Source organism: Calothrix anomala FACHB-343, from assembly GCF_014696435.1.
GTDB classification, from domain to species: Bacteria; Cyanobacteriota; Cyanobacteriia; order Cyanobacteriales; family Nostocaceae; genus Aulosira; species Aulosira anomala_A.
In genome coordinates this window covers 1-53,567 of the sequence record NZ_JACJQG010000071.1, presented here as the reverse complement: position 1 = coordinate 53,567, position 53,567 = coordinate 1, and the positions used below count along the sequence as shown (strand labels likewise).

50 protein-coding genes and 1 pseudogene are annotated in these 53,567 nt (G+C 38.8%); 28 read left to right on the top strand and 23 right to left on the bottom strand.

The features are described 5' to 3' along the window. Positions 1–213: 213 nt before the first annotated feature. Positions 214–468 (bottom strand): hypothetical protein, encoded by a 255-nt coding sequence (locus H6G08_RS29950; RefSeq protein WP_190549754.1) that lies wholly within the window; start codon positions 466–468, stop codon positions 214–216. Positions 469–804: 336 nt separating this feature from the next. Between H6G08_RS29950 and H6G08_RS29945 the strand changes: the two genes are divergently transcribed. After that, positions 805–1,329, top strand: coding sequence for a plasmid pRiA4b ORF-3 family protein (locus H6G08_RS29945; RefSeq protein ID WP_190549752.1), 525 nt, complete (start codon positions 805–807; stop codon positions 1,327–1,329). Positions 1,330–1,433: 104 nt separating this feature from the next. On the opposite strand, the gene H6G08_RS29940 is transcribed toward H6G08_RS29945, so the two are convergent. The 3 genes from H6G08_RS29940 to H6G08_RS29930 all read right to left on the bottom strand — a co-directional run bounded on the left by H6G08_RS29940 (position 1,434) and on the right by H6G08_RS29930 (position 3,717). Then, positions 1,434–1,706: a hypothetical protein gene (locus H6G08_RS29940; protein WP_190549750.1), complete on the bottom strand. Its 273-nt coding sequence runs from the start codon at positions 1,704–1,706 to the stop codon at positions 1,434–1,436. Between the two features lie 477 nt (positions 1,707–2,183). Next, positions 2,184–2,342 carry a cold-shock protein gene (locus tag H6G08_RS29935; RefSeq protein WP_190549764.1) on the bottom strand — a complete coding sequence of 53 codons (159 nt, stop codon included), beginning with the start codon at positions 2,340–2,342 and terminating at the stop codon, positions 2,184–2,186. Positions 2,343–2,361: 19 nt separating this feature from the next. Next, complete coding sequence (locus H6G08_RS29930) at positions 2,362–3,717, bottom strand: FAD-dependent oxidoreductase (protein WP_190549748.1); 1,356 nt, start codon at positions 3,715–3,717, stop codon at positions 2,362–2,364. A 603-nt stretch (positions 3,718–4,320) separates the two neighbouring features. On the opposite strand from H6G08_RS29930, the gene dinB reads away from it, so the two are divergent. Continuing rightward, positions 4,321–5,406, top strand: coding sequence for a DNA polymerase IV (gene dinB / locus H6G08_RS29925; protein WP_190549746.1), 1,086 nt, complete (start codon positions 4,321–4,323; stop codon positions 5,404–5,406). Between the two features lie 56 nt (positions 5,407–5,462). Next, positions 5,463–6,236: an MGMT family protein gene (locus tag H6G08_RS29920; protein WP_190549736.1), complete on the top strand. Its 774-nt coding sequence runs from the start codon at positions 5,463–5,465 to the stop codon at positions 6,234–6,236. Between the two features lie 384 nt (positions 6,237–6,620). Here the strand turns inward: H6G08_RS29920 and H6G08_RS29915 are convergent, their stop codons facing one another. Beyond that, complete coding sequence (locus H6G08_RS29915; RefSeq protein ID WP_199322792.1) at positions 6,621–6,932, bottom strand: hypothetical protein; 312 nt, start codon at positions 6,930–6,932, stop codon at positions 6,621–6,623. 499 nt (positions 6,933–7,431) lie between these two features. On the opposite strand from H6G08_RS29915, the gene H6G08_RS29910 reads away from it, so the two are divergent. Both H6G08_RS29910 and H6G08_RS29905 read left to right on the top strand, forming a co-directional pair. Beyond that, on the top strand, positions 7,432–7,926 hold the full coding sequence (locus H6G08_RS29910) for a GNAT family N-acetyltransferase (RefSeq protein WP_190549735.1): 495 nt from the start codon (positions 7,432–7,434) through the stop codon (positions 7,924–7,926). Between the two features lie 214 nt (positions 7,927–8,140). Continuing rightward, positions 8,141–8,548 (top strand): hypothetical protein, encoded by a 408-nt coding sequence (locus tag H6G08_RS29905; RefSeq protein ID WP_190549733.1) that lies wholly within the window; start codon positions 8,141–8,143, stop codon positions 8,546–8,548. Positions 8,549–8,759: 211 nt separating this feature from the next. On the opposite strand, the gene H6G08_RS29900 is transcribed toward H6G08_RS29905, so the two are convergent. The 5 genes from H6G08_RS29900 to H6G08_RS29880 form a co-directional block, all read right to left on the bottom strand. Next, entirely contained in the window at positions 8,760–9,161 is a 402-nt protein-coding gene (locus H6G08_RS29900; RefSeq protein ID WP_190549731.1) for a BON domain-containing protein, read from the bottom strand. A gap of 345 nt (positions 9,162–9,506) precedes the next feature. Further along, positions 9,507–10,007, bottom strand: coding sequence for a hypothetical protein (locus H6G08_RS29895; protein ID WP_190549729.1), 501 nt, complete (start codon positions 10,005–10,007; stop codon positions 9,507–9,509). A gap of 35 nt (positions 10,008–10,042) precedes the next feature. Continuing rightward, positions 10,043–11,149, bottom strand: a complete 1,107-nt coding sequence (locus H6G08_RS29890; RefSeq protein ID WP_190549727.1) for a hypothetical protein — start codon at positions 11,147–11,149, stop codon at positions 10,043–10,045. Positions 11,150–11,193: 44 nt separating this feature from the next. Next, positions 11,194–11,670, bottom strand: a complete 477-nt coding sequence (locus H6G08_RS29885; protein WP_190549725.1) for a hypothetical protein — start codon at positions 11,668–11,670, stop codon at positions 11,194–11,196. Positions 11,671–11,675: 5 nt separating this feature from the next. After that, entirely contained in the window at positions 11,676–12,425 is a 750-nt protein-coding gene (locus tag H6G08_RS29880) for a hypothetical protein (RefSeq protein WP_190549724.1), read from the bottom strand. Between the two features lie 190 nt (positions 12,426–12,615). Between H6G08_RS29880 and H6G08_RS29875 the strand changes: the two genes are divergently transcribed. Beyond that, a complete protein-coding gene (locus H6G08_RS29875; RefSeq protein WP_190549722.1) occupies positions 12,616–13,248 on the top strand; it encodes a hypothetical protein in 633 nt (210 codons plus the stop codon). Positions 13,249–13,312: 64 nt separating this feature from the next. Beyond that, the gene (locus H6G08_RS29870; protein ID WP_242046331.1) at positions 13,313–14,521 is read left to right on the top strand and encodes a lysozyme inhibitor LprI family protein; all 1,209 of its coding nucleotides are present in this window, start codon (positions 13,313–13,315) and stop codon (positions 14,519–14,521) included. A gap of 78 nt (positions 14,522–14,599) precedes the next feature. Here H6G08_RS29870 and H6G08_RS29865 read toward each other — a convergent pair whose 3' ends face one another. Beyond that, positions 14,600–14,923, bottom strand: coding sequence for a hypothetical protein (locus H6G08_RS29865; RefSeq protein WP_242046330.1), 324 nt, complete (start codon positions 14,921–14,923; stop codon positions 14,600–14,602). A 391-nt stretch (positions 14,924–15,314) separates the two neighbouring features. Here H6G08_RS29865 and H6G08_RS38380 point away from each other — a divergent pair, with 391 nt between their 5' ends. Continuing rightward, the gene (locus H6G08_RS38380) at positions 15,315–15,443 is read left to right on the top strand and encodes a hypothetical protein (protein ID WP_277877867.1); all 129 of its coding nucleotides are present in this window, start codon (positions 15,315–15,317) and stop codon (positions 15,441–15,443) included. 120 nt (positions 15,444–15,563) lie between these two features. On the opposite strand, the gene H6G08_RS29860 is transcribed toward H6G08_RS38380, so the two are convergent. Further along, positions 15,564–15,959, bottom strand: a complete 396-nt coding sequence (locus H6G08_RS29860) for a ribosomal maturation YjgA family protein (RefSeq protein WP_313943179.1) — start codon at positions 15,957–15,959, stop codon at positions 15,564–15,566. A 113-nt stretch (positions 15,960–16,072) separates the two neighbouring features. After that, positions 16,073–16,498, bottom strand: coding sequence for a hypothetical protein (locus H6G08_RS29855; RefSeq protein ID WP_096648329.1), 426 nt, complete (start codon positions 16,496–16,498; stop codon positions 16,073–16,075). A gap of 185 nt (positions 16,499–16,683) precedes the next feature. Here H6G08_RS29855 and H6G08_RS29850 point away from each other — a divergent pair, with 185 nt between their 5' ends. The 4 genes from H6G08_RS29850 to H6G08_RS29835 are packed head-to-tail and all read left to right on the top strand — an operon-like array spanning position 16,684 to position 20,670. Beyond that, positions 16,684–17,169 (top strand): hypothetical protein, encoded by a 486-nt coding sequence (locus H6G08_RS29850; RefSeq protein WP_190549720.1) that lies wholly within the window; start codon positions 16,684–16,686, stop codon positions 17,167–17,169. Positions 17,170–17,186: 17 nt separating this feature from the next. Further along, positions 17,187–17,891 (top strand): hypothetical protein, encoded by a 705-nt coding sequence (locus tag H6G08_RS29845; RefSeq protein ID WP_242046329.1) that lies wholly within the window; start codon positions 17,187–17,189, stop codon positions 17,889–17,891. Beyond that, positions 17,881–19,347 (top strand): hypothetical protein, encoded by a 1,467-nt coding sequence (locus H6G08_RS29840; RefSeq protein ID WP_190549717.1) that lies wholly within the window; start codon positions 17,881–17,883, stop codon positions 19,345–19,347. The genes H6G08_RS29845 and H6G08_RS29840 overlap by 11 nt, the downstream gene beginning before the upstream one ends. Before the next feature lie 30 nt (positions 19,348–19,377). Then, positions 19,378–20,670, top strand: coding sequence for an SMI1/KNR4 family protein (locus H6G08_RS29835; RefSeq protein ID WP_190549715.1), 1,293 nt, complete (start codon positions 19,378–19,380; stop codon positions 20,668–20,670). Positions 20,671–20,772: 102 nt separating this feature from the next. Here the strand turns inward: H6G08_RS29835 and H6G08_RS29830 are convergent, their stop codons facing one another. From H6G08_RS29830 to H6G08_RS29800, 7 genes are all read right to left on the bottom strand, one after another. Continuing rightward, positions 20,773–21,090, bottom strand: coding sequence for a hypothetical protein (locus H6G08_RS29830; RefSeq protein ID WP_190549713.1), 318 nt, complete (start codon positions 21,088–21,090; stop codon positions 20,773–20,775). Between the two features lie 49 nt (positions 21,091–21,139). Continuing rightward, a complete protein-coding gene (locus H6G08_RS29825; protein ID WP_190549711.1) occupies positions 21,140–22,282 on the bottom strand; it encodes a WG repeat-containing protein in 1,143 nt (380 codons plus the stop codon). A gap of 64 nt (positions 22,283–22,346) precedes the next feature. After that, positions 22,347–22,973 (bottom strand): hypothetical protein, encoded by a 627-nt coding sequence (locus H6G08_RS29820; protein ID WP_190549709.1) that lies wholly within the window; start codon positions 22,971–22,973, stop codon positions 22,347–22,349. Between the two features lie 69 nt (positions 22,974–23,042). Continuing rightward, a complete protein-coding gene (locus H6G08_RS29815; protein WP_190549707.1) occupies positions 23,043–23,507 on the bottom strand; it encodes a hypothetical protein in 465 nt (154 codons plus the stop codon). A gap of 234 nt (positions 23,508–23,741) precedes the next feature. After that, positions 23,742–24,311, bottom strand: a complete 570-nt coding sequence (locus H6G08_RS29810) for a hypothetical protein (protein ID WP_190549705.1) — start codon at positions 24,309–24,311, stop codon at positions 23,742–23,744. 76 nt (positions 24,312–24,387) lie between these two features. Continuing rightward, positions 24,388–24,708, bottom strand: coding sequence for a hypothetical protein (locus H6G08_RS29805; RefSeq protein ID WP_242046328.1), 321 nt, complete (start codon positions 24,706–24,708; stop codon positions 24,388–24,390). Between the two features lie 254 nt (positions 24,709–24,962). Next, a complete protein-coding gene (locus tag H6G08_RS29800) occupies positions 24,963–25,337 on the bottom strand; it encodes a hypothetical protein (protein ID WP_190549701.1) in 375 nt (124 codons plus the stop codon). Positions 25,338–25,428: 91 nt separating this feature from the next. Between H6G08_RS29800 and H6G08_RS37795 the strand changes: the two genes are divergently transcribed. The 4 genes from H6G08_RS37795 (at position 25,429) to H6G08_RS29785 (ending at position 27,715) form a co-directional block, all read left to right on the top strand. Next, positions 25,429–25,581, top strand: coding sequence for a metallophosphoesterase (locus tag H6G08_RS37795; RefSeq protein WP_242046327.1), 153 nt, complete (start codon positions 25,429–25,431; stop codon positions 25,579–25,581). Positions 25,582–25,591: 10 nt separating this feature from the next. Then, positions 25,592–26,458: a metallophosphoesterase family protein gene (locus tag H6G08_RS29795; protein ID WP_242046326.1), complete on the top strand. Its 867-nt coding sequence runs from the start codon at positions 25,592–25,594 to the stop codon at positions 26,456–26,458. A gap of 259 nt (positions 26,459–26,717) precedes the next feature. Beyond that, positions 26,718–27,131 carry a hypothetical protein gene (locus H6G08_RS29790; protein WP_190549699.1) on the top strand — a complete coding sequence of 138 codons (414 nt, stop codon included), beginning with the start codon at positions 26,718–26,720 and terminating at the stop codon, positions 27,129–27,131. A gap of 140 nt (positions 27,132–27,271) precedes the next feature. Continuing rightward, entirely contained in the window at positions 27,272–27,715 is a 444-nt protein-coding gene (locus H6G08_RS29785) for a hypothetical protein (protein WP_096648539.1), read from the top strand. Between the two features lie 31 nt (positions 27,716–27,746). On the opposite strand, the pseudogene H6G08_RS29780 reads toward H6G08_RS29785, so the two are convergent. Then, positions 27,747–27,935: pseudogene (locus H6G08_RS29780) on the bottom strand (IS630 family transposase); the annotation flags it as partial. 118 nt (positions 27,936–28,053) lie between these two features. On the opposite strand from H6G08_RS29780, the gene H6G08_RS29775 reads away from it, so the two are divergent. After that, positions 28,054–29,049: a WG repeat-containing protein gene (locus tag H6G08_RS29775; RefSeq protein ID WP_242046325.1), complete on the top strand. Its 996-nt coding sequence runs from the start codon at positions 28,054–28,056 to the stop codon at positions 29,047–29,049. 54 nt (positions 29,050–29,103) lie between these two features. Here the strand turns inward: H6G08_RS29775 and H6G08_RS29770 are convergent, their stop codons facing one another. Then, positions 29,104–30,231: an HNH endonuclease gene (locus H6G08_RS29770; protein ID WP_313943171.1), complete on the bottom strand. Its 1,128-nt coding sequence runs from the start codon at positions 30,229–30,231 to the stop codon at positions 29,104–29,106. Positions 30,232–30,966: 735 nt separating this feature from the next. Between H6G08_RS29770 and H6G08_RS29765 the strand changes: the two genes are divergently transcribed. The 11 genes from H6G08_RS29765 (at position 30,967) to H6G08_RS29715 (ending at position 52,656) form a co-directional block, all read left to right on the top strand. Further along, positions 30,967–32,385, top strand: coding sequence for a hypothetical protein (locus H6G08_RS29765; protein WP_190549695.1), 1,419 nt, complete (start codon positions 30,967–30,969; stop codon positions 32,383–32,385). 9 nt (positions 32,386–32,394) lie between these two features. Further along, positions 32,395–33,789, top strand: a complete 1,395-nt coding sequence (locus tag H6G08_RS29760) for a DUF1822 family protein (RefSeq protein WP_190549693.1) — start codon at positions 32,395–32,397, stop codon at positions 33,787–33,789. A gap of 280 nt (positions 33,790–34,069) precedes the next feature. Further along, a complete protein-coding gene (locus H6G08_RS29755) occupies positions 34,070–39,547 on the top strand; it encodes a tetratricopeptide repeat protein (RefSeq protein ID WP_190549691.1) in 5,478 nt (1,825 codons plus the stop codon). Positions 39,548–39,619: 72 nt separating this feature from the next. Next, on the top strand, positions 39,620–42,154 hold the full coding sequence (locus H6G08_RS29750; RefSeq protein WP_190549690.1) for a CHASE2 domain-containing protein: 2,535 nt from the start codon (positions 39,620–39,622) through the stop codon (positions 42,152–42,154). Beyond that, positions 42,147–42,821 (top strand): hypothetical protein, encoded by a 675-nt coding sequence (locus H6G08_RS29745; RefSeq protein WP_190549688.1) that lies wholly within the window; start codon positions 42,147–42,149, stop codon positions 42,819–42,821. The genes H6G08_RS29750 and H6G08_RS29745 overlap by 8 nt, the downstream gene beginning before the upstream one ends. A 30-nt stretch (positions 42,822–42,851) precedes the next feature. Continuing rightward, a complete protein-coding gene (locus H6G08_RS29740) occupies positions 42,852–43,310 on the top strand; it encodes a type II toxin-antitoxin system HicB family antitoxin (RefSeq protein ID WP_242046324.1) in 459 nt (152 codons plus the stop codon). 209 nt (positions 43,311–43,519) lie between these two features. Further along, positions 43,520–46,234 carry a CHAT domain-containing tetratricopeptide repeat protein gene (locus H6G08_RS29735; RefSeq protein ID WP_190549686.1) on the top strand — a complete coding sequence of 905 codons (2,715 nt, stop codon included), beginning with the start codon at positions 43,520–43,522 and terminating at the stop codon, positions 46,232–46,234. Between the two features lie 196 nt (positions 46,235–46,430). Further along, on the top strand, positions 46,431–47,090 hold the full coding sequence (locus tag H6G08_RS29730; protein WP_190549684.1) for a tetratricopeptide repeat protein: 660 nt from the start codon (positions 46,431–46,433) through the stop codon (positions 47,088–47,090). Next, complete coding sequence (locus H6G08_RS29725; protein WP_242046323.1) at positions 47,090–47,287, top strand: CHAT domain-containing protein; 198 nt, start codon at positions 47,090–47,092, stop codon at positions 47,285–47,287. Before H6G08_RS29730 ends, H6G08_RS29725 begins: the two co-directional genes overlap by 1 nt. 13 nt (positions 47,288–47,300) lie before the next feature. Then, on the top strand, positions 47,301–50,261 hold the full coding sequence (locus H6G08_RS29720; RefSeq protein ID WP_190549682.1) for a CHAT domain-containing protein: 2,961 nt from the start codon (positions 47,301–47,303) through the stop codon (positions 50,259–50,261). A gap of 127 nt (positions 50,262–50,388) precedes the next feature. After that, positions 50,389–52,656: a caspase family protein gene (locus H6G08_RS29715; protein WP_190549680.1), complete on the top strand. Its 2,268-nt coding sequence runs from the start codon at positions 50,389–50,391 to the stop codon at positions 52,654–52,656. A gap of 99 nt (positions 52,657–52,755) precedes the next feature. Here H6G08_RS29715 and H6G08_RS29710 read toward each other — a convergent pair whose 3' ends face one another. Beyond that, positions 52,756–53,487: a hypothetical protein gene (locus tag H6G08_RS29710; RefSeq protein WP_190549678.1), complete on the bottom strand. Its 732-nt coding sequence runs from the start codon at positions 53,485–53,487 to the stop codon at positions 52,756–52,758. Between the last annotated feature and the right edge of the window lie 80 nt (positions 53,488–53,567).

Genomic DNA, 53,567 nt, shown 5'->3' with positions numbered 1-53,567 from the left:
GCAATTTAAACCCCTTAATCAATGTTTGAATTTTGGCTGTCGCCATCCAACGACTTCAGCCACATACTCTTGTTGGGTTTTAGCCAAAGTTTGATTTTCAAGTTAGATTGCAGTAGTCGAAATAGTTCTATAAACTAATATAATAGTAGAAGCTTGTGGAAAATTTTCCTGAAGCGTCAATGTGGCTGATTATCGTGTGCTTAATAGCAATCACTAGAAATTATCCAATCTAATATCTTTCCAAATTTCAGAAACCTGCCAGCCTGTATTGCCAACTGATTGGACTACAGGATTATCTCGCAAAGGGATATAATTAGGTTCTCGACTTTCTACATCCAGTATTTGGTTTTCCAGTGCTATCGATTCTGGCGCATCAATAATATCGTCTTGAATGTTTGTTTCTTCTATTTCCTCCATACCCTTTATCTTGTTGAGGAGGAGTTTTTCAGATTTTTTGATTAGTCTCATCTGGCTCTATTTAGATTTTCTAAATTTTAGGCAATGACAATTTTTACATAGATTAACAAAGCGACTAAAGTTGTGATTTAAAAATCTTCAGACAAATCCATAAGAATATTTTATGAGGTATAGCGGGAAAAATTTAACTCGGATTAACTAGGATACAGTAAAAGAGTGAAAAATCCCAGCAGTTTGCTCAATAATGATAGTATCCTCTCATTTCCCCTATTAGCAGCAACGCAAAGTCTACTTGTTTAAGTGTACTTGTTAAAAACTATTATTTAGAGAGGCTCTCTAGTAAGATTGCTTGACAAAAATGCTCCCATCAGCATCACTCAGGAGATTATGGCTAAAACTAAGAAATCAGAAAACGTTTCCAAAAAAGTGGTTAACTCTTCTGCGAACGGGCTATATGTGCTGGATGTATTTATAATTGACGGCCCAATGACCGAAGAATTTATTGCTGATAATCCAGAGGTGTCTCGAACCATTGAGATTAAAGGCAGCAATACTTTGGAGGAGCTTCATAAAATCATCTTCAAGGCATTCGACCGCGAAGAAGAGCATATGTATGAATTTCAAATTGGCGGAAATGGCCCGCAAGATCCAAATGCCAGAAGGTACGGTTTGAAACAAGCATTTTCCAGTTCCGGTTTGACACCAACGCCTACAGGCGATGTTTCTAGTACTTCAATTGCTGAAGTGGGCTTATCAATTGATGAGGCTTTTGGTTACTGGTTCGATTTTGGGGATGATTGGTGGCACCAGATTAACGTCACAAAAATCTTAGACAAGGCCCCTGCGGGCAAATATCCCAGAATTAGCAAGCGCATTGGAGTTAGCCCTCCTCAATACGCGGATTTTGATTAGTATGTCTGTTCAAATGTACGGAGTTGTTTTAGAAATCAAAACTAGTCCTATATTGCAACTATACAAAAGTACAATAGTTGTTGCAAGTAACCATAGAGAAGATATCAATCACAAAAATTATCAACACGTAAATCTCGCCAGATGTCAGAAACCTGCCAACCAGTATTGCCCACAGACTGGAGAACTGGATAGTTTTGCACTGGAGCGTAGATGTGAAGAGATTCTCTTGATTGGCTTTCTACCTCCAAATCTGGCTGCTGGTCAATGATAGGTTCATCAGCAGAGACTGTCTCGATAGGCGCAACTTCCTCAATTGCTGGCTGTGAAGTAACAGACTTTTTGACAATCAGTAGTTCCGGTTTTTTGATAGGTTTCATGTTGATCTCGGTGCCAAAAGCTTGATAGCAGAAAAACAGATGTAGCTAAAAATTGTGCGTCTCATCTATGGTGAGTGATTGGACATTCCTTCACAAGTAGTGAAAACAAGCTAATCTGTTCGGTCTGTTGAAGGGAGCAATTCATGATTAACAGATCAAAAGCAGAGTGCAATTACGCTCATAGAGTACTGTTAGTGATTGTAACTGTGCTCGCGCAAGTATTACGTCATCTGTAAAATCTGCGGTTGAACACTTACGTTGTCCACCTAGCGAAACTAAGCTGGAGATGAAGATTTACTGGGAGCGACTTATCTACAGGCATAGCTGGGTAATATGTACTACTACTATCTCGGTAATGGATTGTACCAGCGATCGCTGTCACATCCAAATAGTCACGAAGCAATTAAACTACCCGTCGCCAAACTTCAGCAATATCTCCCAGATTAATGTGCTAAATATTTTATATGCGTAAGTAGTTCATTTTACACGCTGGACATTGCGAGCAGTTATTCCAAACGGATTGGAAACAATTTCAAACTGTACGAGCGTACCTGCACCCAGGGTGCGATATCCCTCTCCAGGAATGGCAGTAAAGTTGAAGAACACATCATCTCCACCCTCATCTGTAGCAATCATGCCATTACCTGTTTTGAAGTCAATCGTCTTCAATCAGGAGTCGTGCCAGACTGGGTAATGCCTCACCGTAGGTTGGATGGATATGCACCGATTGTTCTAACACCTGCCAAGTTGCATCCGCTTCCATCAGTGATAAAAATACATGCACTAGTTCTGCTGTTTCATAGCCAACCAGGGTTGCGCCTAAGATTTTGTTGGTATCGCGATCGATTACCATCCGGTAAAACCCTAAGTCATGTCCCCATTCAATCCCACGAGCAATTTGATCTATTGGTAGGGTAACAGCACGGGCGTTAATGCCTTGCTTGGTTGCTTGCTCTAGCGTCATCCCAACTCGTCCGACTTGTGGTTCTGTGTACACGGCATAACCGAGAACGCGATCGCTGCGGGTGCGTTGTTCTCCACATAAAATGGCTTTTAAGCGACGGTAATCTTCCCAAGAAACATGGGTAAAGGCTGGTTGTCCTGCTGCATCGCCGATGGCGTAAATTCCTTGAGTTGTTGTCTGAAATTGGTCATTGATTTTGATAAAGCCTTTTTTATCCAGTTCTACCCCTGCGGCGGCAACATTCAATGCATCCGTGTTGGGTTTGCGCCCAATCACCACCATTAAAGCCTCACCCGCAAGGCTTTCGCCGTTACTCAGGGTGAGCGTAAATATATTATTGTTGTAGTCAACTTGTTCTACATTGACCTGAAAATGCACAGAAATGCCATCAAGCTGTAATGCTGCTGCCAAGGTTTGACTAACATCTGCTTCTTCTTGTGCCAACACGCGATCGCCGCGCACAATCAGATGAGTTTCACTTCCTAAACGAGCTAAACCTTGTCCTAATTCCAGCCCAATATAACCTGCACCTATCACTAATAATCGCTTCGGTAGTTCCTTTAAATCAAAGAAGTTGCGATTGGTGAGATAGGGAGTTCCGGCTAAACCAGGTATATCTGGGATCGCTGAAGATGTACCAGTATTGATGACAATCAGTGGTGCTTGAACGGTGACATCTTTGCTTGTGACGATGCGTTCTCCAGTGAACGAGGCTTCAGCGCAAACTACTTGCACTCTGGCATTCTCTAAACGCTGACGAACTCCTTGATTAAAGCGAGCGCGAATACCTCTAACTCGCTCCATCACTCTAGGAAAGTCAACCTGAACCTGAGTGTTAATCCCCAGTTTAGCAGCCTGACGGGCGCGTCCTGCGGCATGGGCAGCTGCTAAAAACGCTTTAGAAGGAGTACATCCATAGTTAACGCAACTGCCACCTAACGCATCTCGTTCAAAAAGTACAACTTTGTGTCCCGCTTTGGCAAAATCTGTGGCTAAAGGAATGCCACCTTGTCCGCTACCAATGACGATTAAATCTGCGGTTTCCATCTCTACACCCCCCTCATTCTTGAGCAACAGCGATGTCTACGACAAGCCGCCTTGCGGCTACGCACTCACCCCCAGTTTACGGTCAAATACTATCTACAGAACTAATAAAATCTTGAACAATAGTCACAGCGAGCATACAATCTCTGAGGGCACAGAGGCTCTTCCCCTACTGCCAGTTAATTTTAAAACTAAGTGAAAGTACATGTAATATACCTAGCACATGATTTTAGGCATCTCTTCTGGCTGATATAGTGCCTATGTACTATAAAGTTAGTACCATAGGATTGAACTTCTGCAAACAAGGTATGCAAAACACAAAGCGCTTGAGGAGCAAAATTTTGGTTGAAGAAGAATTCAGGAGTCAGAATACATCCGTCAGAATCAATAAGTCGGGGATTCAGACCCGCGACTGATTGAACACGAGTGCGTCTCCCCTTGGGAGAAGACCACCAAATCGTAGATTTGGTGGGGGTCTTAAACCCGGTTATTCATCAGCCACTCGCACAGAATACCTTTCCTGTATTCTGACTTCTGACTCCTGAATTCTGTTCAATAAAAAAGCATATTTCGCCGTAAATCTATGTTTTTTCGGTCAGTAAATGGATGAGGAAGATTATTCATGTTGACATGGATGCCTTTTACGCATCAGTAGAGCAACGGGATCATCCCAGCTACCGAGGAAAACCATTAGTAGTTGGTGGCAGTCCCAATCAACGCGGTGTGGTAGCCGCCGCTAGTTACGAAGCTAGAGCTTTTGGCATTCACTCAGCGATGCCTTCAGTGGTTGCGATCGCTCTTTGTCCTGGACTAATCTTTGTTAAACCAAGATTTGAAGTTTACCGAGAAATTTCACAGCAAATCCACGACATATTTAAACGTTACACCGATTTAGTAGAAGGTGTAGCCTTAGATGAAGCTTATTTAGACGTAACTAAGAATAAGCAAAACATCAGCTACGCTTCGACTATTGCTAGGTACATCAAAGCCGCAATACTAGAGCAAACTCACTTAACGGCAACAGCAGGTGTGTCAATTAACAAGTTCTTGGCAAAGATGGCATCGGGGCAAAACAAACCCAATGGACTCACGGTGATTTTACCTGAGGATGCGATCGCCTTTGTAGAAGGGTTAGCAATTGAGAAGTTACACGGCATAGGAGAGGTAACGGCAGCGAAAATGCACGCTCTGGGCATTCATACTGGTGCAGATTTAAAGGCGCGTTCGCTTTGGGAACTAACACAACATTTTGGTAAGGTGGGGCATCATTACTACAAAATTGCCAGAGCAGAGGATGACGGCTCCGTTGAGCCGAATCGAGTTCGCAAGTCGATTGGTGCAGAAACTTCTTTTACTTGGGATTTAAGCGAGCGGCATCAGATGCTACAGGAACTCGAACAAATTGCTCAAATTGTGGAGCAACGCTTGCAACAGCACTCAGATGGGGGACGCACCCTGACATTGAAAGTCAAGTTCTCTGATTACCATCAAATCACACGCAGTAAAACTCTTTTGTCAGCCATTAACAAAGGAGATATAATTTTTGAAACTGCACTCGTCTTATTTGATTCAATTGAATTGGAAAACCGTAGGATCAGGTTGTTAGGAATTTCATTGTCCAATCTGGATAATCACAAAACATTTGAAGTAATTCAATTACCTTTGTTTAACAATACAAATTTCATATATTAATAATACTTGATCGGAAATTGTTACCCAAGGTTGGGCGCTGCGCGTCCAAATTCTATATGTCTAGCAAAAGTTCAATTAAACATCTTTTTATTAAGCATCAGCATGGTTCAGTCATGCATGAAGTAGAAGAACTCAACTTAAAAGTAGGTTATGGTATAGAAGGAGATATTAATGCTAATCCTATCAGCCCTAGACAAATTTTAGTTGTGAGGTATGAAGATATTAGAGAATTAGCAATTTCCCCAGGAGAATTAAGAGAAAATCTAGTTATAGCAGGGGTTGATTCTGCAACTTTTACTCCTGGTGCTCTGATAAATTTTGAGAGTGGTGCAGGGATTCGTTTAACTTTCCATTGTGAACCTTGTAAGCGCATAGCCTATTTAGTTGATTCCTTAAAAACTATTCAAGCTAAAAGAGGTATTTTAGGTGTAGTTATCAATTCAGGTAGAATTCGTGTCGGCAATAATTTTCGGATTCAGGCTCATAAATTTCCAGCATTATCTGAACAACCTTATGAACGCTTTCTAGACTTTATAGTTAAAGTACCATTAGGCAAAGTAGTAACTTACAAACAGATAATTGCAGCAATTGGTGTAGATAACAGTTATCTGCGAGCGCTGCCGATATATCTTAAAAAAACATCTTCTGATGATTATCCAATCCACAGAATATTAAATTCTCAAGGTCAATTAATTAGATATATAAATAATCAAAAATCTAAATTAGAGTCCGAAAATATTGAAATTTTATATAATTCGGGTTTAGACAGCGAACCTTATACCTATTTTGTAGAGGTTGATAAATATCTATATAACAATATAACAATGTGAAAAATATCGATTTTGACGGTTAACTGTGAACATTGAAAATCATTTAAGCTGAACTTCCGCTTTCTCTAGTAATGATAGCAGCGGTAATCAAATGCTCTAACCGTAAAACCTCTGGTACTTTGCCACAGTCAGTTAAGCAGTGAAGTACAACAGCTACTATGGCAGACCTGAACGTTGTAGACTCCACCAATCGCATAATAATAGGCTCTAGCAGGCAGCTTTTGACCATCAATGGAATACCCTTTTTATTCAACTGCCATAGCAGGTGAGCTGAGTAATAACAAAGCAGATACAACCAACCTGAAGATTTTCATTGTTTTGTTAACAACAATTGTTGATCAAACTATTTTCTAGTCTAAAAGATACATTTCATTGACGGAGCAATTACAAAGTATCAGTGCGATAGATGGATTCAATCAATTCCTCAACTTCTTCTTCATCCAAACATTGTTTTACTTGGGTATTGAACCACTTTATTTCTTCGGGTTCTGTGTTTTGGAGTTGGTAAACCAGTAGTGTTCCTGCAACACGGGCAAAAGTCAGGGGTGATGGGGAAAGGTGGCTCAGTAGTTCGGATGCATTTTGATATATTTGCATGACTGATGTTTCGTCCAAAGGAGACCCCAATTGAGCAGAAAGCTGTTTTAGGTTCTCTTGAATAGATAAATAAAAGTCTGGCTCTTGTTCATGTGACATAGGGTGACTTATAAACGCTAACTAATTAGTGCAACAAGTTGACGGTCTAGCCTGACTATTTCGGCTCGAATGTTTACCATATTTTCACATTCATTGAGTATTTTCATCGGCTAAAAAGCATAACTGATGAAATTAGCCTTCAATTTTACAGTAACTTAGAAAAGATGTTAAAGAAGAATTCAGAATTCAGAATTAATGGGGGATTCAGACATGCCAGTAATTGTAGACAGCTAAATCTTCAAGAATTGCAGGGGTATTAGACCCCTGCAATTCATCCGCTACTCGCACAGAATTTATACTGAATTCTGGTTTCTGGCGAATGTATTCTATTTAGATAAAACTGACCCAAGTGATGCATTTGCTCGGATAAAGCATCACTAAAAAAGCGAGCAAGTTAAATTATTATTTTGAGTTCAAATTTTTAGTAATGTTGGCAAAGACGACGTTACAGTCAGTTAGTTGCCGAAACAACGCACAAATCTAGCCAGGAGAAACAACATTGCAATCTTCTAAGCTTGAGTTCAAACCGATCAACCTAGAGCGGGATCAAAATTTATGCGTTCAGTTCAGAGCAGACTCTTTCATTTGCAGCTTTGGTTCAGCCGCTCGGTTCTATAAAGAGGATGGAAGCGGATCTGAGAAATATTTGCAGTGGCTCAGACAGCGAATGACACAAATCCCGAACAGTTGTGTACATGTTTGGAAACAAGAGCAAATTATTGGGCAAATTGAGATGATGCGTTGTCAACACGATTCAAGCGTTGGCTACGTCAATTTGTTTTACCTGACTCCAGAGTTTCGAGGTCAGGGTTTTGGTCAGCAGTTAGATCAACACGCATCTGATTTTTTCAAGCGTCTGGGTTGTCACTCAGCTCGCTTGAACGTCAGTCCTACGAATCGAGTGGCAATGAGATTTTATCTCAAGCATGGATGGATTGATTTAGGGCAACGGGAAGATGATCTTGAAGTTCACTATCTTGAAAAGAAATTCTGACTTCTGAGGCCTTGGCGGAGCGTCTCCGGCTCCGCTCCTGGTGCTGAATTATTCATCGAAATGCACTTTTAGAAAGATATTTAATCAATCCTAAGTTAGAGATATATTATCTTTTATGGTAGAAGATTTTTAAATTTTAATTCACTAAAGTAATTAATCATCTCATTAAAGTTTTTTGAAAAACATATCTTTCGATTAGAAGATACTAAAATTTATGCCTTCAGAATCATCATCTAGTGACTTGGCACAAACGCCTAAAACAATTAATATAGATGGGCAGCGCCCAGTTGATCCCAGTAATATTGAAATTAAGGAAACTTTGAATATAGATGGGCAGCGTCCAATTGCCAAGGCTGAAAATTATTCAGAAAAAACAATTGATATAGATGGTCAACGCCCGATTGCTAAGAGTGATTTTTCAGAGCATGAGATGTTAACAGTAGATGGCAAACGTCCAATTGATCCTAATGATTTAGAGGTGGAAGAAATTCTCGATATAGACGGTCAACGTCCGATTGCTAAGAATAATTTTCAAGTTCAAGATACTCTAGAAATAGATGGTAGCCGTCCAATTTCAGAGAACGCTGTTGAAACGCAAATGCCCACTAGCTATATGGATTAAAATCATCAAATTCAACGAGTTTTTCTTAGCAATCGCTACATCACTCAGAATTAATCAGCCAAAACAATTGCTCAAGTTGCAACTAACTTAAATCCCTCATAGAGATTGAAACTAACTACTAGCAAGATTGTAAAAGTTGTTTCTTGACAGTCTTTTAGAGAAAACTCTTGTATTTCTTAATGACAAAAACTTGAACGATCATCGCAAAAGCTTAGGCGGCGATTGTCACCTCGGTAGTGTCTACTCCTTTAGTGCCATCTACTTTGGCGGCTACATCTTCGAGAGCATTTAGGATGTCCTGGCTTGACACAGAACCCTTGAGGACAATAGTATTACCATCTTGACAGATTTGTAGAGTTTCAATTTCATCGATATGTGGTGCTTGCTCGAAAGCCTCAGCCACACGCTTAGCTAAGCCTAGTTGATCGTATTCACCCTCAAGTCCCATATATTCAGGAGGTGGAGGAGGTTGATGCTCTCCAGCCTTCTCGCGTCGAGCTTGATCGTATTTACCAGTCAGCCCAGGACTCATACTCGTCTCCGATTGCCCAGCGTCCCTTGTTTTTAGTAGGCTGCTTGTTTCTTGTTCACAAACTCTTTTTAGCCAACTCATGAGTCTTACCTAGTTACCGTAGTTTATATCTTTCTACTCGCTTGGCTGTTGATTTTTTGGTTTCCAAACCGTAAATTCTTACAGAAATAGGGCAATGAATTAAGCTTCATTTGTGATTAGCGAGTATTTCTTTCAAGATAACTGTCATTACTGTTGATAACTTCTACTAAAAGAAAGGGTTTTATATTAACCTTTGATTCCCACGGATCTAAAACATATGCAGAACGCGATCAATACAGCAAAAAGCAGTACCAAGGCAATAATAAGCCAAATAGATGAAAATTTTCATACAAATACATCAATTCAAGGTTGTCTGACCATTTTCAATGAAAAAGCATAAACTTGTTAGCGATATTTCTCCCTCAACTTGCTTAAGGTTTCCGCAGCAGTACGGCGAATCATTTCATCCGCATAGTAGTTGTTGGGAATCGTCGTCGCCCTTTCCAAGGCATCTAGAACGGTTGGAGTCGGGTTATTTAATTGATTTAGGGCATCAATGACATTTAACGGGACACAGTATTCGGTACTGCAAATATGAGTTGCGATCGCATTTACCATTTCATCGTCTCCAAAGCCCAACGCACCACTCGCTGTTAGTACCTCATTCAGCACCCGAAAATCTAATGGTGCTTCAACATAGCGCAAAAAAGCATTGCGGGTGTCACAGCTACGATCGCCCCAAGAACTGAGAATTTGAGGACACAAAGAACAAATCGAAGGTTCTGGATCGTGAAAGAGTGCATATCGAATAACTTCTGCATTCTCATCTGTCCAAGGTTCATCCCACAAATCCAACAGAAAAATATAGCGATCGCTCGGATCGATGGGTAAAGCGTTTACGTTCATCTACAAGCCAAAAATGCGAAGCAATTTTCTATAATTTAGGACATCAGCTCGATGGAGTTGAGCAGTTTAATTCGCCCTCCTTCCCATCCAGTAACCAGTTGATACTGATTGCCATGTATTTCCATTCGTAAGGTTTCAGGTTGTTCCAGTTGGGCAGTTCTGAAGACGGCTAAAGCGCGATCGCGAAGCGACTCCTTTGGAGTATCGCGAAGCGACTCCTTTGGAGTATCGCGTAGCGACTCCTTTGGAGTATCGCGAAACTCAGCATAATCCATACCGTCTGGGTAAAGCGGATCGAAGACCATCCAGTCCAAACTTAAATCAAATTCCTGAATTGGCATATCCCCTACCATCCAAAGAAATTCAGCCTCATCAACGCATCGTCTCAGATGAGGATAAGTGCCCATTAGTTGGGAATAGACGCTTTCAGGTATTTCGCAATTGAGCAATCCGACAGCAGCAAGTTCCTGAAGCAATTTTGTGCGACAGGGTTCTACTAAGCTGGGTTGATATAGGTGCCCTTGATTGGCAAAAAACTGCATGTAATCCGCAGCAATTGTTTCTAATTTTCGGAGAACGCTAGGGACGAACCCAGTTACCTCAGCCCAGCCAAACCGTAAATCCCACTCATCTTCAGAAAAAAGCTTTACACATAAAGGAAAGTTGAACTCTCCTGCTTTAATCTGTTGAGTAACTTGAATGATTTTGTTAATGCTACTTTGCGGGATATAGTGACCGCAACCATCCCAACCTGCAAAGTTTGGATTTACATACCAGAAAGGTTCAGTTGCTGGATATCCTGTTCGTTGCTGATATCGCTCGATTTCTTGCTGGAATTCTGAACCCTTGATCGCTACATCATATTCCAAAATTGACCTAAGCTGGAAATAAATGACTCCATTACCGAATTCTTGCCCACTGACAAACGCCTGATGCAATTGATTATGGATGCTCTCAACTCGCGTTAAACCGGACTCAAAGACAAAATCCTCACCTGGTTCTGCCAAGGGTAATAAAAATTCGATGATGTTTTGGTAATATCCTTCAGATATAAAGCGCAACTTATTATCTTTTGCCAAGACGACGAGGGGGTAATCATCAATTAACAATCGCTGATAGATTGTCCAGTCCGGGTATTCCATCAGTTCTATACTTCCGATAACGATTCACCTGCGGCTGCTGAGTGCTAGCCTTTGGCAACCCCTGCGGGGAACGCACACGCTACGCGAACGTCTTTTTCTAAAGGGGTAATTGCTTGTTGACACTGCCACTTTTTCTCCACTTCTCCTCCTCGAAATCTCTCCCTTCCTCGCTCACCATCAAACATGACTGTTACATCAACACTCACAAACTCAATTCGCCTTGCTGGCGAGTAATCCCGCAAGTATATTTCGTCGCTAATGCGGTATAGCAAATCATCGAACCAGGCTTCATCCTGAAAGACGGAGCGATTTACCATACCAGAAACGACCCACAAGCGATCAACCTCTCGAAACCAAAGAAATCCCAAGTCCGGAAATGGCGCAAATGCATCGGATACAGATCCCTTTGGCTGAGTGAGGGGATCGGTTAATCGACAGACCCAATCAGAATCTGCACCATAGCAGGCTATTTCAATTTCAGAATTATCATCCAAAAATTCTACCGCAATTTTTCTCATCATCCATTTCACCGTCTCAATTTTAGTAAAAAATAATATTGTTCTAGGCAATATTTGAGATATTCAGCACCGGGCAATGAAGGATCGGTGCTGAGGTCTTCCAGTTCCTCTAGCAACCCCAGCGCACCCCAATCTACCAAAATATCCCAATTCATCGGCAAACTGTCGCAAGATGCCCTGGTCACTAACTCCAAGTAGGTTGGTGCATATTGATTTTGAGGCGTTGTTTCACGCATAAATGGATTGCGAAGGACATTTAGTGGAACTGCTGTCATCAGCTTAATCTGCTTGTTATCCCAATCGGTAATCAGACGGTATTGTTGTCCTTGTAACTCAGCAAGTAATGTCCGAGGCTGATTTAGTTTTGCGGCTCTGAGTATTTCCAGACAGCAATAGCGAATTTCATCATCAATCAACCCAAACAAACTAAACATCATCCAATCCAAGCTCACATCGCTTTCCTGGATTGAAATCTCCGGATTGGTATACCACAAGCATTCAGCAGCATGAACACATTGACTCAGATGAGGATAATTTTGAGAAATCCGCTCAAAAATCAGTTGATCGATCTCACAATTGAGTAAATGAAGGGCATCTAATCCTTTTAACAATTCATCACGCGACCAAATCACCACCATTGGTTGATAGTCTCTTGCTTGATATGTAAAGTAATGAATGTAATCCTTAGCGATATTTTCCAGTTTCTGTAACGCGCATTGCCGATCAATTGTCCAGTCAGGGTATTCTATTTCTTCCATTATTCTGTTACTACTCCCCTATGAACTGGCTCAAATCATACGCCTCATATTTCAAACTTCAATTTAACTACAAGTTCACTTCTAATATTTACGAGAATATACTGAGTTCAATTCAGAATCAACAAAGTCACTATATTTTTTATACTGGATTGCATATTACTTATAGAGTGAACCGTTCACAGGGCTAGCTATGAAAAAACGCTCAGTTTGGCAGTCAGGGATTGCCCGCTACATCATTTGCGTTAGCTTAGGACTGTGGTTAATACGATTATTGCACTTTGTTTGGTTAGATTGGCTGACATGGTTTTTCTTACCATTGCTCTGGATCTCAGGTGTGATCGCAGCATTAATTGGATTAATTTGGGCGATTTACTTTTGGGTGCGTGCCATCCAGAAAGGCTCATTTCTAAATCAACGGTGGCGACGTTCTTTTCCACTGTTACTACAGTTATTAGGATTGGTAATTGGGATTATCGTCCCGTTTGAACAGTTTTGGCTAACGGCGAATTTTTATCAAAATTTGGCAAGTCGGCAACAAGTAATTGCGTTGGTGCAGTCAAATCAAATTCGTGGAGGTATGAACAATCTTGCTGCTTTACCGCCAGCTTACCATCACACTTCAATAAGCAAAGAAATTCAAACACAACGGGGACAGAATGGATTATACATTTTGTTCTTTACAGCTAGGGTCTTTGGGGGGGCACAGGGATTTGTGTATAGTGAACAGGCTAAACTTCCCGATCAAAATTTATTTTTAGGATATCGATTAAGGGTAGAACGTGCAATCAATTCCTATTGGTATTATGTCACGATTGGAGATTAAGCTCATACAATTTAAATGCCAGGGATAGTGGTTGAAGGCTACTGAGGATTGTTAATTATGGAAAATGATGAAATTTAAGATTGCGATATTTGCGAGTGTCATTTTATTTGCAACTCAGCTTGGTGTGGAACCGAGCAAAGCTATCCCTGCGTCAGATGCCAAGCCACAGACTCCTCTACCTTATCCAACCGTGATATTAGGATTTGCTGGGGTTTTGCAACCGGACTGTGTTCGACAGGTTGAAGCGGGTGAATATCGCTGTGCAAAGCGTTGGGTAGAAGTAACCCATTTGCTCAAATCATTGGTTTATCAAGATGTTGAGTCGCAACTTATTCCACCCCTTCAACATCAACTGGCGATCGCGGATAAATCCTGGCATCAGTTTCAAACACAACACTGCCAACAGTTAACTCAACGCTTACGCAACACGCCAGACTTTCCATTTGCAACATCTGTCTGTTTGGCGCGATTAAATAACGATCGCATTCTAGAATTGCACAGAGGTGGTGAGATTATAACCTTCCAATCTCGCGATCCTCGATTTGAATCCTTACTCGATCGACTCAAATTGAGAAATTCATCGGTGCAACGCCACTGGGAGCAATATCAAACTCAGTATTGCCAGATCGAAAAAGCTCTATTCTCCCTGAACACCCTGAGATTGGCTCAATGTCATCAGCGTCTCAGAGAGGCTCGAATTCGTCAACTTGAAGAACTTTTGGCAGCACCTGCTAGTGGTTTAGCTCTCTTCAAGGGTTCTGTACGACCTGGAATTCCAGAGCTAAATTGTGTGGATAAGACGCAGTTGGGGTTAAATCGATGCGCGGTCTATTGGTCGAAAACAACTCAGCTTTTGCAATCAAGCATTTATGGCGATTGGGCAGAAAGACTATCGAAGCAGTATCAGCCAACATTTGCGATCGCACAGAAGCACTGGCAAGACTATCGTGAAGCACATTGTACTGAGTTGGTTGAGCCTTTTAAAGAAAGTTCTATGGCACCGATGCTCTATCATCGCTGTTTAGCTCGGCTAAATAACGATCGCATTGCGGATCTAAAGGGGATAGCTGTATACGATCCAGAAGACGAGCCGCAGCAAGCCCCAGTTACATCTGGGCAAGATACCACTCAAGCTCTTTGGGAACGTTATCAAACTCAGTACTGCAAGTTTGAGTCACTGTTTTTTGGTAGTCAAACCAGAAGCAAGCAATGCCTAAATCGTTTAAATCTGGGACGTTTACGCCATATCAAAGCAATGATGAATACTCGATAAAGAGGCAAATAATACTAGTTTATTACTTCCTAGAAATTTTTCGATATCAAATAGCGTTGCTCCCTCTTGCAATTCAAGTCAATCTATTAATAAACTTCCTTTTAATTGAGATTGAGGATAATTATTATTTTCTTTCAATCTAATTGCAGTTTCATCAGAATTCCAAATTACTTGGAAATCATCCTCTGTCTTGCATCTTCTCTGGGAATTATTGGAAATTGAGCCGATTTCTTTTTCCAATAGCCAATAATGTCTAAAAACAGCATGATGACAGTCCATATAACATGTCTCGCTAATTGCGATAGATTTTTTCCCACTAGGAGAAACAAAGTCAGTTCTACATCCTGTTCCAAAAATAAAAATTACTATAAACAATTGAACAATAAATAAAGTTAAGGGCATTATCCCCAAGAATTGAGGTATAGACAATATGAATTTTAACCACCGAGACAAATTTGATTTAAAAATTAGAATCAATGCTGTAATAGAAATAATTAAGACTAAAATCGTCAAGAAAAAACTACTAAATAAGCCTCCTCTGAGTGAATATTTAGAATTTGCCGATAACCAAATCAAGCATATCAAGGATATAAAACCGAATATAGATAGTATGTATATGTAGAAAGTGGGACGATTTATGGGAGAAATATTGATATTCTTTTGAGTATTCATATAGAAAATTTTCGTGAAAATATATAAACAATCCAGAAAACCAAGTTGGAGATATTAGCTATCATCAAATATAATTCTGATAATAGTCACAGTTTTTTGGTAGTCAAACCAGAAGAAAGCAATGCCTAAATCGTTTAAATCTGGGACGTTTACGCCATATCAAAGCAATCATGAATACTCGTTAACAATTCAAAATACCCTGCGGGAAGCTAAAGCTAAAAAATTCAAAACTTGTACTAAAGCTCAATAATTATTCACGCATTAAAGACAGTTGGAGTCGGGGATTTAAACCCCAAATCAACTGATACTATGTGTAGACGTAGGAATCTTAAACCCTTGAATTTACGATAAAGAGGAAAATAATAGTAGTTTATGACTTCAAACGATTGGCAGTGAGGAAAACGATCGCAATCCCCAGCGTATAAGCAACCAAATCTCGCCAGTCGAAAGTAGATCCAATTGTTAAATGAGCTAGCTGGGAGTTTCGCCAGCCTAAAATATCGATGAGATTAAGAAACTGAAGCAACTCAATCAAGTAGGCAAAGATGAGAGTTCCAATAGCAACCTTCCGTAGTGGAACTGCAATAAAAGCATGAACAAAGTAAGCAATCACCATGACAATTAAAACGTCGCCCAGTAACGGTCTAATCCAATCATCTCGGAAGAAGAGTGCAATTATCACAACTATCGCAAATAAAATCGCAAACAGGGTGAAAGAGGTAGGATTAAATCTCAACCACTTGAGATTACAGAATTGTTTAGGCACGATTGATTTCCTGGGTTTGATTCGCCAGGATTGTAACATTGTTCTTTAAAATTGGACTAAATTGATGAATCCAATTAGTAAGCGATTTGATTTGCAGTCTATTGCGATCGTAATTAGTGACAGTTGCGATTCCCTTTGATAAAAGCAGTTTTAGGGATTGCATTACATTTAACTCCTGGAGAACCAAATCCACTATATTGATCGAAACTTCCTTGAACCTGCAAATCTGGGGGAAGTTTGGCAATGCTAGTTTTGTACAAAAAAAGGTTTCCTTCAACTACCATTGCATTGGGCAGTTCTTCAATGTACGTACCGCTAATAGTTAGGTTGCCTTTGACGGTTAGTTGATTGGGAAGTCTTTTGAGATTGCCTTCTAGGGTAACGTTACGATTGATGATACAGCGTTCTCCTTCCTCGAGCGCGCCAAATTTCTTCAGGCTTCCACAAGGTGCGGGGGGAGTCGGTTGCAGCAGATAAATTCCAACCACCACCAAAGGAAATATGAAAAGCAGCAATCGCCATCTTAGTTTTGGGAACATTTGAGCTAATAAATTCTAATTTAGGTTAACTTAATATCTTGCAAATTTACGTATACATACAGGAAAATCAAACATCTGGGCGATATAGCTACAGTATTTTTGTTTGCTTTTAACACTGAATTAATACTCTTAGCGTTATACTGAGTATTTAATCTTACAATTTTTACTTGGAAGATGTGAGGAGTATGCCACTAGAAAATCCAAGTCCTTTAGAGATCGCACTCACCCTTTGGAATATTGGCATTGTTTCCGAGCAGAACCTCATTGCTTGGGCTGATGCTCAGATTCTGGCGATTGAAAAACCTGCTGATGATTTACTGGAAATTGCCACTAAAGGTGCTAAAGTGTGCATCAAACAAGGATTAATTGAAACGCTTCCAATTGCCCTTGGCTACTCAGAGGAATTTTTTATTCGAGCTTATTTGTTGGATATCGAATGCGATAGCGCAACAAAATCCTTCATTGCTTGGGTTGCTCACAACTGCTGTGGGAGTACAGAAACCCCCGAAGCTGTACTAGGGTATCATCTAGAACACTTATATTGTGATTGTGAGGATGTTGATGCGGCGATCGCAATGCTACGGGTTGAACTTCCAAAAATCATGCCTCGTTGTGAATCCTTTGCTACTATGTTTTTGGAGCAAGTCTCTGGGTTAGAGCTATGCATTTAACCGCCCATCAAACTGCAATGATTGAAGTTGCTAGGGAGATTCGTTTGGCGTTGGATCGCTTGAAATACCTCGATCCAGATGGAATGTGTTTGGCAATAGACTTAAATCCACCGCTTGGCTCAATGGCGATTCTAAAAGCATTGGAAATTCAGCTACCATTCGCCTATGCTGCTTTTTTGCTAGAGGTGGGAAATGGAGGGTGTTGGGATTGTGCCGAGCGCGACTGCTGGATGACAATTGATGAAATCATGCAACATAATTCTATCCAGTTATGGCACCAGTCACCGCCTGATTTCGTTAGTCAATTTCTGTCAACAGGAAAACAATCTGATGCAGTCGAGTTACCCTATCTCCTGAAGATTAACGCGCTCCCTGGACTATTACGAATTGGGTTGTATCCTCCAGAACAAGAGACTTACGGGTTATTTTTGACACAAGAAGGACATGAAGTGAAAATTCAAATCTGCTTACAACCGTTGTTGACCTATGTTGTGATGGAACGCTATACGCCGAAGCAATGGTTACAAATGCATCTCAATTTTTTAAATAATGAGATTTATGAAATTGAAAAATCGATCTCAATCTTGAATTCTCAGCAAAGTCCATATCTTCTTTTCCAAGGATATTTAATGGGTTTGTCCGAGGCTAGGTTGAAGCAGTTTATTGAAAATTGTCCCGCAATTGTTTTAGAAAGAAAACGAGAGTTGCTGGATGAGAGATAAGCATGGAAAAACCTTTGTTCTAATTGATGGGTATACACTAGCGATCGCACAAAGCGATTCAGGTGTGTTATTCTCTGGTTGCCACAGTCGCAAAGCCATAACCCGATATGACAATTCGCTTCTGATTCAGTTTTTGGCACATCATGCCCATCATGATACTTTTTGGCAGTGCTTTCAGGCGCGTGAAATGTATGAAAATGAGGATAATCGCTTCTTTGTCAGGGATTGTCAACAGTTGATTCGCGATCGCAGTTGGAAACTACCGCAAGGTTATCAAAATTGGGCGATTTGGGAACTGATCGATCAGCTGTTTCAAATTCATGGCGAGTCTTACAATGAACCGATTTGTTTATGGCATCCAGGGAGTTACTATCCAATGTACGGTATTCCCTATGGAACTGCATTGAAGGTGATGCAGGTTGCGTGGAATTGGAGCAATCTGCAAGAAATCGAGGGAATTGAACTGCTCAATGAAACCCAGTGGAATTTACGCTTTGCGTCTGCTGCGAGTCCTACTCACTCTTTACTAATCCCGCAGATTTTGTCTGAGATTGAGGAAGTTGCGAGTATATATCTACTATTTTTTGCAGAACAAGCCCGCCTATATACGCCCAATCAGGTTGCAGCAATTCGATATGAACTGCTGCATCAGATGGCGATACTCCTACCCTGCGGGAAGCTAACGCAACGGAGTCACTTCGTGAACGCGAACCTACTCAACCGTGAAATCTCGCCAGAAATTCTTGCTCGTCTAGTTGCTTATCCAAATCTGCAACGCTGCGTCATTCAAGCTGAAAAGCTATGGCGTTATTTAGATGGTGCTTCTGTGAGCCAAGAAAAAAATAGTTTGTGTTTAGATTGGATGTTTTTTGATCCACCACTACCTCAACCTGACTTTCATCAGCTTTGCTTACAGCATTTTCAAAAAGCAAAATTGCAATACCCCTATACGATTCCCTTTGAAGCCAATGGGAAGCAATATCGACTGGTGACGGGAAATGTGTATCCTAATGCGATCGGCTTGTTGACGGTTTTAGAAATTACAATGCCGATAAATGCGAATACCTTATTTACCAACGTGAATGAGCCGACCTACCTAGAGTTAGTTATCTGGGCTTCGCAGACATCCTGCTTACCTCCCGTTGAAGATTGGGAAATGTCTGTTGATTGGAGAGGAAGAGAAGATGAGTTGGTAACTTTAGGAACAGATCCTTCCTTGCCTAAAGCTGAATTTTTCTTGAACTGTTTAGCATCTCACCTTGCAAGGCTCTGGCAAAATGGCGATCGCGCAGCGTTGAAAAAAGGATTGCTCCCTTTGCAAAGTTATTTCCCAAAGGAAACCTACTTTCTCTACTGTCGAGGTCAGATGCTACTATCCGGGGAACTGCGATTTCACTATAGGGAATGGTTTGATGGGGGATTCCTCCGGCTTTTTCGGGCAGAACAAGCGAAGTAATAATCATACCAAATGGTAAGAGGTGAGTGCATGTGGGAAGTCAGATATCTGAATGCAGAGTTACTCGATCTCAAACTTTGGGGCGAAGGCTGTCGCCTGTATCAGATTCGCCAAATGGGTGATGATGAGATTTGCTTGATTCAAACGCGCGATACTCCGCAGGAGTCGCTGAGTCGCAGAAGCGACACGCTACGCGTAGCTTGCTTCCACGGAGTGGTACGCGAACGCTGGCAAGTTGTTTATGCCGAGCGTGGTAAGGTTCAACATCTGCTGTTTGAATTTACGGATGAGGCTGAAGCTTGTGAGTTTATGTATCGGGAGATTAAGAGAATCAAGCATCCCCATCTTGTGGGGCTATTTCAGACTGATGCTGAGGCAGAGCAATTGTGTCAGGCATTGACTCAGTTACAAATTCAGTTCTCTCACGACGCGAAAGGAAGGGTGAGAGTGTACGATCAAGACATTTTTACAGTGGAGCGTCATTTCGGTTGCCAATTACCCCTGCGAAAATGGTTGACCATTCCCGAACGAATTCACGTTACCCTCGCTCGATTGCGAAAATTCGATCCATACAATCGCTATGCCCAAATCACGACTAATCCGCCAATTGGTTCTGAAGCAAAGTTGAGCGCGTTAGAAGCACAACATGGAATTCGACTACCTGACGTTTACAGAACGTTTTTGCTAGAAGTTTGCAATGGTGGTAATTGGGAACGGCTAGGACATTACTGGTCGGCTGAGGAAGTTATGGCAAACAATTCTGTGGAACTATGGAATCAGCCTTTACCTGAGTTTCTCGCAAAGTTGAAAGCAGCAAAGTCGAAGGATTGGCTCACAAATCCAGGAAATCGGCAATATTCAGGGTTGTTACGAATTGTCGATTGGGATAATCCTGTGCGGGATTTGTTTCTCACCCAGGAAGGATACGAGGTTGAAATTCAGGGGGATTGGATTCGTTTTTGTGAGTTTTCTCCAGAACAATGGCTCAAGGATTTTCTAGATGATATTCAATATGGGTTATCTCCAATTGAAGGATTACTGGCTTTTCTTCGCTCTGGGGAATTAATTCGAGATTATCCATACTTTCATTCGGTGAATTTTGCCAGACTCCTTGCAGAAACTATTGGACTCAATATCGATCCTGAACTCACAAATGAGCAAGTGAAGATGAGCGATGAAATAGATTATAAAATCAACCAATGGCGAATTGAGAATATGGGTAAGATGCGGTACAACTTTGACTTTAATGCAGAGCAAGCCGAACTGCGAACGCAACGAATTTTAGAAAGGCTGGAATATGTATATCATATATTGTATCCCTAAATGACCCATCATCTGGAGAAAAATTCTTACTTTACCTAATCATCTGCCAAATATTCTTTCACAGATGCAATAATAAAATATCAATTTTCAACTTTCCATCAATTATCCAAAATCATATTCATAAAATTTAGCATCTGTTGTTTGAAATACCTGGATTATACGTTCTATCCTCTCCCTCATAAAAGCTAAATCTTCTTGTTCTAAAGTATAAGAATGTAAACAAATTAATTCTTCTAAAATTTTAGGAACATCTTCTGCTAAGACGACATTTAAAGACCCATCATGAAAATGGCTAATAAATTGTAAACCAAGAGACTTACAAGCAGGCAACCAAAATTGGGAAAATATTTCGCTAGTTGCAACAGGAATCACCTCATAATTCCCGGTATTAATTTGGAGAATTCCCATCTCTATTGTCATCTCATTATCTCATAATATTTCAGACTCAAATTTGTCGAAAATTATATAATTACTGGGTTGGTTGCCAAATATATTTACCAGTGCGATCGATATATCCAGATGCTTCTCCAACTTGCACTTCTGCTAACCCATTAGAGAAGGAATAAGCACTATCAAACTGGGGTTTAATGACTAATTTTCCAGTGCGATCGATATATCCCCATTTACCTCCAATTTGTACATCTGCTAATCCCTCGGAGAAATAACCAATCTTATCAAACTGTGGTGCGATCGCTAATTTCCCTGTACGGTCAATATAACCCGATTTTCCGCCAACTATTACTTGTGCTAAACCATTCTCAAAAAGCCAAGTCATATCAAACTGGGGTTTAATGACTAATTTACCAGTGCGGTCAATATATCCCCATTTACCTCCAATTTGAACTGCTGCTAAATCTTCATGAAATGACCAAGCTGCATCAAATTGAGGTTTAATGACTAATTGACCTTTTGGATTAATAAATCCCCATTTTTTACCAACTTGTACTACTGCTAACCCCTTAGAAAATGACCAAGCAGTATCAAACTGAGGTTGAATTACTAATTTACCTCTGTTATCAACAAATCCCCATTTTTTACCAATTTGAACTGCTGCTAAATTCTCAAAGAATGACCAAGCACTATCAAATTGAGGTTTGATGGCTAATTTACCCTTATTATCAACGAATCCCCATTTTTTACCGATAGCAACCAAAGCAAAACCATTGACAAAATATTCAAGATTATCAAACTGTGGTTTAACCACAAACTTACCATTACTGTCTATGATTCCCCACTTTTTACCAACTTCGACTTTAGCAAACCCATTCAAGAAGCGATCGCCATCATCAAACTGTGGCTTGATGACCAATTTACCTGTGTGGTCAATATATCCCCATTTCTCACCTACTTGGACTTGAGCTAATCCCTCATAAAACGACGAAGCATAATCAAACTGGGGTTTAACTACTAATTTCCCAGTGCGATCGATATATCCATATTTCCCGTTGATTTTTACATCCCATAACTGGGGTAATGAATTCTCTTTTGCAGACTTAACTGTGATAGAAGATATTGATTGATGAGTATCACTAGATATAGATGGAGTTGAAAACAATGTTATCCCAGTTATTGCTACTAGCAAAATCAAGGGATGGTGAATATGAGATTTCATATTTGTGACTTCATAAGTAGTAATGTCACTTATCCATAGCTCAAAACTAGCTTAATTGTCATCCCTAAAAATCATCGGATACACGAAACCAATACCAATCACCGTACAAGTAAAATACTTGGTACTTAGCAGCACCAAATGGACTTCCTTCACTATTCGGTTGATAAGCAAAACCATAGGATATGGTATCAGGACTTAGACCATCACCACCCGAAAAAACACGAAAATATGCACCACCACGGGAGTCGATCGCGTATTCATCAACTTCATATAAACCAAGTTTGCGGTTTAATGTGATTTTTCCTTTTGCAGAAATAGGAAGTTGTACCCGAACTTGTTCAAACGCCGATTGCGATATAATAAACGCTAAACGACGGGGAATGTAGAACTTGAGCAGGACATAACAAACTAAAACTATACCTGCAATGATAGCAACTTCTCTCCAGGGTACAAAAGTGTGCCTTCTAAGTCTAATACTTTTCAAATCCCGTCTTCCTAAAGTTCTCAATCCCCAGAAGAGAATTGCCAATACTGCAAATATTGGTACACAAACAATTGACACCAGCATGACTGGAAAAAAGAAACTATTTAATGCACCAGGGTAAATACTAATAATTAGAATAGCGACACCAATCAATAAGGTTATACATATTGCTATTTTGCCAAGAATTTTTATCTGAAGATTATCCATAGTTAATTGAAAATTTTCATTCTAGCAAGCGTTGCATTATTGCGATAATTTTCCTGAGTTGTGATGCGATTACTTTGGTTTGGGTTCCCAGTTAAAATCATGAGGACAATCGCATTCTTGCGCTTGGTTGCAGTTAATTACCATCATGCTAAAGCAAAAATTTAGGAGAGTCCCGTTGTCAAATTTTACTTGTAAATTGCCTGGACTACGAAAACCAGCACCACCATAACCAATAATTTGATACTTAGAACTTAAGTTTGATACATTAAAAAAATATGGTTTAGGGCTGAAGCTAGAATCACCCTTTAAATCATTTAAACAAAAGGCTTTTGTGATATACCTTTGTGCGATAATTTCTACTTCTTTTGCAGATGGATCACCAATTGCACTGATAAAGTTATCGGATATTTTGGTGATTTTATGAGCTTGAGTACAGTCAACTATATAGGTTATGGGAAAAGCGATACGTAATAAATGATATGTCAAACCTAGTGATAGAATTGTAATAATTGAGATTTGAATAAGTTTTTTCATTGATTACAAGGGATAATGCTGTTCTAACTTTGTGTTGCTGATAGAGAAAGTTTGTTCACGAAGTGCTACAGATGATGGTAAGCAAGCTGAATTGTGTATATCGTTCCAAAGAAGACTCTAACAACATCTGGGGTGTATCGGCAACATCTCAACGTACCAATTTATAACGCTTTTTATCAACAGTTAAAGTAATTGCCTCTTGCTTACTCGGATCGTAAATTAAAGTTTTGCAGTTCATTTTGGAAGAAATTCGCCAGTTTTTAAGTTAATTTTAATCGCAGATGCTGTTGAATTTCGGTTTGCTTCCAAGGGAATCGTTACCCACTCACCAACGCGATCGGGTGAACCAAAAAGACAATCACAATTAAACTTTGTAATTACAAAAGGAGTAAAACCAAGTCTAAATTTTAATTCCCCGTGGTATGTGTCACAGCCTGTAGAAGTATCTGGTGGAGAACATGTATAATTGTATAAATATACGGTTGTAGGATAGTCTTTAGATGCCACAGTTTCAATGTTTGGAGCATCAAATGCAGACGATATCAAAACGATAAATGAGACAAACAAAAATAGCACACTCGATAATAATAAATATAGAAAAATAAAAGTTCGCTTTTTTGTCAATGGTAAATCTTGAGGCTTCTTAAACAATAAAAAACCAAAAATGAAACTTAGTAGCCATATAATTATATACAATAGAAATTTAGCATCTTCCAAAGTTGGAATGGTTGGTAAAAATAGAATTCCAACACCAAGAAATGGGGTAGTCAGAAAAAGCAGAAGTTTGAAATTTCGATGATACATTGTCTTGCATTTACTGAAAGAAATTATTAGCATAACAGCCACCGCCCTCGCGGCCACTTTCAGGTATGGTTAGGTGCTAACTGCCATGTTTTTTCGACTGACTCACCATGAAAACTAAGCCAGAAGCAACAATTTGATAAGGAATGAGCAAAACTGCCCCAGTAATAGCTTTCAAAGTCCACCCAATGCCCATTATCGATCGATAAAGTTTTATTGCTTCGTCTCTGAATTCTGGAGCAATCTTTCTGAGTCGGTCTTCGTCTGACCAGCCATTAAAATCAAAACCCAGATAATCAAGCCGCATCTCGGCATATAAATCTGGTAAATATGCCAACAAAGTAACTAGAAGTACGCACGTCATCAAAGATAGAAAACTGCTTAATAGCAAACTATTCACATAACCCTTCCGCCTTAACAGAAAGGGCATTGCAAATGGCGTTATTACCATCATTACCAAAATAGAAAAATAAACTGCCGAAGATATATACTGCATTTTTACCTAACTATTTATTCCACAGGCGAAAATCACATCATTAATTCTACTTACTGAACTGATTATTAATTTTGATAAGCAGGCAGTTGACAGTTGCTAAAAGCCATTATTATTAGGATTTTCAGTATTTTAATGATGGTATGCTTCTTTACGTCAAACTATATTAGTAAACTTCGTCGATCGCAGTTTGCTTGTGTACCCGATCGCTCTCTTCCAGGTCTTACCCAAGCTATATCTCGATCAGAATCCAACGTCATTTGTGTATCTCGCTCTACATCACTGTGAAATCCACCACGGGTTGAAAATCCTGGATTGTTGCGAGGACTGGTAAACATATGATAAACAATTACTGCCTCTGTCCGTCCCCAAAGATATTGTTGCGCTAGGGTGTCCGCACCGGGAGCATCTCCAACAACAAAACATTCGTTTTGAGCGATCGCGCGATCAATCAAAGGACGGTAATGCATCTCAAATTCTGCTTGAGTTATATCAAGGTGTCCACTGATAAAATTAACAACCTTTTTACTTATCATCTGCTGGCTTTCCATATCTTCACAACTTTTGCCCGTATGCTACTCTTGTAGTATACATACTACACTAAATTTATTCGATTGAACTGGAGTTATGCGAACAATTGTAGTTGGCGATATTCATGGTTGCTATGCAGAATTGCTTCAACTATTAGCCAAAGTAGAAATTACAGAAGAAGATTGTTTAGTCTCCTTGGGGGATATTGTCGTTCGCGTAGCGTCGGCTTCAGCCGAATCGGGGGGCTGATTCAGTCAATGTGTATGACTTTCTCAAAAATCGTCCTAATACCATCGTATTGATGGGTAATCACGAACGCAAACATCTCAGGCAAACTCTTTCCTACTCCCAGGAAATTGTCAAATTACAATTTGGCGACAGCTATGACGAATTTTTAGAATGGATTAGTCATCTACCCTATTATCATGAAACCGAATCGGCAATTTTCGTTCATGCTGCGGTAGAAAATGATATACCCATCGAGGAACAAAGGGAAGAGGTTTTATGTGGTTGCACTGCGGGTGAAAAACACCTGGGAAAACGCTACGGAGATACTTCTTGGAGTCAGTTATATACTGGTGTAAAGCCAGTAATTTTTGGTCATCGCGTTGTTGGAGATAATCCCCTCATAATTCCCCAAAAAACCTACGGTATTGATACTGGAGCCTGTCATGGTGGGACATTGACAGCCCTAATTTTACCTAGTTTTGAAATTGTTCAAGTACAAGCAGCTAAAGACTATTGGCAAGAAGAGATAGTTAAATGGCAATTGCCAGTGATGAAGGCTAAACCCTGGGGTAGTTATAAGTGGGAAAAAATTCAGGCGATTTGTGATGAGTTTAGAAATTCGGCAAATTCAGAATTATCGGCTTTTATTGCCCAAAAGGAACAGTGGATGTACGATTTACTTGCCCTTGCTCCCAAAATAATCTTGAAAGTGGAGGAAAGACTGGCGGAATTGATTTCTGTTTATGGTAACGATGGGTTCAAAAAACCAGCTCGTTGTTTTACCTATGCCACCCTACTATATCAAGCTAATGCTAGCAATCTGACAAGCAAATTTCTCCAACAAGCCCTGCCGACACCAGATAAGTGGTTGCAAATCATGAAGGAATTGGAAGTTTAGCCTGGTAACAGGTGTACTTATCCCCAAAGTCCAATTATTAATCCCAATAGAATTGTACCCACTGGACTGATTATTGATTTTGATGATTAAATTTTTACCAAAAGCGATTCTCGTTCCGAGAGGCTGAGTCGCAAGCGACACGCTATGCGTTTACGCAGTATAGCGAAGCTAACGCCAACACGTAACATCTCCAAAAGGGAAATTGCTTAATACAATCCCACCAATACAAAATAACCACTCCCATAGTTTTATATGGATAATGTTTAAGTCGCTCGCCTATCAAAATTGGCTATTTTCAGATGCTAGTAGACAAAGCCGTAGTTTCAGTAGTGCAGGGGGGAAAACGGTAATGTGGAGATACATTTTCTTAGCTCTTAAACATCTCCTGTCTACTGGTTTATCAATCGTCGCTGTCTTTGTATCAGGATTGGCTTGTGCAGCAACTCGTGAAGCTTTACGGGGCAAGAACTATTCTGATGTGGGAGTGCCAATGTATGAAAATGACGGCATAGCAACTCTTGTCGGTCTTTTAGTATTCTTAATAATTCTGTTCGGGTTTTTATACGTTCTTCAACGTACACTTAGTCAGAATTTACAATGGCTTCCATATTTAGTAGCTATTATTACCTGTATTTTTGCTAGTCCATTTCTTTTAATTGCGGTTTTTTGGTAATAAATCAAATTGTTAATGAATCAGGAGCAAGGAGTGCAAAGAGGGCTAACACTTTGCTGAAGCGGATGGAACGAAATACTATAACTTTAAAGAATTAAAGTGAGCATAGTAAAAAACTTCAAACCTTAGTATCTACAATTATGTGCGACTTTGATAAAGGTTTCATTTTATGCATTTGCAAGGACAAAGAAAAACCCATTGTGCATAACAAAAATTCGAGGCGATACAAACAGGAGCAAGCAACGACTCCCAAGGTGTATCGATGGTATTTATCTACATTTAAAAGATATAAAAGCGACGACGAGCCACTGATGGAAGGGCTATACGAGCTTCCTGCGGCGGATATAGGCAAGGGACTAACAGACGATTGGGTTTTGCTCAATCTCAATGACAGAAATTGCTTTGATGTTGACTATACACCCCAAGAGGGCGATAACCTTGTCATCCAAGATGCTCATAAGGAATGGATTTATCTATCTTTTATTTTCCAAAATGGAGGCTGGGCAAGAGGACATTACAATCCATTTGATATTATCCAAACTTTGAGTATGAACGGAGAAGTAAAACAAATAGGTTCCTATTGACATCGACGCACATATAGCAATCCTAAATAATTCATGAGAAAACACCACATTCATGCAGCTTAGGGAAGTCAAAAATTTGGCAGTTAAGCGACAACTCAAATAAAACCTTGACAACAGAGAAGGAATGATAGAAAAAATAAAACTCTTAAATCAGTCTTTTTCCTGATAACCAAATATCTTCTACATGGTTCTGTTGAAGTGCATTTGGAGCAAATCTTTCTAGTTGATTTATTAAGTAAATATTAACTTATAGTGGTAGTTATAGTTTAACTCAAGGCTAGCAGATAAAAATGTATAAATATACTTGGACTATTCTCTGTTTAATGATGATAAATTATATGGTTGACTTGGATATTCAAAAAGTACAAGCATTTAGTCTTATTGTTAGACAAAATAAATTAACCAGTCAAAGTTCAAAATCTCAACTTGTGACAAGTCCACTATTTCGTATTGTCAAAAATGGCAATTATGGTTTTATTGACAAAACTGGGAAGATAGTTATCGAGCCGCAGTTTGATTTAGCTTGGAGCTTTATCGACGAGCGAGCGCAGATTAAAATTAATGATAAATATGGGTATATCGAACCAACTGGGAAACTGATTATACCTCCACAATTTCGTTTAGCTTTTGCGTTCTCTAATAGACTTGCCTTAGTTGTAGTTAAAGATAAATATGGCTACATTAATACCAATGGGAAATTAGTAATTCCACCTCAATTTGAGGAAGCTTTAGCTTTTAAGAATGGGTTAGCAGCAGTGAAGATAGATGAGAAGTGGGGTTATATAGACTTGAGCGGTAAGTTAGTCATTCAGCCGCAGTATGAACAAGCGCTACATTTTAACGAAGGATTAGCAGCAGTAAAAATTAATAATAAATGGGGCTATATAAATTCTCTAGGAAATATAGTTATACAACCCAAGTTTGAAGAAACTTTAAGATTTTCACAAGGATTAGCAGTAGTAAAAATTGGAGATAAATATGGTTACATTAATAAATCTGGTAAAATTGTTATTTTAGCAAAATTTGATGAAGCTTGGGAATTTACTGGAAATTTAGCAGTAGTAAAAAGCGGTAAAAAATGGGGTTATATTAATCCTCGTGGAGAGAGGATTATTGCTCCTAAATTTGATAGGGTAACCTCATTTGCTGAAGGATTAGCTGCTGTCAAACTTGATAATAAATATGGCTATATTGATACTCAAGGTAAAATATTAATTCAGCCACAATTTGATTTAGCTCTGAGTTTTACAAATGAACTGGCTTTAGTATATCTTGATGGCAAGGCTGGCTATATTAATAAAACCGGAGAGTTTATTTGGACTCCCAGCAATTAATCAAAGCATAAAACTTCTTTGTTTTATTACCTCACAACAAAGTATTTTTGTCAGTCAAGCAAGTGCAGAATCACCAGAATCACCAAACAAACCTTTGTAAGCTTCAGCAGCTTCATTGCCAAAACCACCAGCTTGGGTATGGCGAACCAAAGATTGAACGATTGGTACAGCAATACTCATACCAAATAAGGCATTGAAACCTGCAATCACCACTGGTGCTGACAATATAACTGTAAACTCTGGAAATAGAGCCAACACAGCTACCAACACCAGAAAAACAATTGGTGTAGCAATACCTGCTGCTTTTGCCGTTTCTAAAATTAAAGTTTTATATTCTTCAACAGTGATGTCGCCTCGGTAAAGATCCAAAGAATATGAAATCGCTGTCACTATTACCTGGGTGAGAATGGCGGTTCCTGTTGCAGTAATGCCAAGTCTAGCAATTGTAAGAGAATTGCTGACGATAGAATCTACTGCATTGTAAACCCGGATATAGAACTGCTCCCCAACAGTCATAACTTCCGCGCCGCGACGGAGATTATCAACACCTACTTCCCAAAGAATATTTTCAGCCCCATTTGAGCCACCCTGCGAGCGTGGAATGATATGACTACCATGTTTATCACTGAGAAATTGACGAATAGTTCTTTCATTAGCTCCTAGCTTGGATGTACCAGGAATTTTCTCAAAAAGCTTGATGACATCGGAGTCCGATCGCGGAGAGTCACCAACTCTTAAACCAGCACGATACCTCAACCTATTGGCAATCTTGGGCATTTCTGCTGCTAATTCTGTGGCTGTCGAAGGCAAGTTTTGCAGAGCATCAGCTATCACTAGACTAGAGGTAGTAGCCCCAATAGCAGCTGCTTCAAATGCCTTGGTAACATTTTGTACAGTTTGAAGACCTTGCTGTGCTGCTGTAGTTGATAATCCTTGCAAATCAGCGACTGCATTAATGCTTGAAGTGGTAATCTCTACAGTAGTATTCTTAATTCCATCAACCACTTCATCTAGACTGTTAGTTGCATTAGTTGCCACTTCCTGAACTTTCTCTCTAACCTGAGATGCTAACTTTTGTGCTTGGTTGATGAAATCCATATTGTAGTAAACTGTCGAAAATAGTAATAAGTGTTTAGTCCAGCTTGTATGTTGATCGTAAAAAACCACAAGAGTATTAATCACGAAATTTCTGCCAAGATTTTTCCATAAATTGTAAACAATTGATAAATTTTGGTTTTTACCAGCCAAAAATTAAAATATGAGTCGATTTTATCAGTTTCTGTAGCTATGTACCCATAGTTGTATCATTAGCCACAACAAGCATTTCCTTCAAGGTAGATAGGCGATCGCAACAAGTGGATAATATCTGGGTATTGAGATTGTTGATCTCATAGGGGCGCAAGTATAAGCGCCCTCACCTCTACCTGCGAAAATTAGACTAAAAATCAAGCGTCTCATAAGTGCGGACTGGGAATTAATTTTGCTAGATATGTGTATTTCTCAGCATTTGGAGGATATGCAATTTTTCAGCAGTCAAGACTGGTGCAAAATTGCATAAGGTCGATTTCCTCAGAAGTACTAAAAAATGAAGGCTCAAGTTTAAAAAGGCAGAAGGCAGAGGGCAGAGGGCAGAAGGTTTTATTCAGATCGGAGTCGGAGTAACACCCCTCCTGTTGGAAGTTTTAAACCCTTGTTCCTTAAGGTCGCCGGCAGAGGGGGCATGACAGGTACGCAGGGTTAGGAGTAACTGCCGTGGCAGGAAGCAGAATTCCCTTCTGCCTTCTGCCTCCTGCCCTCTGCCTTTCCCAATAACTGTTAAATCAGGTACTCAGTATGGAATCTCAAAAAATCGTTGGACTTGCGTTGAGGAGCATCGGCAATGTGACAATTAACAATGACCAATAAATACAAATACTTATGAGCGGGGCTTCAAGATATTGGCAATTGGTGAGGATTGATGCGGGAGGTAACCGGAGAATTCAACAGATACCTGCTGCAAAGTCGTTTTACGCACAAGTATTTGAGCATTTGACACCAGATGATGTACCAGATGCAGACATCCAGCGTCAATTGCTAGATTTATATCGCCATAGTTCTGGCGAGACTGCTTTGTTCGCAGAACGTTGTTTGCTGTGTTTTCTATCTTGGATTCTCGAGCAAGGATGTCTGCAATTAGAAAGAAAATTTGGTCAAAACCATAATTTTACGGCTAGGGATTTGTTCCCTTATGTTCTAGATGATGATGGTAAATTATCAAAATTAAGTTCCTATAAATGCTTCTCGCAAAAAATTCTTCAGAGTTTTGATTCGCAACAAAGTAGTCTGACTACTTGGGCGATGATGAAATTAAAGCAACAGCCTGAATTGAATAAATTTTTATTAGAATGCGGTGTTTATTTAATTAGTGATTGGGCGATTCTAAATGATACTCAACCTAAACAATTAGAGCGCATTTTCAAAGAATTTCATATTTTTAGGCAGAGTGGTTTTAGCAACGCAGCAATTAAAGAAGCGCAATCTATTTTAGAAAGTTATCATAATGTCTACCGTTTGCAAAGGCTGCAACAACGAAGAAAAGGTCTCAGGAGTAAATGTATTGCGCCTGATACTCAACAATTACAAGATATTGCCCAAGATATTCAAAAGCATACAGGTCAACTTTTTGAAATTGAGGTTTTGAGTCAGAAACTACAAAAGCTAGCTGCTCAATTGCGTGAGTATCGAATTTATGTTCGGGGTGGTTCTGTACAGATAAGTTCTCTAGACGCTGTGTATGGAAGCAAGTATAATTCTTTGATAGAAGAAATCCCGGCTCCTGAAACTAATAATATTGTAGAAGAAAACGACGAACAAGCAGAATTTTTGCAGTTTTATCGCCATGAATTTCAACTTGGCTTGCAACAGGCTTTAGCTCAAGTTACAGAATCACGAGTCAGATATTTAGAACGCAAAAAAGGCGATAAATCTAAGATGTTTTTAACTGCTTTGGAACTATCTCAATGTCAAAAATTGGCAATGAAAGAAATTGCTGAATTTCTGGGATTGAGAGCGCAAGATTCGGTAACCAAGTTATTAAAGTTAAAAGACTTGCGGACTGATGTCCAACAGGAAATGTTGGTAATTTTAAAGGACTCTCTCAAAGAAAAGGCTAAAGTATATGTTGATATCCAAGCTTTGAAAAACCTGGACGAGCGATTGACAAGCTTTCTGTTTAATGAAATTAGCCAAATGCTGGAAAATTCCGAGATTCAATCAAGAACAATGAAAGCTCACCTAAAAGCTGATATTTTCGCCGAACGGTTATGTGAATATCTCCATTCTAGAAAAACAAATTAAAACAAAATTATGACAAATTTATTAAGTAATCTTCCTCCCATGTCTTACCTTGATTTTGATGCTTTACCAACTTCAGCAGTTATTCTCTCACCTGATGAGATTGACCAAGCTGCAATCCTCAGTAATCAAATTATTAATGAATCTAAGCAATGGCAAGCTTATCTTGATTATTTAGCTTTATCAGCTTTTGAGCAATGGCTACAAGAAAGAGCAGAATCTTTAACTATTAATCGCGAGCAATGTACAATTCTACAACCTGTTTTAGCAAATTTTATTAGTGGCGTTGCTAATTTACAAGTAGGGGAATTTAAAATCTGTTTAATTGCTACTGGTAGCTTGAGCGATGAAATGGTGAATATTCCCAAAGTAGTTGTAGATTTACCAGAGTTTATTCCCCACTTTTATGTTTTAGTGGAGGTGTTGGAAGAACAAGAAGCAGCGAATATTTATGCTTTTTTAAGCTATGAAGAATTACAAGAGAATTTACAGATAAGTTCTTTACAGTCAGATTGGAATTATCAACTTCCAATATCCTGTTTTGATAATCATCCAGACCGTCTATTGCTGTATCTGCGATGTTTGGAATCATCAGCAATCTCTTTACCTGCAATTCCTACAAATCGTAGTGCGATTTTAGCAAACATACAAAATCAGTTGGTGGAATTATTACCTCAGTTACAATCACCGAAACGGGAATTATCTGAAGTTTTAACTTGGGAACAAGCTGCTGCTGTTTTAACTAGTCCAGAATTGATCAATTGGGTTTACACATTACAAACACAAGCAGCTACAAAGAATTTAGAGATGGGTAGTACCAACCCAGAATCAACAGCTACTTTTAAATCTCTACAAGATGTAATTAAATTAATTACCCAACCTGCTTTAAATGCTGGACGTTGGTTATGGGATGAGTTGGATGATTTAGCAGCTTCACTTTCTTGGGTGCTGTTACCCAGTTTTGCAGATGCTTCCCAAATGCGCCCAATACGTAGTCCAGAGGAAGAATTTGAGGTAATAGCCACTCAATTACGACAGAGGGGTTTAGAAATTCCAGTACAAGCGCGGGGTGCGTATCAAGATTTACTTTTGGCTGGGATACCTTTGCGGTTGTATGCTGTGACTTGGCATTTACTATCGGAATCAGAAAAGCCAGAGTGGAGTTTGTTACTAATTTTGGGCGCACCTGCTTTAAGTAGTTTACCGTCTGAGATTAAACTTAGGGTCAGCGACCAAACAGGTATTTTGGATGAACCGGGATTAAATGCAGAGAGTGAAGATTCTTATATATTTACCCGTGTGGTTGGTAATTGGGATGAGAAGTTTTTGGTGAGTGTGAGTTTGATGGATGGCGTTGAGGTAACTTTACCACCCTTTGCGTTTAATTTGGAGCGGTTACGGAATTGACGCGATTGGATATTAGAATTGAGCGATCGCTCTCACAATACTACTCTTAACTGGATAATTGCAATAAGCGGGTAATTGTTGCGAATGTCTGGTATGCTTTGACTTGTCTTCACAATATCTTTAAATAGCTAGCGATATCCAGTATTTATACGGTCTACCACATCAAGGTATCGTAATGATGCTGAGGTCATTTTTAAATTTTGGCATAACCTGGTTTGTCCTCAGAAATATAAGAGATTGAGCAAACAATCTTCTGTAGCCATATCAAGAGGAATAACCAATGTCTAAGAGTTTGAAGAGTTTCGCCCTAGTTAGTTTAGTGTTTTCACTGACTTGTGGTGTTGGTTTAGCGGCGAATGATGTGATAGTTAAGCATACTTTGGCGCAAACTGCAACAAGTTCGGATACTAAAGCAGATGCAGATAAGTTGTTTGAGGAAGGTGTACAGCAGTTTCGTCGTGGGGAATATCCCAAAGCATTGCAGACTTATCAACGGGTGTTGGAGATTCGGCGACAATTGGTGGATAAAGCAGGGGAAGCTGCGACTTTAAATAAATTGGGTGAGGTTTATAACGGATTGAATCAACCTACCCAAGCTTTGGAAGTTTTGCAGCAATCTGTAAATCTGTATAAAGTAATTGGGGATAAAGCTGCAATTGGCGAAGTTTTGGATAATATCGGCACGAGCTATAGATTAAATTTTGATGCTACTAAGGCATTAGAATTTTTCCAACAAGCTTTAACAATTCGTCGGCAAGTTAATGATAGAGAAGGTGAAGGTAAAACTCTCAGTAATATTGGATTTACTTACAGTAATCAAGAGCAATATCCTAAAGCTTTGGAAACTTTACAGCAAGCTTTAGCTATTCATAAAGAAGTAAAAGATACTTATCGGGAAGCATATACATTAATTAGAATTGGAATAGTTTATAGTAATTTGCGTGATTACAAACGTGAATTTGAGTCATATCAACAGTCATTAAAAATAAGTAAAACTCTCAAAAATAAAGACGGAGAGTTGAGAGTTTTATTTAATCTAGGATGGCACTATAACAGTCAGGAAGATTATGTTCGTGCTGTGGATTATTGGCAAAAATCATTAATACTAGCGCGAGAAATTCAAAATAAATCATTAGAAGCTAGTAGCTATGAAAATATTGGTGATACTTACTCTGTTCAAAAAGAATATGGAAAATCTATTGAATTTTATCAGCAAGCATTAGCTGTAGCGAGAGAACTCAAAGATAAATCAAAGGAAGCAGATATTCTTAAGATGATAGGGAATGTTTATTTTATTCAAAAACAGTATAAGCAAGCTAGTCAAATATATGAACAAGCATTAGTAGTAGCTAGAGAAGCCAAAAATAAATCACGAGAAGCCAATATTCTGGCAGTAATTGGAGATTTTTATTTTCAACAAAAACAATATTCACAAGCGATTGAAACTTATCAAAAAGCACTTAGTTTAGCACAAGAATTAAAAAATAATTCTCTAAAAATAGGTATTCTTAGAGAATTAGGAAATATCTACTTCCAGCAAAATCAGTACGAACAAGCAATTAAAATCTACAAACAGGCATTAGGTATTGCACGAGAGGAAAAAGATAAATCTTTAGAAATTCGTATTTTAGGAGAGATTGGAGATGCTTATAAAGACCAAAAGATGTATGACAGCGCTCTTCCATTTTATCAGGAAGCACTACCACTTCTATCAGCAATTGAAGATAACGCATTTAAAGCAAATTTTCTAATTGTTATCGGTCAAACTTATTTATTTCAAGATAAAGATGATCAAGCAATTGAATTATTTCAACAAGCATTAAGGATTTATCAGACGCTTCAAAATAAAGAAGGGCAACTGACTGCTTTGCAGAAAATTATTGCAGGGCATAATTCTAAAGCTGTAGACTTCTTTGTTAGAGAATTATATAGTCAAGCGAAAGTAGAATATTCTCGTGTCATAGAACTAGCTCCATCAGTTATTAATCTTGCAAAAGAACTAAATAAACCAAAAATTCAAGCATCTACTTTGGCTGATTTAGGTGCTGCTTATGCTTTTATCCGTGAAAATAAAAAGGCAGTTGAAACTTTACAACAGGCTGCCAAAATGGCTCGCGATCTGAACGATTTAGTCACTGAAGCAACAGCTTTAGGAACCTTAGCCAACATTTATCGATATCAAGGAGAACATCATAAACAATTAGAAGTAGATAAACGATATTTAGAAATAAAAAGAGAAGAAAAATCAAAATCACAACAAGATTATGGTTTATTGGGTGAAGTATTTGCTTTAAAATCTGTAGCTAGTACTTATAATGTTTTGGGAGAGCATGAAAAGGCAGTTGCAACATATCATGAGGCTTTACGTATAGCCCAGCAAATAAAGATTGATAAATTACCATCCAATGTTCGGGATAATGCTGTCCAAGCAGAAATTTCTGCTTTGGGAGGTCTACAAACAAGTTATAGTCTCTTTGGTAAATCTAATCAAGCTTTAGATTTTGCCCAACAAGCTGTCAAAAAAGCTCAGGCATCAGGTATAAAAGAATATTATGCAGAAGCTTTAATTGACTTAGCTAAATTATATACTGATGACTTCAAAGATTTTCCTAAAGCAATCGATATATGTAAGCAAGCCTTAACTATCGCTCAACAAATCAAAGAACCTAAAGTTGAAGCACAAGCATTAAAACAACTCAGTAATACTTACACACAACAAGGAAATCACACTTCTGCCCTAGAATCTGCACAGCAACTTTTGGCTATAGCCAAGCGAGTAGAAAGTCCCTCTCTGGAAGAAGATGCTTTAAATAACTTACGCGATATTTACTTTAGCCAGGGTAACTTTATTAAATCTCTAGAGATAGCACAACAAAATCTGCAAATAGTACAAAGCAAAATGGTTGGGAATGAAATTATTGTTTTGCTAAATCTTATTGAAAATTACATTTATGTAGGTGATACAAATAAAGCATTTGAGACAGCACAGCAAGCTTTAGCTTTAACAAGAAAACAGTCAAATTTATTGTTTGAACCAGGTATTTTAGTATATCTCAGCAAAGTATATAAATTCCAAGGAGAATATGACAAGGGTATTAAAACAGCAGAGCAAGCAATAAGTATTTCACGTCAAATTAATAATTTTACCTTAGAAATCGAGTCTATAGCGGCTTTAGCTACTATTTATGAAGCCACAGGACAGTATCAACAAGTGACGGCTCTTGGTGAACCTTTACTTAGTAAAATTCAAAAGTTAAATAATCCAGTTAGAAAAGCAGAAGTTTTAATTGTTGTAGGTAAAGCATACGGATTAACTGGTCAATATACTAAAGGTAAACAATTAGTTGAACAAGGTTTAACAACAGCCCATGAGCTAAAAAATCCACTATTGGAAGTCCACGCTTTGACAGCATTAGGTAGTATTTACAGTTCCCTGAATAATTATGGACAAGCTTTAGATTTAACAAAGCAAAGTTTAAAAATTGCAGAGCAACTCAAAAGTCCTATCATTCAAGTTGATACCTTATATTTTTTGGGAGAGATTTATAGCAAACTAGGAGACTACAAAAATAGTGCTAAGTATTATGAACAAGCATTGACGATAGTGAAGCAATTCAACAATCGTCAGGGTGAAGGTACACTTTTATTAGCTCTAGCTAGTAATTACTTTTATCAAGGAGAAGTGAATAAAACGATAGATTCAGCAACGAAAGCGTTGGCTATTTTCAGAGATATTAAAGAACCACGCTTAGAAGCTTTAGCAAAATTAATTCTAAGTGCTGGCTATGGTGAATCTAAAGATGATGCAAAAGCGATGGAATCTGCTCAAGCATTTTTGGACTTTGCGAGAAAAAACCAAAATAGTGTTTGGGAAAAGTTAGCTTTCAGTAATATTGGTAGTTTACATCGTAAGTTTGGCAGAACAGAACAAGCAATAGTTGCTTATCAACAAGCTTTAGCAATTAAAACAGATAATCAAGTAAAAGGTGCAGACGCAGGTATTTATGCTGGATTAGGACGGGTTTATCAGGATTTAAATCAACCTAATATTGCTATTGCAAATTATAAGAAATCTGTGAATAGGCTAGAAGAAATTCGTGGTGGTATTGAAGGCTTACCCAAAGAATTACAAAACTCTTTCTTAAATTCAACTATTGATTTCGCTCAAATGAAGGTATCGGATATCTATGCTCAACTCGCAGGGTTATTAAATGATCAAGGAGCATATAAAGAAGCATTCCAAATCCGGTTACTCATCGAAGAACAAGAAATTCGAGAAGCAAGAGGTTCTAGAAGTGTCGCAGAAGATAAATTAAATATCCCTCTTACTCCCACAGAAGCAAAGATTACTGAACAAGGTAAAATAACACTTGCTTTAGCAACTCAGATAAGTGAATGCGAAAGAACTAATTGCAGTCAACGCACTGAGCTAAATAATAAGCTCAGTGCTTCAATTCAACAAGTAAATAAAGAATTGAAGAAAATTGAAGAAGAAATTAAGGATAATCGTGCTAAAGATGAACAATTCTTTAATCCGAAAGGATTCGCAAAAGCCCAAGCAATTGTTGAAGCCCAAGCAAAGGAAACACGCGCAAACAGCGTTATGATTTATCCCTTGGTACTAGAAAATGAATTGTGGTTACAAGTATATGGACAAAACGGGCTAGTCAAAACAGAGAAAGTCCAAGTATCAAGGAAGGAATTAAGAAATACAGTCAAAAAATTTCGTGAGTTAATCGGAAAATGTGAACCAGAAGGTTATTACTGTAGTGTAAAAGATATTGCCGAAATACAGCCTATCAGCCAACAACTTTATAGATGGCTAATTAAACCTTTAGAGAAGGAATTAACGGATAATCAGGTCAAAAATCTGATTTTTGCGCTACATAGAGAAATTCGCTATATTCCCATGAGCGCACTTCATGATGGGAAACAATACCTAATCGAAAAATACACAATTCATAATGTCACTACAGAAAAGATTGAAGAGCAAGATAAGCTACCTACTAATATTCAAAATACTCCCCTTTTAGCAATGGGATTATCGGAACCTGCTCCCGATCCAAATCCTAATTCTAATAAGAGTTTCCGTGCTTTATTAAATGTACCCAAGGAATTAGACGCTATTGTTCGTGAAAATACCAACGATAAGCAAGGAATTTATCCAGGAAAAGAGTATTTAAATAAAATCTTCAATTTTGAAACATTGCGAGATAATTTGAACAAATACAAAATTCTTCACCTTGCTACTCACGGTGTATTTGACTCAACAACTCCAGAACAATCTTATATCTTAATGGGAACTGGTACACCATTAACACCGGATATGATTTCTAGCTTGACAGGATTAAAGGATATTCATTTGGTTGTTTTGTCAGCTTGTCAAACAGCCCTGGCTACTTCTACAAATCAAGATGAAGCTCAGGACGGTGTAGAAATTAACACCCTTGCTTACGAGTTTATGAATCGAGGTGCTAAATCGGTAATGGCTTCTCTGTGGAAAGTTGATGATCCTAGTACATCTCAACTAATGCAGTTATTTTATAAAAATCTTGCTACTGGCAAAATGACGAAATCTGAAGCATTACGTCAAGCACAATTAAGTATGCTCAAAGGTGATAATTCTACCGTAGAAAATGGTGATAAACGTGGTGCTTACTTAGAACCAGGTGCATTACCCAGAAATGAACAGCGAAAAAGTAGTTACTCCCACCCCTACTACTGGGCACCATTTATTTTAATTGGTAACGGTTTATAAACAACATCAGAGATGCAATTAATGGCATCTCTCCTCACTAATAAATAACGCACTACCAATCAGCAAGCACACATGAGCAACTTTTATCTCAAAGTTCAACACATTGAAAAACTTTGTTTATTTCAACTCAGTTGGGGAAAAGGACAGCAGCTAAATGTGACAATTTCCTATCCTCAAAATCTCACCATACTTTATCAAAATTGGCAACGTTCCTATCTAAATTATTACAAAAATTACAAAACACAATCAGTACGTGGACGGATAGCAGATAGTGGTGTAATTTCTACTCCTGGGACTGATTGGCAGGCAAAATTAGTGCAAGCGGAAGCTAAATTTTTGTTGGAATTTCATAAATGGTTGCGTTGTGGAGAATTATATGAAATTCGTATGGCTTTGGCTAATGTAGTAAAAGAAAAAGAAAAAATAGAAAACCCTGCTCAATCACCCCAGATTACAAATCTTTTTGTTACTTGTAACACCATAGATTTAGAACGATTTCCTTGGGAATCCTGGGAAATTGGTACAGAATTTGCACTTTCTTCTGGTAAAATTCGCATTGTTCGTACTCCTGTAAATATTCATCAAGGATTTGCACAGAAAAATCTTCGGCTTACTCGTAAAGTTAGAGTATTAGCAATTTTAGGTGATGAAACTGGCTTGGATTTCAAAGCTGAGAAGGAAGCACTGCGTCAATTTAAAAATATAATTGATGTCAAATTTGTAGGTTTGCAGCCAGAAACAAGTATTCCAGATTTAAAAACTAAAATCAAAGATGCTCTTACCTCAGAATCAGGTTGGGATATCTTATTTTTTGCTGGACATAGTAATGAAAATAATATCACAGGAGGAGAAATTAGTATTGCTAAAAATGTCACTTTATCGATTAGTGAAATTGCACCATTATTAAGTATCGCAGTAAAACGTGGTTTACAATTTGCAATTTTTAACTCCTGCAATGGGTTGAATATTGCTAACTCTCTAATTGACTTGGGTTTGAGTCAAGTTGCTGTGATGCGCGAACCCGTTCATAATGCGGTAGCAGGGGAATTTTTACTACACTTTTTACAAGCTTTGGCGGAATTTAAAGATGTTCACGAAGCTTTATTATTAGCATCTCAATATTTGAAGACAGAGAAAAACCTTACATATCCCAGTGCTTATTTAATTCCTTCTTTATTTCGTCATCCAGAAGCACCTTTATTTAAGGTTGAACCATTTGGGATTAAACAAAGACTTAAAAAAATTATTCCCACTCGCAAAGAAGCGATCGCACTTGCCGCTTTATTATTAATTAGCTTACAAATTCCCATCCAAAATCACTTATTAGGACACAGATTATGGGTACAATCTCTCTATCGTCAACTCACAGGAAAGGTTAGCCAGCAAGAAATTCCTCCTGTATTACTCGTAAAAATAGACGACGAATCAATTAAAAAGTCTCAAGGTAAAATTAGTAACCCTAGACCGATGAATCGCGAATATATTGCGAGTTTAGTCAATCGGCTAACAGATAAAAAAGCGAAAATAATCGGGATTGATTTTATATTAGATAGACACCAACCTGAAAATGATAAAATTTTAGCTCAAGCCATCAAAAAAGGTGTTATTGCATCACCTAATCCCACTTGGTTTATCTTCGCGGGAACTGAATCTGATGCTGGAGTTTGGCAAACTGTAATCCCAGAAATTGCTAGTTTCAATTGGAGTTTAGATGGGGAAATTGAAATCTTATTTTGTGATAAAATACAGCGTATACCTTGTTATATGACACTGTTACCATCATCAAATAATAATTCAACCCCTTTCACTTTTGCAGGTTTATTAGCTTTATCATATCAATTAAAATATTCTCTCGATGATTCCAGAAAAGATAGTAACAATAATCTCAAAATTCCCCAACCAAAACTAGATAGTCCAAGCAATTTCTGGCAACAGTTAAATAGCTATCTCAACCGGAATAAACAGAATACACTAGATAAGACGATTTTAAATTCACCTCGTTCTCGCTTGCAACCAATCACAGATTACAGTACTATCATTTCTCAAATGTGGCTGCATCCGATTATTGATTTTTCTATTCCTCCCAATCAAATATATGAATCTGTCCCAGCTTGGCAATTATTAGATAAAGACAGTAAAAATCCACCCTTAGCAAACCTACAAAAACAAGTAGTTATTATCGCAGCAGGAGGATATGATGAAGCGGGAATGTCAATAGATAAAGAAGATAATTTTGATGTACCTCCAGCACTAGATTTTTGGCGACTTCAACAGGGAAACAATAGCAGAATTATACCTGGTGGAGAAGTTCATGCTTATATGGTGCATCATTTTCTCACACAGAGATTGGTTATACCTATTCCTGATGTTTGGATATTGGGGATTGCTGTTTTGATGGGGAAATATTTCTACTATTTATTACGCAAACATTCCCACTATCGCTGGCAATGGCTGATGCTACTTTCTTTACTAACAGTCGCTTATGGAATTATTAGTTTAGAAATATACATATCACCCCTAGCGATTATAATACCTTGGTTTTTACCATCTGCTACTGTTTGGACATATTTCATAACAGGTTTTTTACGGAGAAGGGTTTATGAATAATTACAACTGGATTTTACCCAGCTTGTTGATATCTGCAATAACTGCTACATTGCTCCCTGTTTTGCCAAATCAAGTATCCCACGCAGAAAAGCGTCCAGCACAGCCGTCTTTTTCTTGGTGGAATCTTTTTCGGAGGAACCCTCCAGTGGGAAGGGGTAAAGGAGCGCCACGTCCAATCATTAATGGTGTTTGTATTGCTGCACCAGATCGTGGTGAAACAATTTGGAGCGATCGCCCGTTTATAATTTGGCAAGGGAATCTGAAAAAAATCGGACTTTCTCAGGGTATTCCCGATGCGAGTGCAACTGACAATATCCAAATCGCACAGCTTTATGCAACCTACAGTGGGAAACCATTGCTACCCGCTCAACAATACCATTGGTCAGTAGCAATTGAGAATTCTTGGGCGGGAAATATTGCGTTTAAAATCATGGAACCCCAACAAAGACAGCGCATTACCAATGATTTACAGAATTTGGAACAGCAAGAAAAAGCTAAGGGAACAAGTGCTGAGGGGATAGCGTTTGCAAAAGCGGAGTATTTTTTAGCACAAAAACCGCCATTGCGCTCAGATGCTTTGCAGCAAGCTTACTCGGTGGACAAACCTTCACCAGAGTTAGTCAAAATCCGGGAAGAGATTGTTAAGGATTTTTGTAAACCGAATTAACCACAGGCTAAGAATTTTCAACTGGTTGAGATGCCTAAAATTAAGCCCCAAATTGTTGTTATACAAGAGTTTGGGCATTTATATAACTTTCGACATCATAAATGCTGGCATAGAGATTATTATGAGGAAAAGAAGTTGCGATCGCTGTCTATGAATCTTCAATCTGTTGTAAGCTTAAACAACCTGCCTCTTCATATCCTAGTTGAACGGCTGGATTCAGGGCATTTTATCGCATCAGTAACAGAGTTAGCTGATTGTGTAGCCGAAGCTGAAACTCGTGAGGATGCGATATCTTCGATGGGCTACGCCTACGCATCTCTACAGGAAAAAATTAAAGCAAGGCTAGCAAATATTGAGATTTTGACCATAGAAGTTCCAAATAATCCCTGGACAGATTTTATTGGTATGTTTGAGGGAGATGAGGAGTTTGCAGAGCTGGCTGAGGAATTGCGGACAGAGCGCGAGTTAGATATCAATGGTGCAGCATGAGCCTTTGGTTGCTAGATACTGACCATGTATCGCTACTGTTGGATGGATGAAATCGATCAGCATGGGAAAAAATGCCCACATTACTTGTTTTTGCTCAATTCCTTGAGGGAGAAGGTTCAACAATAACTTGCTTGGTACGCTAAAAAAAGCATAACCTCTGGTGGTTGAGAAATACAAGTAATTACTGAAAGATTTCAAGGGCTGAAGAAATGCGTAAAAGTCTGAATTGCTTTAACCGCCGAGGTAATAGGCTTTATAAAGCCAAAAATAAGTTATCAATCTTTGTTTATCGGACTATATTTGTTACCGTGTTAATTTCGCTGATGTTTCCCGTTGGTTTAGCATCTCCGCAGATGAGGGAAGTAGAGGGTGGGATAAGTAGTAGATTAGTAGCACAAGGACAGACACAGCAACAGCGACTAGAAGAATCAAGGAAACTAAATAAACAGGGACTTAAATTATTTCGCCAAGGTAAATATAAAGAAGCCCTAGAGTTATTCGAGAAAGCGCTAGTAATTAGTAGAGAAATTAGTGATAAAGAAATTGAAAGTAGAATTTTCAGCAATATTGGTTCAGTTTACGACAATCTGGGTGAGTACAAACAGGCACTAGATTATTATCAACAAGCTTTAAGTATCGCTCGACAAATCGATGATAAATTCGGCGAAGGTAGAATTTTAGACAACATAGGACAAGTTTACGATAATCTGGGAGAATACCAAAAAGCATTAGATTATTATCAACAAGCCTTAACCATTTCTCGACAAATTGATGATAAATTTGGCGAAGGTACAACTCTCCACAATATCGGGAAAATTTATGACAATCTAGGGCAGTATCAAAAAGCATTAGATTATTATCAGCAAGCCTTAATCATTGCTCGACAAATTGATGATAAAGCTGGCGAAGGTACAACTATTAATAATATTGGTTTAGTTTATCGCAGGCTGGGGCAGTATCAAAAAGCATTAGATTATTATCAACAAGCTTTAACCGTTGCTCGACAAGTGGAAGACAAGGAACTTGAAGGTACAACGATTAACAATATTGGGTTGGTTTATAATAGTTTGGGACAATATAAAAGAGCCTTAGATAATTATCAGCAAGCTGTAACTATTGCTCGACAAATTCTTGATAAAAGACTACAGGGTATAATTATCAGTAATATTGGGGTAGCCTACGACAATCAGGAAGAATACCAAAAAGCATTAGATAATTATCAACAAGCATTAACTATTTCTAGACAAATTGGTGATAAAGCAGGTGAAGAAACTACTCTTGGTAATATTGGAGAAGTTTACCGCAGGAGAGGAGAGTATCAAAAGGCATTAAATTATTGTAACCAAGCATTCAACATTGCTAAACAAATTGGTGATAAAGAAGGTGAAGGTACTTATTTAAACAACATTGGAGTAGTTTATAACAATCAAAAAAAGTACCAAAAGGCATTAGATTATTATCAACAAGCATTACCTATTCGTAAACAAATTCGTGATAATACTGGCGAAGGTGGAACTCTCAATAATATTGGAGTAAATTATATAGATCAAGGTAATTACTCCGAAGCGGAAAAACCTCTATATGCTGCTATTAAAATTTGGGAGTCACTACGGGCGACATTAAATGATGAGCAAAAAATATCAATATTTCAACAACAAGCCACTACCTATCGCTGGTTACAAAAAGCTTTAATCGCCCAAAACAAAATAGAACAAGCATTAGAAATATCTGAACGCGGTAGAGCCAGAGCTATTATCGACTTAATCACCTCAAAATCAACCAGAAGTAACGAATCTTTAAACACAATCCCATCCATTGCTCAAATTAAAAAAATTGCTCAACAGCAAAAAGCTACACTTGTGGAATATTTCTTAGCCAAGGATGCAAAACTTTATATTTGGGTAGTTAAACCCACAGGAGAAATTGCATTTAAACAAGTAGATTTAAAATCCCTCAAAACACCTCTAAAAAATTTAGTAGAAACCAGTCGTCAATCTATTGGTGTTATAAAACAACGTGGTGCTGAAATTGAAAACCCACCCCTACCAAGTCCAGAAACTCAAAAGAAACACTTACAACAACTCCACGAACTCCTAATTACACCGATCGCCAAGCATCTTCCTAAAAACCCAGGCGATCGCGTAATTTTTATCCCCCATGAATCCCTATTTCTCGTTCCCTTCCCAGCGCTCAAGGATGCAAACAACAAATACCTAATTGAAAAGCATACCATCCTCACTGCTCCAGCAATTCAGGTATTAGACTACACCCGTAAAAACACAGAAACATTAAATATTGCATCTCTGCAACCGGGAGATACATTACTAGTAGGGAACCCAATTATGCCAATTACAGGAATTCCCCCCGTACAACAACGTCCTTTACCCGGTACAGAAAAAGAAGCGAATAAAATAGCCCCCATCCTCAACACTCAACCTCTGATCGGTAAACAAGCAACAAAATCTGCCGTACTGCAAAAAATATCAACCGCCAAAATAATTCATTTAGCCACACATGGATTACTTTATGGCTTTGGGGAAAGAATACCAGGTGCGATCGCACTTGCTGCCGATACTCCTGGTGTCAACGAAGGATTGCTGAAAACAACCGAAATAATTAACTTAAATTTGAACGCAGACTTAGTAGTTTTAAGTGCTTGCGATACTGGTGGCGGGGAAATCACAGGTGATGGAGTCGTGGGATTATCCCGTTCCTTATTGACTGCGGGAGCAGAGAGTGTAATTGTTTCCCTGTGGGCGGTTGATGATAGTTCCACCTCAGATTTAATGGTGGAATTTTACCAGCAATTACAGCAAAATCCTGACAAAGCCAAAGCCCTACGTCAAGCAATGTTAAGCACCATGAAAAAACACCACCATCCCATACACTGGGCGGCTTTCACCCTAATTGGCAACGCAGAATAAACGGGAATTTAAAAAAAAATTTCACCAAGCCGCAAAATTTTGGCATATCCTCCTTTCTCCCAGAAATACATATAACCAAGAAAGCAAAAGATACTTCCAGAACGGAAAAAACAATTGTAATTCACTCTGCCGAAAGTATCTAGTTTTCTTTTGCCAACATCACCCAACAATCATCAATAATTTAGGAAGCGAAAAAATGAAAAAATTCACACTAGCACTTGGCATGGCTGTATTAGGTGCGATTCTTTCTAGTCCCAAAGTTTTGGCTGAAAATCTCAATCAACCAGAACCAATCCTGATTGCTCAAACTCAAACTCAACTCAAGCAACAACTACAGCTACCCTCAATCACCCCTCAATTTACACATACATACAACTCTGGAAATAGTAACAATATTGAGTCCTTATTAAATCAGGCGGCAGAGTATCTAGAAAAAGGCAATTATGACCAAGTAATTGAGAATTGTAATCAAATTTTACAACAATATAAAGATAATTATGGAGCTTATATACTGCGAGGTTTAGCATATATCCAACTAGAAAAGTATCAGCCCGCAGTTGATGATTTTAATCAAGCAATTCGGATTGAGCCAAATTCCCATTACTCATACTTTGGTAGAGGTTATGCTTACTTATACTTAAAAGACTACGAACAGTCACTAGCAGATTTTAATCAAGCAATAAAATTAGATTCAGACTTCGCCCATGCTTATTTTTGGCGTGGTATTGCTCAGGGGAATTTAGGTAATAAACAGGGAGCAGTTGCAGATTTAAAACAAGCTGCGGAACTGTATAAAAGAGAGGGTAAAACTGAGAATATGAAGACAGCACTTGACCTGCTAAAGCAAATTAGTTAATGCAAATATTAAGCCCAGATTCCCATCTGTTTGGAGGGGAATCTGTAGCACTCGCATTTGTGATAACTGAGTTTTATGGTAATTTAAGCAGAAATACGGATAAAGCGGGTGCGTTACGTCAAGCGATGCTGGAAACGATGAAAAAGTATCCAAATCCTCGCGATTGGGCTGGTTTTACGTTGGTTGGTTTGTTGTAGTGGGGGTATGGCTATGCGTTCCTGCAAAATTGGGTTAGGTGTGTTGGTTTGTCTGTTGGCTGTTGTTTCGACTTCCTTGGGTTCTAGTTTGTCGATGGTGTTTACTGAATCGCGGGTTTTGGCGCAGACGGTGGATGCACGGAAAGCGGAAGCTGATAGATTGTTGGAACTGGGTAATCAGCAGTTTCAAACCAGTCAATTTACAGCAGCATTGCAGTCTTGGCAACAAGCACTACAAATTTACAGGGAAATAAACGACCGTAAAGGTGAGGGTAATACACTGGGAAATCTAGGTATTGCCTACTTATCCTTGGGAGACTACCCCAAAGCCATTGACTACCAACAACAAAGGTTGGCGATCGCACGAGAAATAAAAGACCGTTTAGGTGAGGGTCAATCACTGGGAAATCTAGGTGTTGCCTATTTATCCTTGGGAGACTACTCCAAAGCCATTGACTACCATCAACAAAGCTTGGCTATTAAACGAGAAATTAAAGACCGTAGGGGAGAGGGTAACTCACTGGGAAATATCGGTTTTGCCTACTATTCCTTAGGAGACTACTCCAAAGCCATTGACTACCATCAACAAAGCTTGGCTATATTTCGGGAAATTCAAGACCCTAATGGTGAGGATAAGGCACTAGGAGGTCTCGCTAACGCCTACTATTTCTTAGGAGACTACCCCAAAGCCATTAACTACCATCAACAAAGCTTGGCAATCGCGCGGGAAATTCAAGACCGTCAAAGTGAGGGTCAATCACTAGGAGGTCTCGGTCTTGCCTACTATTCCTTGGGAGATTATCCTAAAGCGATTGACTACCATCAACAAAGTTTGGCAATCGCACGGGAAATTCAAGACCGTCAAAGTGAGGGTATTTCACTGGGAAATCTAGGTATTGTCTACCGTGCCTTGGGAGATTACTCCAAAGCCATTGAATACCAGCAACAAAGCTTGTTAATTGCACGAAAAATTAAATACCGTCAAGGTGAGGGTGTTGCACTGAGAGGTCTCGGTAACGCTTACTATTTTCTAGGAGACTACCCAAAAGCCATTGACTACCATCAACAAAGCTTGGCGATTGCACGGGATATTAAAGACCGTCTAGGTGAGAGTATAGCACTGGGAAATCTAGGTATTGCCTACTTATCCTTGGGAGACTACCCAAAAGCCATTGACTACCATCAACAAAGGTTGGCGATCGCACAGGAAATTAAAGACCGTTTCGGTGAGAGCCAATCACTGGGAAATATCGGGAACACTTACTCTTTGTTGGGAGACTACCCCAAAGCGATTGACCACTATAAACAAAGCTTGGCGATCGCACAGGAAATTAAAGATCGTTTAGGTGAGAGTCAATCACTGGGGAATCTTGGTAATGCCTATGATGCCTTGGGAGACTACTCCAAAGCGATTGACTACTATCAACAAACGTTAGCAATTGCACGAGAAATTAAAGACCTTAGGGGAGAGGGTATTTCACTAAATAATCTAGGATATGCTTACTACAAACAAGGAAAACTTGCTTTAGCTGAGAATACTTTAATTCAAGGCATAAAAGTGTACGAATCTCTCCGAGGTCGAGACTTAAAGGATAACGAGAAAGTCTCAATTTTTGAAACCCAACGAAATACTTACAATACTTTACAAAAAGTCCTGATTGCCCAAAATAAAATTGATGCTGCTTTAGAAATATCCGAACGCGGGCGGGGACGCGCATTTGCAGAACTACTTACTTTCCGTTTATCAAATAACTCTAAGGAACAATTCCCAACACCACCCAATATTACCGAGATTAAACAAACTGCCAAATTCCAAAATGCAACCCTCATTCAATATTCCATTATTTATGACGATTTCAAAATAGCAGGTAAAGAAGAAACCGAAGAATCAGCACTATATATCTGGGTCATCAAACCCACGGGTGAAGTCATATTCCGTAAAGCAGACCTCAAACCATTATGGCAAAAAGAAAAGACAAATTTAGCACAATTAGTTCAAATAAGCCGCCAATCAATTGGTGTCAGAGGTGCAAAAATGGAAAACCCACCTCCACTAAATCCAGAAACCCAGAAAAAACGCTTACAAAAACTCCACGAAATATTAATCTCACCCATCGCTGATCTATTACCCACAAAAGAAACCGATAAAGTAGTATTCATCCCGCAAAGCTCATTATTTCTAGTTCCCTTCCCGGCATTGCAAGACGAAAACGGCAAGTACCTGATTGATAAACATACTATCCTCACATCTCCATCAATTCAAGTTTTAGATTTAACTAAAAAACAATATCAAAAACTTGGCAACCAACCCCTACAGACTAATAATATGCTGATAGTGGGTAATCCCATCATGCCCAAAATAACAATAAAAATTGGCGACAAGCAACAAAAATTATCACCTTTACCTGAAGCAGAAAAAGAAGCAAAAGCCATTGCTAATTTATTTAAAATTCAACCCTTAATTGGTAAACAAGCCACAGAATCCACCGTAGTCCAACGCTTACCCAAAGCACAAATTATTCACTTTGCAACCCACGGATTATTTGATGATATTCGCGGTTTAGATAGTTCCATTGCTCTAACACCAGAAAATCCTAATTCCCTCTCATCCCCCCTCAGCAAAGAAGAGCAAAAACGCGATGGACTCCTAACCGCAGAAGAAATTTTCGGCTTGAAACTCAAAGCCAATTTAGTAGTTCTCAGCGCTTGCGATACAGGTAGAGGAAGAATTACAGGGGATGGTGTTATCGGTTTATCTCGCTCTTTTATCAGTGCAGGAGTACCCAGTGTCATCGTCTCACTCTGGTCAGTTGATGATGGTTCAACGGCATTTTTAATGACCGAGTTTTATCAAAATTTGCAACAAAAAATGGACAAAGCCACAGCATTAAGAAAAGCCATGCTCGACACCAAGAAAAAATATTCAAATCCATCACAATGGGCAGCTTTTACCCTCATCGGTGAATCTCAATGACCTACCCTTGGCAACGAAATAGGAAATTTTAAAGCCTTTATCTTTACATATAAAGAGGTCAAAACTGGCATATCCTCCCACACCCCAGAAATACAAATCTGCAAACAATCCCAAATCTAAAATCACCATGTCCTATATCAAACGCCGTCAATTTATCCAATTCGCTGGTTCCGCTTTAGCCACAATGGGTATCAGCCAGTTAGACATTATGCGTCAAGGAGAACGTTACGCAAAAGCTTTAGCACAAGATACACCCCGCAAACTGGCGTTACTGGTGGGAATAAACGATTATAAAAACAGCATACCTACTCTAGGAGGTTGCTTAACCGATGTATCCTTACAAAAAGAGTTACTAACCAACCGCTTTGGTTTTAACGAAAAAAATATTCTGACTTTAACTGACTCACAAGCCACACGCCAAGGTATTTTACAAGCATTTGACGAACACCTGATCAAGCAAGCCAAACCCGGTGATGTCGTAATTTTCCATTTTTCTGGACATGGTTCGCGTGTCAAAGATAAAGATATGCCTGGTGGACTTAACGGTACAATTGTCCCCGTTGATAGTTCTTTACCTCCCAATGGTGGTGTGGTGCAAGATATTATGGGAGGCACACTGTTTTTACTCATGTATGCATTGCAAACCACAAATGTCACCGTAGTATTAGATTGTTGTTATTCAGGGGGTACAAAGCGGGGAAATTTTGCCGTTCGTTCCCGCGATGGTGGAAGTAATTTCTTACCCAGTAAAGAAGAATATGAAACACAGCGTAAATTATTAGAAAGAATCCCACTGTCACAACAAGATTTTATTACCAAACGCCGCCAAAATGTTGCTAAGGGAATAGTAATTACAGCTGCGAAATCCGATCAATTTGCTGTAGATGGTCAATTTAGTGACTTTCGTGCTGGAGCTTTTACTTACGCTTTAACTCAATATCTTTGGCAGGTAAACAGCAATGAAGCTTTTGCTAAAACTTTCGCCTATGTTCGCCATAATGCTCGCACGATAGCATGGAATACTGGCGGTTTTCAAGAAGCAGAAATAGAAAGAAACATCCAAAATCTCAACTCTCCATTATACTTTTTACCTCCTAAAGCAACTCCCGCAGAAGCCGTAGTTACAGGTGTGAATGGCAACCAAGTAAATTTATGGTTGGGTGGAATTGAACCCCAAAGTCTAGAGGGTTTCAATAAAAGTGCAACTTTAACAATTATTGATGAAAAAGGGGAAGCACGGGGACATGTACAAATTGAATCCCGTCAAGGCTTATTTGCTAAAGGTAAATTACTCAACAACACACGCACACAAACGGCATTAGCAAAAGGAACTTTTTTACAAGAGCGTATCCGCACTATTCCTAAAGATATAACTTTACAAATTGGACTTGATGATAGTTCTCTTGATAGTAATATCATTGCTCAAGCGAAACAAGCATTACAAAAAATACCTGGCATTGAAGCCTTACCTCTGCGACAAAAAGAAGTGCAATATATATTTGGTCGGATGACTCAAGCCAAATATCAGGAATTACAGAAACAAAAAATCCCAAATTTACCTGCAATTGGTAGCTTTGGTTTATTTACACCTACCTTAGACACAATTATTGTTAATTCCTTTTATGATGCCGGAGAAACCTTAAATGCCGCAGTGCAACGCTTACAACCAAAACTTAAATCATTCTGGGCTGCTAGAGTTGTTAAAAACATTCTTGGCAATAAAAATACATCAAAAATAAATATTTCTGTCTCCATGATTATTGCTGATAGTCAAGAACCTCTCGCCAATACTTTTACACCTCGTGGAGCCAAAACAAATAATGATACTGGAAACGAATCAACACCAATTAAGCCAGTAAATATTTCCGATTCCGGTATACCAAAATTACCCTTGAAAACAACAATTGCCTTCCATGTTCACAATAAAGAATCAGTACCCCTTTACGTCACTATTTTAGGTATAGATAGTGCTGGAGACATAGGAAATCTCTTCCCTTATGATTGGTCAGAAGAACCGATATTAGCCGCATCAATAGAAGCTGGAAGTGAACTATTAATCCCCAAAGCTGAACATCAACGAACAGGAACAAAAATAAATATTGGTGAACCACTGGGCTTTTCAGAAATACTGATTATTGCCAGTCCCACACCATTACGGGATTTACTCGAGAAACTCCAAGCGATCGCAGTTTCCCAAGGACAAGCTGGTAAACGCAGCCTCATCACAGCAACCGGAGATGAATTTTTAGACTTAACTAATAACTTGCTTGATGATTTAGACAGAAGCACTCGCGGTGGAATTATTGTGGAAAATATCCAACTTCCAGAGGGAGAACGTGGAGTTGATACTACGAAGTTAGCCGTAATGTCGATTCCATTTGAAGTAGTGAGTTAGTAAAATTGAGTAAACTTACAGTATTATTATTTCATTTGTGGAAGGTTAGGTAATTTACCTAACCTCATTTATTTCAATTCACATTTAGGAATCAACCGATCATCTTGAAGGTGTGGCTCGAACTTTCTCACGTAATAACAGTCCAGGTTTTAGTGATACAGATGTTGGAGATGCTAGCAATTTTGCATATCCCACCAATCCTTTACGACTTTCAAGCTTAACTATTCCTTGCTGCTGACCTTCAGCATTGATGATTTCAAAAAGCGCACTTTTATTCAAGTTCTCCAAATTTTTTGGATTAGCACCACCAAGCCAAATTTCTATTTGATTTTCTTTAACTTGAGTAATTACCCCTTCTGCCCTCGGTGTTTGTACTCCAATAAAATACATGGGACGTTGCTGATAATCGCTGTTGGGTTTAACAAAAAGTACAGGCTCTTGCAAATTACCTTGCTCAAAACTCAAAGCCTTGACATTGCGAGCAATATTCACAAATGATTCACCCAAAGTTGGATTCCCACTTTGCTGCCAGAGATACTGTGTCAAAGTATAAGTAAATAGTCCTGCATTAAAGTCATTAAAGCTGGTATCGATGGCAAATTGATCGCGCCTTGCACTTGCGAGCACAACTCCTTTAGGTATTCCGTTTCTCCTTTGTTTCTTAAATTCCTCTGCTGACAAACCTAAACGTTGTAACCAACTTGCTTGGTAAGCTTTTTCTTCGGGGCTAACTTGAAATTTCTGCTTTAACTGAGATGATTTCAATGCGCTACTGACTAAACCACCAGAATAGATAGTATCGATCCTATCTTCCGCACCCAGAACTGTCACACCCAAAAAACCGGATAGATATAGTACATAAGAACTAGCTTCTAGTAGAGCTTATTCCAGCTAAATAAGAATAACTTCTA

Bases quoted from the DNA above. Each gene is read 5' to 3' on its own strand.
- H6G08_RS29885 (WP_190549725.1), bottom strand. From the start codon at position 11,670: ATGATGAGAAAAATTGCGGTAGAATTTTTGGATGATAATTCTGAAATT.
- H6G08_RS29715 (WP_190549680.1), top strand. From the start codon at position 50,389: ATGTCCTATATCAAACGCCGTCAATTTATCCAATTCGCTGGTTCCGCT.
- H6G08_RS29825 (WP_190549711.1), bottom strand. From the start codon at position 22,282: ATGAAATCTCATATTCACCATCCCTTGATTTTGCTAGTAGCAATAACT.
- H6G08_RS29755 (WP_190549691.1), top strand. From the start codon at position 34,070: ATGTCTAAGAGTTTGAAGAGTTTCGCCCTAGTTAGTTTAGTGTTTTCA.
- H6G08_RS29765 (WP_190549695.1), top strand. From the start codon at position 30,967: ATGAGCGGGGCTTCAAGATATTGGCAATTGGTGAGGATTGATGCGGGA.
- H6G08_RS29730 (WP_190549684.1), top strand. From the start codon at position 46,431: ATGAAAAAATTCACACTAGCACTTGGCATGGCTGTATTAGGTGCGATT.
- H6G08_RS29935 (WP_190549764.1), bottom strand. From the start codon at position 2,342: ATGATTGCTACAGATGAGGGTGGAGATGATGTGTTCTTCAACTTTACT.
- H6G08_RS29850 (WP_190549720.1), top strand. From the start codon at position 16,684: ATGCCACTAGAAAATCCAAGTCCTTTAGAGATCGCACTCACCCTTTGG.
- H6G08_RS29895 (WP_190549729.1), bottom strand. From the start codon at position 10,007: ATGAACGTAAACGCTTTACCCATCGATCCGAGCGATCGCTATATTTTT.
- dinB (WP_190549746.1), top strand. From the start codon at position 4,321: ATGAGGAAGATTATTCATGTTGACATGGATGCCTTTTACGCATCAGTA.
- H6G08_RS29740 (WP_242046324.1), top strand. From the start codon at position 42,852: ATGCCTAAAATTAAGCCCCAAATTGTTGTTATACAAGAGTTTGGGCAT.
- H6G08_RS29820 (WP_190549709.1), bottom strand. From the start codon at position 22,973: ATGGATAATCTTCAGATAAAAATTCTTGGCAAAATAGCAATATGTATA.
- H6G08_RS29905 (WP_190549733.1), top strand. From the start codon at position 8,141: ATGCCTTCAGAATCATCATCTAGTGACTTGGCACAAACGCCTAAAACA.
- H6G08_RS37795 (WP_242046327.1), top strand. From the start codon at position 25,429: ATGCGAACAATTGTAGTTGGCGATATTCATGGTTGCTATGCAGAATTG.
- H6G08_RS29870 (WP_242046331.1), top strand. From the start codon at position 13,313: ATGATGAAATTTAAGATTGCGATATTTGCGAGTGTCATTTTATTTGCA.
- H6G08_RS29930 (WP_190549748.1), bottom strand. From the start codon at position 3,717: ATGGAAACCGCAGATTTAATCGTCATTGGTAGCGGACAAGGTGGCATT.
- H6G08_RS38380 (WP_277877867.1), top strand. From the start codon at position 15,315: ATGCCTAAATCGTTTAAATCTGGGACGTTTACGCCATATCAAAGCAAT.
- H6G08_RS29725 (WP_242046323.1), top strand. From the start codon at position 47,090: ATGCAAATATTAAGCCCAGATTCCCATCTGTTTGGAGGGGAATCTGTA.
- H6G08_RS29845 (WP_242046329.1), top strand. From the start codon at position 17,187: ATGATTGAAGTTGCTAGGGAGATTCGTTTGGCGTTGGATCGCTTGAAA.
- H6G08_RS29745 (WP_190549688.1), top strand. From the start codon at position 42,147: ATGAATAATTACAACTGGATTTTACCCAGCTTGTTGATATCTGCAATA.
- H6G08_RS29875 (WP_190549722.1), top strand. From the start codon at position 12,616: ATGAAAAAACGCTCAGTTTGGCAGTCAGGGATTGCCCGCTACATCATT.
- H6G08_RS29830 (WP_190549713.1), bottom strand. From the start codon at position 21,090: ATGACAATAGAGATGGGAATTCTCCAAATTAATACCGGGAATTATGAG.
- H6G08_RS29815 (WP_190549707.1), bottom strand. From the start codon at position 23,507: ATGAAAAAACTTATTCAAATCTCAATTATTACAATTCTATCACTAGGT.
- H6G08_RS29890 (WP_190549727.1), bottom strand. From the start codon at position 11,149: ATGGAATACCCGGACTGGACAATCTATCAGCGATTGTTAATTGATGAT.
- H6G08_RS29940 (WP_190549750.1), bottom strand. From the start codon at position 1,706: ATGAAACCTATCAAAAAACCGGAACTACTGATTGTCAAAAAGTCTGTT.
- H6G08_RS29915 (WP_199322792.1), bottom strand. From the start codon at position 6,932: ATGTCACATGAACAAGAGCCAGACTTTTATTTATCTATTCAAGAGAAC.
- H6G08_RS29760 (WP_190549693.1), top strand. From the start codon at position 32,395: ATGACAAATTTATTAAGTAATCTTCCTCCCATGTCTTACCTTGATTTT.
- H6G08_RS29950 (WP_190549754.1), bottom strand. From the start codon at position 468: ATGAGACTAATCAAAAAATCTGAAAAACTCCTCCTCAACAAGATAAAG.
- H6G08_RS29790 (WP_190549699.1), top strand. From the start codon at position 26,718: ATGTTTAAGTCGCTCGCCTATCAAAATTGGCTATTTTCAGATGCTAGT.
- H6G08_RS29920 (WP_190549736.1), top strand. From the start codon at position 5,463: ATGTCTAGCAAAAGTTCAATTAAACATCTTTTTATTAAGCATCAGCAT.
- H6G08_RS29900 (WP_190549731.1), bottom strand. From the start codon at position 9,161: ATGAGTTGGCTAAAAAGAGTTTGTGAACAAGAAACAAGCAGCCTACTA.
- H6G08_RS29945 (WP_190549752.1), top strand. From the start codon at position 805: ATGGCTAAAACTAAGAAATCAGAAAACGTTTCCAAAAAAGTGGTTAAC.
- H6G08_RS29835 (WP_190549715.1), top strand. From the start codon at position 19,378: ATGTGGGAAGTCAGATATCTGAATGCAGAGTTACTCGATCTCAAACTT.
- H6G08_RS29775 (WP_242046325.1), top strand. From the start codon at position 28,054: ATGGTTGACTTGGATATTCAAAAAGTACAAGCATTTAGTCTTATTGTT.
- H6G08_RS29800 (WP_190549701.1), bottom strand. From the start codon at position 25,337: ATGATAAGTAAAAAGGTTGTTAATTTTATCAGTGGACACCTTGATATA.
- H6G08_RS29880 (WP_190549724.1), bottom strand. From the start codon at position 12,425: ATGGAAGAAATAGAATACCCTGACTGGACAATTGATCGGCAATGCGCG.
- H6G08_RS29865 (WP_242046330.1), bottom strand. From the start codon at position 14,923: ATGCCCTTAACTTTATTTATTGTTCAATTGTTTATAGTAATTTTTATT.
- H6G08_RS29785 (WP_096648539.1), top strand. From the start codon at position 27,272: ATGTGCGACTTTGATAAAGGTTTCATTTTATGCATTTGCAAGGACAAA.
- H6G08_RS29750 (WP_190549690.1), top strand. From the start codon at position 39,620: ATGAGCAACTTTTATCTCAAAGTTCAACACATTGAAAAACTTTGTTTA.
- H6G08_RS29720 (WP_190549682.1), top strand. From the start codon at position 47,301: ATGCGTTCCTGCAAAATTGGGTTAGGTGTGTTGGTTTGTCTGTTGGCT.
- H6G08_RS29840 (WP_190549717.1), top strand. From the start codon at position 17,881: ATGAGAGATAAGCATGGAAAAACCTTTGTTCTAATTGATGGGTATACA.
- H6G08_RS29735 (WP_190549686.1), top strand. From the start codon at position 43,520: ATGCGTAAAAGTCTGAATTGCTTTAACCGCCGAGGTAATAGGCTTTAT.
- H6G08_RS29855 (WP_096648329.1), bottom strand. From the start codon at position 16,498: ATGTTCCCAAAACTAAGATGGCGATTGCTGCTTTTCATATTTCCTTTG.
- H6G08_RS29810 (WP_190549705.1), bottom strand. From the start codon at position 24,311: ATGTATCATCGAAATTTCAAACTTCTGCTTTTTCTGACTACCCCATTT.